The sequence below is a fragment of the Paraburkholderia saeva genome, from assembly GCF_907164555.1.
Lineage (GTDB): Bacteria > Pseudomonadota > Gammaproteobacteria > Burkholderiales > Burkholderiaceae > Paraburkholderia > Paraburkholderia saeva.
Map to the genome: position 1 here is coordinate 56,400 of NZ_CAJQZC010000012.1, position 57,258 is coordinate 113,657.

Here is a 57,258-nt window from a genome sequence, read left to right on the forward strand (position 1 = left end):
CGTCGCCTGGCCGCCCGCGTCGATCGACGGCAGCAGCGAGCTGCCAACCTGCGCGCGCAGCTGCTCGCGCGCGGCGGCAAGACTGCGGTCCGTGGCGGCGAGCGTCGGGCTGTTGCGCAGACCTTCGTCGACGAGCGCGTTCAGATCGTCCGACTGAAACTGCTTCCACCACTCGGGCACAGCCTTCGCGCCGACCACGAACTGCTGCGTGACGCCTTGCGCCGGCACCGTCTGCGTCGGCTGCGCTTCGGCGCCGTAATGCGCGGGCGAAGGCATTGCGGGCGGCTCGCCGTTCGGGCCAAACGAGCAGGCTGCGAGCGCGAACAGGGTGAGCGCGCCGGCCGTCGTCCGCGTGATACCGCGCGTGAAAATAACATGGGCCATGATCAGACTCCGGTTTGCGCCGGCGAGGGCGGTGTCGGCTCGTGCCGCTCCTTGCGCACCCTGAACCACATTGCATAAAGCGCCGGCAGATAGAACAGCGTGAGCACGGTGGCGCTCGTGATGCCGCCCATCAGCGCAGTAGCCATTGGCCCGAAGAAGTTCGAACGCAACAGCGGAATCAGCGCGAGCACGGCGGCTGCGGCGGTCAACGTGATCGGCCGGAAACGTCGGACGGTTGCGCCGACGATCGCGTCGAAGCGGTTTTGTCCGGTGGCGATATCCTGCTCGATCTGGTCGACGAGGATCACCGAGTTGCGCATGATGATGCCGAACATCGCGATCACGCCGAGCATCGCGACGAAGCCGAATGGCTTGCCGAACAGCAGCAGCGTTGCGACCACGCCAATCAGGCCGAGGGGTGCCGTCAGTACGACCATCAGCACGCGCGAGAGGCTTTGCAACTGGATCATCAGCAGCGTGAGCACGGCGATCACCATGATCGGCATCTGCGCATTGATTGACGTCTGGCCCTTGCCGCTTTCCTCAACTGAACCGCCGACCTCGATGCGATAACCCACCGGCAACGTCGCCCGGATCTGCGAGAGCGACTTGTCGACGCTATGGGTTACGTCGATGCCCTGCGCGCCGGGCGCGACATCGGATTGCACGGTGATCGTCGGTTGCCGGTCGCGTTCCCAGATCACGCCGTATTCGAGATCCGTGCGCAGATGCCCCAGCGTGCCGAGCGGTACAGCACCGTTCGGCGTCGGCATGGCGAGCGTCAGCAGGTTCGCCGGATCGACGCGTTCGCTTTTCGGTGCACGCAGGTCGACGCTGATCAGCTTGTCGCGCTCGCGGTACTGCGTGACGGTGTAGCCAGAGAGCGTCATCGCGAGGAAGCCCGAAATGTCCTCCGACGTGACGCCGAGTTCGCGCGCCTTCTTCTGGTCGACTTCGAAGCGCACCGAACGCTCGGCTGGTTCGTCCCAGTCGAACTGGACGTTACTCGTGCGACGATCGGCCCGCATCGTCGCGGCCACGCGCTCGGCGATCGAGCGCACGGTTGCGATGTCGTCGCCGCTCACGCGGAATTGCACCGGATAGCCGACGGGCGGACCGTTTTCAAGCCGCGACAGGCGCGTACGGATTGCGGGGAATTCGTTGCGCAGTTTCGGTTCCAGCCAGCGTGCGAGCTTCTCGCGGTCTTCCACCGATTTCGCCGTGATCACGAACTGTGCGAAATTCGGCTGCTGCAACTGCTGGTCGAGCGGCAGATAGAAACGCGGTGCGCCTGTACCGACGAAGTCGACCGTATGATCGATTTCCGGCCGTCCTTCCAGCGCTTTTTCGAGGCGTTGAGCCTGACGCAGCGTTGCCTCGAACGAAGCGCCCTCGGGCAGACGCACGTCGACAAGCAGTTCCGGCCGGTCCGAGCTCGGGAAGAACTGCTGCGGCACGAACATGAAGGCGGCGATCGAAACAATGAAGAGCGCCATCGTCACGAACAGCACCACGAAGCGTCGTTCGACACACCAGCCGATCCAGCCGCGCAGACGACGATAGAAACGCGTGTCGTAGATGTCGTGTTCGTGATCGTGCGCTTCGTGCGCCTGCCGTTTGCGTTCGGGTAACAGGTGATAGCCCAGCATCGGAATCAGTACGACAGCCGCGAGCCACGACGCAATCAGCGCGATTGCCGATACTTCGAAAATCGAGCGTGTGTATTCGCCGGTGCTCGATTTGGCGAGCGCGATCGGCAGAAAACCGGAGACGGTGACGAGCGTGCCCGTCAACATGGGAAACGCCGTGCTCGTATACGCGAAGGCAGCGGCCCGCGTGCGGCTCCATCCCTGTTCGAGTTTGACCGCCATCATCTCGACGGCGATGATCGCATCGTCGACGAGGAGGCCCAGTGCGAGCACGAGCGTGCCGAGCGATACCTTGTGCAGACCGATATCGAAGAGATACATGCAGAGCGCGGTGACGGCGAGCACGACCGGAATCGAGATCACGACCACCATGCCAGTACGCACGCCGAGTGAGATCAGGCTCACGACCAGCACGATCGCGATGGCCTCGGCGACGGCTTCGAGAAAATCGTCGACCGAGTGTTCGACCGCGTGCGGCATGCTCGACACTTCGACGAGCTTCAGTCCTGCCGGCAGATGCGCGCGCAGCACGGCGGCTTTTTCGTCGAGCGCCTTGCCGAGACGGATGACGTCGCCGCCTGGCTGCATCGTCACGCCGATACCCAGCACGGGCTTCTCGCCAAAACGCATTTGCGTCGCGACCGGGTCGTCGTAGCCACGTTTGATCGTGGCGATATCGCCGAGGCGGAACGAGCGGTTGTTGATTCGGATCAGCGTGTCGGCGAGTGCGTTCACGTCTTTGAACTGGCCGCTCGGACGCACGAAGATGCGATCGTCGGCAGTGGTCAGCGTGCCCGCCGGCGACACGGCGTTCTGCGAATTGATCGCCTGGGCGAGTTGCTGCGGCGAGACGCCGAGCCGCGTGAGTTGCGTGTTCGCGATCTCGATGTAGATGTGCTGGTCGGGGTCGCCAAAATAATCGACCTTGCCGACGCCTGGCACACGCAGCAGCACGGTGCGCAATTCGTCCGCGTAGTCGTGCAGTTGCGCGGCGGAAAAGCCGTCGCCTTCGAGCGTGTAGATGTTCGTGTAGACGTCGCCGAACTCGTCGTTGAAGTACGGCCCCTGAATGCCTTGCGGCAGCGTCGCGGCGATGTCGCCGACCTTCTTGCGCACCTGGTACCAGGTTTCCGGCACGTCTTTCACCGGCGCCGAATCTTTCATCGAGAAGAACATCAGCGATTCGCCCGGGCGCGAGTAGCTGCGCACGAAATCGATTGCCGGCGTTTCCTGCAGCTTGCGGCCGATGCGGTCAGTGACCTGCTCCTGCACCTGGCGCGCAGTCGCGCCGGGCCAGAACGTGCGGATCACCATCACGCGGAACGTGAACGGCGGATCTTCCGACTGCGCGAGCCGCGTGTACGCGAGAATGCCGAACGCGGTCGCCATCGCGATCAGGAACACGACGAGCGCCTGATGCCGCAATGCCCACGCGGACAGGTTGAAGCGTCCTTCCTCGTGACGATGGTCTTCCGGCTGCGGCGCGTCGTGCTGCGCTTCTTCGTGCGAATTCGGCGCGGTCATGACGCGAAGTCCTCTGGATGCAGCGGCGCGATCACGCGGACCTGCTCGCCGGCCGTCACGGTATGAACGCCTTGCAGCACGACGCGGTCGCCGTCGTTCAAACCCTGCGAAATCGCGACGGTGCGTTCGTTGTAGAGCGAGACCTGCACGCGGCGCAGTTCGAGCCTGTCATTGCCGGCGTGGACGATCCAGAGCGCGGGCGCATTGCCGTCGTGGAAGAGCGCGGTAGCGGGCACGACGAACGAACTCGCCGCACTCGCTGCCGCCACGGGCTGCGTGAGTGCGATGTCGGCAGTCATGCCGAGGCGCACGTCGGGACCTGGGTTTTCCAGCGTGAGCTTCGCGCGATACGTGCGGCTCTGCGCATCGGCGGCCGGCGACAGTTCGCGCACGCGCGCCGAAAACGTTCGGCCCGGGAGCGCGGACAACGTGACCTTCGCGGCCTGGCCGACTGCGAGCGAGGCGAGCGCGCCTTCCGGCACATCGCAGACGACGTCCACGTCGCCCGTCCAGGCGAGGTTATAGACGGCCTGACCCGCCGACACGTTCTGGCCCGTGTCGGCCTGTTCCGCCGTGATGACGCCCGCGTGATCGGCCGCAAGCGTCGCGTACTTCAGCTGGTCCTGCGCGAGCGCGGTCTGCTGCTCGGCCTGATCACGCTGCGCGATCGCCGAGGTGTACGCATCTTCGGTCTGTTCGAGCTGCGCCTGCGAGATGAGATTCTCGCGCGCCTGGGCGCGGTCGCGGTCGACCTGCTGTTTGGCGTAGACCGCACGCGACTTCGCGGCTTCGAGCTGCGCCTGCGCGCTGGCAGCATTTTTCTGCGCATCGGCCGGATCGAGGCGGGCGACAACCTCACCGCTCTTCACGGTATCGCCGAGCCGCACGCGCCGCTCGATGATCTTGCCTGCGATACGAAACGACAGCGGCGTGGCGTAACGCGCCTGAACTTCGCCAGGCAGCGAGGCGGAAACAGGATGACCGTCCGGATGAACCACCTGCGCGACCACGGGGCGCGGTGCGGGTGCGGCTGTTTCGTTGCGGTGACAGGCGGAGAGCGCCGCCGCGGCGCTCAATACGGAGACGAGGGCAGCTGCGCGCAACGGCGCGAAGCCTGCGCGCCGGTGGGACTGCCTGCGCGGCAAAGCCGGCGCGATATAACCAGGACGATTCACGATTACCCCAGGACTGACGTGGCGAACAGGGACGGCGAACAGCGTGCGACAGACGGCGGAGAGGACCGACGGGCGCGGATCTGCAAGGTGAGGCGGGACGCTTGCGTCCGATTACGAGATGGATTCTAATACATACCTGTATCTGAATGCAAAGATGAATCCATTCATTCTGAATGCTAGACTTCGCGGATGAAACGAAAACGCCTCACACGCGAGCAGAGCAAGGACCAGACGCGCGAGCGTCTGCTTGACGCTGCGCTCGCCATGTTCATGAAGAAGGGATTTGTCGCGACGAGCGTCGAAGACGTCGCCGAGGCGGCGGGGTACACGCGTGGCGCGTTCTATTCGAACTTTCGCAGCAAGCCCGAGGTGTTCCTTGAACTGCTGCGGCGCGATCACGAGTTGATGCAGGCGGATCTGCAGAGCATCTTCGAAGGGGAGTCGACGCGCGAGGGCATGGAAAAGCGGGTGCTGACGTTCTATCGCCGGCTGCCGTTCGACAACAAGTGCTTTCTGCTGTGGGTGGAAGCGAAGCTGCTGTCGGCGCGCGACGCGCGCTTTCGTACGAATTTCAACGAGTTCATGCGCGAAAAGCGCGAACAGATGGCGGCCTACATCCAGGAGTTTTCGGTGCGGGCCGGCACGCCGCTATCGTTGCCGCCCGAAACGCTGACGCTCGGTCTCTTCGGGCTTTGCGACGGCGTGCAGTCGTTTTACACGGCCGATCCGCAGCACGTCACCGAGAGTATGGTCGACACGGTGCTTTCGGAGTTTTTCTCGCGGGTCGTATTCGGCAGGAACGCGGACGAGGTAATCTGACTTTGCTGCCGCCGCCAGACGGCCGCTAACGGCTCAGGTCCCAAGCCCTGGTCCGTAGTTGCTGCCGATCAGTTTCGTCACCGCATTGATATCGGCGTAGTCCTGCTCGGGCAGGCCGTCGAGCATCGAAAGCACTTCGTTGCTCGCGCCCGCATCGCGCGCGGCGTCGACGAGCGCGTCCTTGTTCACGGGCCAGGAAATGGTCTGCAGGATGTCGGTAATCTGCATATCGATCGATTCGTCGGGAATAGGGGTGCCGGTCATGCGCGGAAATCCTTGTTATGGCTACATGCATCCGACGCGCGGGGCTGCGCATCAACCGTCACCCTGCAACGCGCGCATTGCGCGCGCCTGCAGGTGGGCACGCCCTCTCACACGCGCTCAGGTCTGAAGATGCTCGTTCTTCGCGACATAATCGCGATCGGGATGTTTCGACTTCGGCAGCGCGATGAACTCCCAGCGCTGGGTGGTGCTGTCTTTCGTCGCAGCCACATCCGGGGCGGCCGGTGCGACAGGCGCGGCTTCGGCCTGAAGCGTCGCCGTTGCGGGATCGTCCGGGCCAAGCGCGCCCGCGGTCGGTCCTTCGTATGCGGTATGGACCGGTGCGGCAAAACACGACGCCGACAGCGTCACCATGGTCAACAGCGTCGAGATTTTCATCGCCCGAGCTCCTTTGCTCTTGCAGCACGGAGGCTGCAGCAAGCGCTGTGCCATTGCGGCAACCCGCAGCCTGACACCCGCCTGGCGCGGACCGTGAAGACGGGGCGCCTTTCACCATCTTAGGACGCAATTCGTCCCCACGTCGCGGCAAAAACGACAAAAACGCCCAAAACCGAGGGTGAGTTTTGCAATCTTCGCAAACGCCCGAGGTTCAGTCACGAACGGGCGTGCGCAAAACGTGTTGCGGCGCGAAAATGTCGCGCCGCGGGTGTGGGTGATAGAGCAGTTGCGGCGCGGCGGCCGGCAATGCGCTAGCGCAGCACATCGAACTGCGTCCACGGCCAGGACGGCCGGTCACGCATATATCCGTTCAGCCAGTTCCATTGTGGATGGCGCTGCATGAACGCCTGCGCATCGAACGGCCGGCCGCACGGATGACCCCAGCGCGCCCAGAACGCCATGTCGCGCGCCATTTCGCTGTCGACGACCTTGCCGTCGTTCGCGCCCCACGGGTTGAACGGACCGTGATCCGAGCCGCCGAAGCGCTGGTCGTCGAGCTCCAGATGGCCGCATATGGTTCGCGAGCAGGGATTGTCGCTCCGGTCGAGATAGACGTCGTGGTGATCGGCGATCATGGCCTTGGCGACATCGATGTCGATCTTGCCGTGATGCTGTTCAGCCAGCTGCATGAAGCGCAGGCGACGCGCACCGTTCTTGCGCACGTCGGTGTAATCCTCGCCTTCGCCGACGCACTCCTGGTTGCGGATCTTCAGATCGGTCGCGGTGTTGTAGCCGCTGTAGAAGCCGTTCTTCGTGCTTTCGAAGCCGGAAAAGTGCAAGCCGAGTTCATAGCGCGCGATCTCGCCCGTCTTGACGTCGCCAAGCAGCCAGCTGTTCGCGTAGCCGCCGTTATTCGCGACGGCGAACATCTCGCACCATTCGCCGATGCTGTTCGCGTACTGCGTCGCGCGACGCGAGCGGTAGAACTCGGGCGCGCCAGCGGCGTTGTAGCCGGCGAAACTGGAGATCGTCGTTTCGGTCACCATCAGGCCTGCCGACGTGACCCAGAAGTCCGTCAGGCTCGAAATACAGCCCGGCAGGCCCTGCATCAGGATCCGGTGCCCGGCGTCGGGAACAATGTCGAACACGACGTTGAAGGCGTCGCCCGCAGCGTAGCGGTCCCACGAGTTGTGCGCCATCACGATGCGGCCGTCGCGCGTGGCGTTGCCGGTGGCGATGAACGCGCTGCAATGATGGCCGCGTCGCCCGCGCCAGGGCTTCAGGCCAAGGCGCGGCTGCTGCTGCGCCACGTGCGCCGGCCACCAGCTTTGCAGCAGGTCCATGTAGCCGTTCCACGCAAGGACGTCGGAGAACGGCAGCTTCGCGCCGTCGGCGATGCCCTGGATTTCGTCGGCGAATTCGGTGTCGAGGCGCGGCGCGAACTGCGCCACGGCGGCGTTGACGAACGTATCGAAGTCTTCGCCGGTGTCCCACTTCGCGAGGTAGCGGGCTGTGCTGATTGCATGGCGAATCTCGGCCGCGAGGAGCTGGCCGTGCTGCTCGCCGCGGTCGTACGGTTCGCCTTCGATATGCAGGAAAATCCAGCCGGCTTGATCGCGGCGGACAGCATCGCCTGACGGGTCGCTCATCTTCGCTCCGGGTCGAAAAGGCGCTCACGTTTAGCCGCGCGTGGTGCGCCCGATCGATCCAGGACGATCGAAAACCGGCGCGTCGCGCGGCACGTCTCCATACTTGAAATATGCCACGCTTTGCGCCCGGATGTGCGAGACGCCCGCGCGTTTTCTTCACAGGCAGGCGATGGGTAACGGACGATCCAGCAGGCGCGCCGCCAGCGCCGCGAAGCGGCGTGTCAGCGCGCGGGATTCATCCGGAAATACGCGTCGAGCAGCGACGTCTTGTACACGACCCCCGCGAGCGTCGGGCACGCGGCGCTTTCGACCACGGGCAACCGCTCGCCCTGAAATGCCATGAAATGCTGCAGCGCGACGCCAAGCGGCATGTCGGGCGTCAGCACGTCGAAATGTGGCTGCAGGTAGTGCGCGGCGGTGCGCGCCGAGGTGTCGTGTTTGTCGAGCAGGTCGGACGTAATGTCCTTCAGTGCGACGACGCCGAGGAAGCACTCCGCGTCGTCGGTCACGTACAGATATTTCACCGGATATTCAAGGAACACGCGCGTCATGTCCTGCACGGTCGCGGTGGGCTTCACGATGGTTTCGGCCGGTTTGATCAGCTCACGCATCTGCGTCGCGCGCAGTCGCATGCGCTCCTGTTCGTCGCGGTTGCGCACGAGCGTGATCTCGTACATCGACGTCTTGCCGATCGCTCGCGATACGAAGTACGCCACCACGCACGAGAGCATCAGCGGCAGCACGACCTGATAGGAGAGCGTCATCTCGAAGATCATCAGGATCGCCATCAGCGGCGCCTGTGTTGCGCCCGCGAGGAACGCGCCCATGCCCACCATCGCGTACGCGAACGGCGCCGACGTGCCGTGCGGCCACAGCGCATGCATCCCCTGGCCGAACAGCGAGCCGAGCACCGCGCCCACGAAAAGTGTCGGCGTGAACACGCCGCCGACCGCGCCCGAGCCGACCGTCGCCGCCGTCGCCACGAGCTTGAACACGAGCACGAAGACAAGCGCGGTCCAGGTCCACGGCGAATGCAGAACCGAGTTCACGACGCTGTAGCCGTTGCCCCATACTTCGGGCGACCACACGGACAGAATGCCGACCACCAGCCCGCCGAGCGCGAGCGTGACGGGCAACGGCAACGGCAGACGCCTGAACATCGTCTTCGATACGTCGAGGAGCCGAAGGAACTGCGGCGCGGCCGCGCCACACAGCAGACCGAGCGCAACGAAAAGCAGCACCTCGACGCCCGTCACCGGAGGGAACACCGGCATTTCGTACGGCGGCTTGTAGCCGGCGAATTCGCGCATCGTGATGTTCGCGACGACGGAGGCGACCACCACCGGCCCGAAGCTTTCCATCGCGATCGAGCCGAGCACGATCTCGGTCACAAAAAACGCGCCGGCGATCGGCGCGTTGTAGGCGGAGGTAATACCCGCCGCCGCTCCGCACGCGACCAGCAGGCGCAGACGCGGCGGATCGAAATGCACCCAGCGGCCGATCAGCGACGCGCAGAGCGCCGCGAGCTGCACCATCGGACCTTCGCGTCCGATTGACCCGCCGCTCGCGATGGTGAAGAGCGACGACACGCTGCGCCACAGGCTCAGGCGTACGGGCACGACACCGTCGCCGATCGCGACGGCTTCCATGTAGTCGGTATGAGCCTTCCTGTCGGCGCCGCGCCGCGCGACGAGCAGGAAGAAGCCGGCGATCAGGCCGCCGGCCGCGGGCAGCCAGATCCGTACGGTCCATGGCAGACGCTGCGCCATTTCGACGATGCCGCCATCATTGCCCGAAATCGCGCGTTGAAGCAGGGCGATGCCTTCACGAAAGGCGACCGTCGCAAACGCGCCGGCGACGCCGACGATCACCGACCACACCAGCATCGTGTGGGCGTCGGACAGGCGAAACAGTGTCTGTGCGCGTGTGCGCAGCTTCAGCAGAAATGAAAGCACAGAGGAAACGGGCAGAAGTCAGGGTTGGGAGGCGCGTGCCGGGAGGGCGTCGCGGGTTGTGTCGGCATGGCTGTGTTCACCGCACGGCCTTGTCGAGTTCGGGGTAGTGCCGGAAGATGCAGGCCTCGTTGTGCGCGATGCGCCGGTCCGACTCAAGATACGCGGCGAGCTTCGGCCGCGCGATGACTGCGTCGTGCAACGCCGCGAGACGCGGATAGTGCTCGCCGAAATGCTTCATCGCAAGCGGAAACGCGTAATAGAGGCCGTCGATCAACTGGAACATCGACAGATCGACATACGTCAACGCGGTGCCGACGAGATACGCATCGCCATCGGGATTCTGCTTCAGCACCCGCTCGAAATACTTCATGTACTTCGGAATGCGGTTGTCGATAAAGTCGTGCGCCCGCACTTTGGCCGCGTCTTTCTGGTCTTCATAGTAGAGGCCGCCTGCGAGCGGATGATGCGTGTCGTGCGCCTCGGTGACCATGTCGGCGATCGTGAGCTGAAGGCCGTTCACGACGTAGCGCAGCGCTTCGTCCTTCGGCGCGAGGCCCAGTTTCGGGCCGAGATACATCAGGATGTTGGCTGTCTGCGCGACAACGAGATCGCCATCTTTCAGGAAGGGCGGTGCAAACGGCGGATGCGGCTCGCTTCTGCTTTTCAGCACGTCCATCATCGCACCGGTGCCGAAGCCGTCCCTGTCCGGCGCGCGGGCCACTTCGATGTAGTCGGCGCCGGCTTCTTCGAGTGCGAGGCGCACGAATTCGCCGCGGCCTTGCAGGCCGTCCCAGTAAAAGAGTTCATAAGCCATCGATCGATCCTCGCCCGGGTTGAGAGTTCGACTGCGCGAGCACAAAGTATGCCGCGCCGGCCTGCCGCGTTGTGTGAACAGCGGACAAAATACTGTCAAAGCATACGTCAATGGCGTTGCGCGGCAGGGGGCGTCTGCACGCCCGCAGAAACGCAAAAAGCCCCGCACGAGGCGGGGCTACCGGTCTGGCCGGCGAGGCGGGGTGTATCAGCCGATAAAGCGTTCGACGGCCCATGTGATTCCCAGTCCGCCGCCAATCAGCCAGACGTACAGGATCAGTCCGGTTGCGAGGGCACGCGGGCCTGCCTGCTTGACCGCCGAGATACGGGTTTCGATGCCGAGGGCCGTCATGGCCATCGTCAACGCGAAGGTATCGAGCGTGTTCAGCGTATGCGTCGCGGCTTGCGGCAGCACGTTCAGCGAATTGATGACCACGAAGGCGAGGAATCCGACTGCAAACCACGGAATCGCAAGCTTGCGCGGTTTCGTGCCTTCGGCAGCGGCGCCACGCACCGACCGGTTGAGCCACATGCCAAGCAGGAGCAGAACCGGAACCAGCAGCATCACGCGGGTCATCTTGACGATCGTCGCAATATGGGTCGCTTCCGGGCTCACGTTGCTCGCCGCCCCGACCACCTGTGCAACTTCGTGAATCGTGCCGCCGAAGAAGAGGCCGACGCCCTGCGTATCGAGCGGCAGCCAGCCTGCGTGAAACAGGACCGGATAGAGGAACATCGAGAGCGTGCCGAACAGCACCACACTGCCGACGGCCATCGCGCTTTGATGCGGCTTCGACTGCAACGTGGATTCGAATGCAAGGACGGCGGCGGCACCGCAGATCGCGCTGCCGGCGGCGGTCAGCATGGCGGTGTCGCGGTCGAGCTTCATCAGCTTCATGCCGACCCACGTACCGATGGCGAGCGTGCTCACGACGATCAGCACCGATTCCACCAGACCCGGCAGGCCGACCTGGGCAATTTCCTGCAGACTCACGCGCAGACCGAAGAACGCCACCGCGATGCGCAACAGCTTGCGTGCCGAAAAGTTGATGCCTGCCGCCCAGCTTTCAGGCATGCCGTCACGCAGCGCGTTGCCGTAAATCGCGCCTGCGACGATGCCGATGATGAGCGGACTCATCCCGAGGCCGGCGATGAACGGCAGCGACGAAATGCTCGTGACTGCCGCAGCGAACAGCGCGACAAACAGGATGCCGTTGAGCTGGCCACGCGTGGAGGGCGCCTTGGGGGCTAGTGTTGAAGCGGAGACGGAGGCCGTTGTCATGATATTTGCCCTGAGAATCGGGTTCGATGCGATGACCCAATCCTAATTTAGATATATCGATATGAAAAATCGTCATTTGTGACGTAATATATCGACTAAATTGATATTTCATCGCCATGACCCCAGACCAACTGATAACGTTCGCTGTCGTCGCCGAACACCGGAACATCAGCCGGGCTGCGCTCGCGCTGCATCTTTCGCAGCCGGCGGTGTCCGGCCAGCTGCGGCTGTTGCAGGAGGAATTCGGCGAGGCGCTTTACCAGCGTGACGGGCGCGGCGTGCGCCTCACGCCCGCCGGAGAGCAACTGGCGAGCTATGCAGCCCGGCTGCGCGACACCTGGCAGCAGGCGCATGCCTATCGGGACGCATTGCGCGGCATGGAGCGCGGCACACTGCGCATCGGCGCCAGCACGACGCCGGCGAGCTATCTGCTGCCCTATCTGATCGCCGCGTTTCACCGGCGCTATCCGGAAGTCACGCTCCATACGGCCGACGGCAATACCTCGGACATCGTCGGCTCGCTCGCGTCGGTCGATATCGCCATGGTGGAAGGGCCGGTCGGCTCCGATCTGCCGCCCGATACGGCGGTCCATCCCTGGCGTGAAGACGAGATCGTCGCGATCATGCCGCGCACGCATCCGCTCGCGACAGCCCGTGACGGTCTCCCGCCATCCGGACAGCAGGTGACGCTCGCCGAGCTCGGCGAGCACGCGCTCGTACTGCGCGAAACGGGCTCGGGCGTGCGGCAGATGGTCGAGCGCGCGTTCGCACGCGCCGCGGTGCCGATGCGCGTCGCGCTGGAGATCGCGGGCGTGGAGGGCGTCAAGGAAGCCGTGCGGGCAGGCATGGGCGTCGGCTTCGTCTCCGCGATGTCGATGCGCCACGACAATAATGTGCTGCGGCTCTTTTCCCTCACGCCCGAGCCGCTCACGCGCCATTTCTCCATCCTGATCCCGCATGCGAGCGCGCCATCGCGGGTTGCGGAGCGTTTCCTGGCGCTGTGCCTGTCTTCAGTCGATTGACCCTTCGTGCACGCTTCGGAACCGGTTCCAGGGGATTTCCACTATGGCGTGAGGCAAACGCGAAGCGCAGTATTCTTCCAATGAAGCGCGCCTGCGCTTTTTTCAGATTCGGTTTTGGAACCGGTTCCATCCGTCAGGAACTGCGGAAAATAGAGGTCAATCGACATGCCCGACATCGTGATCGTAGCGAGTTCATTTGGCGCCGACGCCATCCGGCGTGACGGCCATCAGGCGTGGCTCAGTTCGGCTGCAACGGCCGGCGCGTCTGCCTTCGAAGTGCGGCGCGAACTGTTCGATTCCGACGAAGACACCGCGCCGGACATGCTCAACGATCTCGGCGAAGCGATCGGCGAACTCGGCATGTGGTCGGTGTATTCGACACCCGAGGCCCTGTACACCGCCGAAGGCACGCTCGACCTGGGTGCGCTGCGCCTCGCGCTCTCCGAAGGCGAGGCGCTCGGCGCGCGCTTCGTGAAGCTGCAACTCGGCGGGTTCGCGCATGAGGCGGGCGCCGCCGCGATCGCCTCATGTTTGCGCGACGCGAAAGCGCGTCTCGTCGTCGAAAACGGGCAGTTGAGGGAAGGCGGCCAGCTCGTGCAGTTTGTCCGCCTGTTCGAGGCGCTCGAGCGCGAAGGCTATCCGGACGTGCTCGGCATGACGTTCGATATCGGCAACTGGCAGTGGCCTGGCGAAGCGCCGCTCGAAGCTGCGCGGCAGCTCGCGTCGCACGTCGAATACATCCATTGCAAGGCAGTGACGGGCGAGGGCGCAAGGCGCTTCGCGGTCGCGCCCGCTGCTGACGATCCCGTCTGCGCAGCCGTTCTGCCGCTTTTGCCGCGCCACGTGCCGCGCGGTATCGAATTCCCGTTCGACACCGGCCGCCTCCAGGCCGACGCTTCGCGCTATGTCGCGTGGCTCGCGGCGGCGTAGCCGCATCGCGAAACACCGCCATTCACAAGGCCGTGCCGGCGCGTCCTCGCGCGCTTCGGCCAGAACATGCAGCACTGCAAGGATCATCCGATGAAAGCAGCCCTCGATGTGATTACCTACGGCGAAGCGATGGCGATGTTCGTCGCCGCCGAAACCGGCGCACTGTCCGACGTGTCCAGCTTCACGCGGCGAATCGCGGGCGCCGACCTGAACGTCGCGATCGGCCTGTCGCGCCTTGGCTTCAAGGTGGGCTGGATAAGCCGGGTCGGCGACGATTCGTTCGGCCAGTACGTCCGCGACACGCTGGCAAGGGAAGGCATCGACGCAGGCTGCGTCACGACCGACGCGCGCTACCCGACCGGTTTCCAGCTCAAGTCGAAAAACGACGACGGCAGCGATCCGACCGTCGAATATTTCCGCAAGGGTTCGGCGGCAAGCCATCTCTCGGTTGAGGATTACGTGGCGGATTACGTGCTTCAGGCACGCCACCTGCATCTCACGGGTGTCGCACCCGCGCTGTCGGCTTCGTCGTGCAAACTGGCCTTTCATCTCGCGACGGAAATGCGCACAGCCGGCAAGACGATTTCGTTCGATCCGAACCTGCGCCCGACGCTATGGCCCTCGCGCGAGACCATGATCACGACGCTGAACACGCTCGCCGCGCACGCCGACTGGGTACTGCCCGGCATCGGCGAAGGCGAGATCCTGACCGGCTATACGAAGCCCGAAGACATTGCGCGCTTCTATCTTGATCAGGGCGCGCGCGGCGTGATCATCAAGCTCGGCGCGAAAGGCGCGTACCTGCGCACCGCGGACGAGGCAGGCGTGATCGCGTCGCAGCCGGTGGCCAGGGTCGTCGACACCGTGGGCGCGGGCGATGGCTTTGCGGTCGGCGTGATCAGCGCGCTGCTGGAAGGCCGGACGATGCCGGAGGCCGTCGCGCGCGGCAACCGTATCGGCGGTCTCGCGATCCAGGTGCCCGGCGATTCGGAAGGATTGCCGACGCGCGTCGAACTCGACGCGCTCGAAAGCGGACGCATGCAGGCAGCTACAACGGAATCAGAACGCAGGGTGTCAAAGACGCTGCACTAACCGTGCATGAAAGCGCGACACGCCTATCCATTGCATCAGGAATCCAGGAGACATTCATGGCCACCTCATCGCTTGCGATCCGCCGCTGGTGGACGATCATGCCGATCGTCTTCATCACGTACAGCCTCGCGTACCTCGACCGTGCGAACTTCGGTTTCGCGTCCGCGGCCGGCATCAACCAGGATCTTGGCATCAGCAAGGGCCTGTCCTCGCTGATCGGCGCGCTCTTCTTTCTCGGCTACTTCTTCTTCCAGATTCCGGGTGCGATCTACGCCGAACGGCGCAGCGTCAAGAAACTCGTGTTCTGGAGCCTGATCCTGTGGGGCGGTTGCGCCGCGCTCACGGGCATGGTCAGCAACATCCCGACGCTGATGGTGATCCGTTTCGCGCTCGGTATCGTCGAAGCGGCCGTGATGCCTGCGATGCTCATCTTCATCAGCAACTGGTTCAGCAAGCGCGAACGCTCGCGCGCCAACACGTTCCTGATTCTCGGCAATCCGGTGACGGTGCTGTGGATGTCGGTCGTGTCGGGCTATCTCGTGCATTCGTTCGGCTGGCGTCACATGTTCATCGCCGAAGGCGTGCCCGCCATCGTCTGGGCGGTGATCTGGTGGTTCATCGTGCAGGACAGGCCGGCGCAGGTGTCGTGGCTGACGGCGCAGGAAAAGAAGGACCTCGACGACACGCTGCGCGCCGAGCAGGCCGCGATCAAACCGGTGCGCAACTACAGCGAGGCGTTTCGCACACCGGCTGTGATCAAGCTGTGCGCACAGTATTTCTGCTGGAGCATCGGCGTCTATGGTTTCGTGCTGTGGCTGCCGTCGATCCTGAAGAACGGCTCGACGCTCGGCATGGTCGAGACGGGCTGGTTGTCCGCGCTGCCGTATCTCGCCGCGACGATCGCGATGCTCGCGGCCTCGTGGGCTTCGGATAAACTCAATACCCGCAAGGTGTTCGTGTGGCCGTTCCTGCTGATCGGCGCGGTGGCGTTCGCGGCTTCCTATGCGCTCGGTTCGACGCACTTCTGGATGTCGTACGCGCTGCTCGTGATTGCGGGCGCTGCGATGTACGCGCCGTACGGCCCGTTCTTCGCGATCGTGCCGGAACTCCTGCCGAAGAACGTCGCGGGGGGTGCGATGGCGCTGATCAACAGCATGGGCGCGCTCGGTTCGTTCGTCGGCTCGTATGTGGTCGGCTATCTGAACGGCGCGACCGGAACGCCAGCGGCGTCGTATGCGTTCATGAGCGTGGCGCTCGTCGCCGCTGTGATCCTGACGCTTGCCGTCAAACCGCAACCCGCGCAACCCGCGCAACCCGCGCAACCCGCGCAACCCGCGCAACCCGCGCGCAAACTTGCTACACCCCTGCCAGGAAAATGAGTCGATGAAGAAAAAGATCGTCGCGTACAAGCCGGTGCCTGCCGATGTCATGGCGTATCTGCGTGAACACGCAGACGTGGTCGAAGCCGACGCCGCGCAGCACGACGCGTTCGTCGCCGCGCTGAAAGACGCCGATGGCGCGATCGGCGCGAGCGTGAAGATCACGCCTGCGATGCTCGAAGGCGCAACCCGCCTGAAAGCGCTGGCAACGATTTCGGTCGGCTTCGACAACTTCGACGTCGCGGATCTGACGCGCCGCGGCATCGTGCTCGCGAATACGCCTGACGTGCTGACCGAATCGACGGCCGATACGGTGTTCTCGCTGATTCTGGCAACGGCACGTCGCGTCGTTGAACTGGCCGGATACGTCAAGGCCGGCGAGTGGAAGCGCAGCATTGGCGCCGAACACTTCGGCGTCGATGTTCAGGGCAAGACACTCGGCATCGTCGGACTGGGCCGTATTGGCGGCGCCGTCGCGCGCCGCGCCGCGCTCGGCTTCAACATGCGCGTGCTGTACACGAACCGCAGCGCGAACGACCACGCGGAACGGGCGTATGGCGCGAAACGCGTCGAACTCGCCGAACTGCTGGCGCAGTCCGACTTCGTCTGCCTGCAGGTGCCGCTCACAAAGGAAACGCATCACCTGATCGGCGCGGCTGAACTCAAGGCGATGAAGAAGAGTGCGATTCTCATCAACGCGTCGCGCGGCCAGACTGTCGACGAAGCCGCGCTCATCGAAGCATTGAAGGGCGGCACGATTCATGGCGCCGGTCTCGACGTGTTCGAACAGGAGCCGGTCGCAGCGGATTCGCCGCTGCTGTCGATGAAGAACGTGGTTGCGCTCCCGCACATCGGGTCGGCCACGCACGAGACGCGTCATGCGATGGCGCGCTGCGCGGCAGAAAACCTCGTCGCGGCGCTTGACGGTACGTTGCGCACGAACATCGTCAACCGGGACGTGCTGGGCACATGAGCACGCCTGTTCGCACGGCGGCACCACGCCGCGCCACGATCAACGACGTCGCGCGCGAAGCCGGCACCGGCAAGACCAGCATTTCGCGCTACCTGAACGGCGAAATGAACGTGCTGTCGCCGGATTTGCGCGCGCGCATCGAAGCCGCAATCGTACGCCTCCACTATCAGCCGAACCAGATGGCGCGTGGCCTCAAGCGCGGGCGCAACCGGTTGATCGGCATGCTGGTCGCCGACCTGACGAATCCCTATACGGTCGAGGTCCTGCAGGGCGTCGAAGCCGCGTGCCATGCGCTCGGTTATATGCCGATGATCTGTCACGCGGCGAACGAAGTCGAAATGGAGCGCCGCTTCCTCGCACTGCTGACGACGTATCGCGTGGAAGGCGTGATCGTCAACGCGCTCGGCGTGGGAGAGGACATGCTGCGGCCGCTCGGGAACGGGGGCATTCCCGTCGTGCTGGTGGACCGGAGCGTCAGCGGCCTCGAAGCCGACATGGTCGGTCTCGACAACACGGCGGCCGCGCAGGTCGGCACACGCCATCTGCTCGAACGCGGTTTCGACGAAATCTGCTTCGTCGTGCAGCCGTTCGACAACGTCAGTTCGCGCCGTCAGCGCCAGGCGGCGTTCGGCGATGTGATGCGCGACGTGAGTGGCGCACACGGTCTGACGGTCGTGCTCGATCTCAACGATGAAGCGAGCGTCGGGCGCGCGCTCGCCGCGCTTGACCATACCGTCGATGCCGCTGCCGCGGCCGGACGGCGTATTGCGTGGTTCGCGGCGAACGCACCGGTGGCGCTGCGGGTCGCGCTGCACCTGAAGGCACGCTACGGTGCGCACTGGCAGGAGCGGGTCGCGCTGCTTTCCTTCGACGATCCGGACTGGGCCGAACTGGCCGGCATCTCGACGATCCGTCAGCCGACCTGTGACATCGGCTACCGCGCCGTCGAGTTCCTGAGCCAGCGTATCGATGGTGCTACCGAGGCCGCGCGCGACTGCCTGCTGGCGGGCGAACTGATCGTGCGCGCGTCAACCGGGCGCTGATCGGCGATCATCGATTCCCAGCGGTTGCGCGGCCGACGCCTGAGGCGCCCCCCGTGACAATCGCTACCTTGTCCTGCAAATCACGTGTGGAAACGCCCGCTGCCCGCGACGTTGAAAGCGGGCGGCGGGCTTTTCCGCGAACGCGCACGCCCTCCTCAAAATCGGTACAGCGAGTACCCGCGACGATGTCGTGCCGCGAATTCTGACCGCTGACACAAGGCCCGCTCGCTGCGCAGAAACTGCCGACACATTCTTCCGAAGATTCTCGAATCAGTTCCTTCTTCTTGCCGTTCACGCCCTGCCACATCGAGGTCGTGCCGATGCTTCTTTAGAAATCAGAATTTATTGGTTCGCCTTCTGTTTGCGCTCTTTCATAGTGTGTCCTGATGGCTATAGACGGTCGCCGGACGACTGGCCAGACACCTTCGCACTACAACAGTGCGGCTTTTTGGCAAGGAGATGACATGACGGTTGAACTCGAAGAACGGCCCACGCACGCGTTGCTCGAAGCGGCGCGATCGGCTGCGGCGGAGACGGGACTCAGTTACGCGGGCGGGATCGCGCCCCGCGACGCGTGGGCGCTGGTGTCGGCGGGCGAGGCGTTGCTGGTCGATGTGCGCACGGCGGAAGAGCGCAAATTTGTCGGATATGTACCGGACAGCCTGCATGTCGCCTGGGCGACGGGCACGAGCCTCACCCGCAATCCGCGTTTCGTTCGCGAACTGGAGGCGAAGACCGGCAAGGACGCAGTGGTGCTGCTGCTGTGCCGCAGCGGCAATCGTTCCGCACTCGCCGCCGAAGCTGCGGCAAAAGCGGGCTTCGGCCAGGTGTTCAACGTTCTCGAAGGTTTCGAAGGCGAACTGGACGCGGCGCAACGCCGTGGCGCCACCAATGGCTGGCGCTTCCACGGCCTGCCGTGGGTGCAGGACTGACGCATCTCCCTTTATCTGCGAACACTATCTGACCGGGGGCCGTTGTGGCTGTTTTCGATATCGACGACATCGTTCAGGCGCTGCAGACGGCTCGCCAGCAATGGCGTGAAGTGCAAAAACGCTCGCTCGAGCCGGGCGGCCGCGAGTTGCCGGCGCGCGAGGCGCTCTCGGACATTGTCAATACGCTGAAAGGCGTGCTGTTTCCCATGCGGCTCGGGCCACCCGACCTGCGGCAGGAAAGCGAGAACTTCTACGTCGGGCACGCGCTGGATTCCGCCTTGCATGGGCTACTGGCGCAGGCGCGGCTCGAACTGCACTACCGCGCGCGCCACGATCCGCCGTCTGAAAGCGACATCGAGGAAAAGGCGGGCATCGCGGTCAGGGCTTTCGCGGCGCAGCTGCCCAGAATTCGCGCATTGCTCGATAGCGACGTGCTTGCGGCGTTTCATGGCGATCCGGCGGCGGGGAGCGTCGACGAAGTGCTGCTGTGCTATCCAGGCGTGCTCGCGATGATCCATCACCGTTTCGCGCATGAACTCTACCGGCTTGGGTTGCCGCTGCTTGCGAGAATCGTCGCCGAACAGGCCCACGCCGAAACCGGCATCGATATCCATCCGGGTGCGCAGATTGGCGCGAGCTTCTTCATCGATCACGGCACGGGCGTGGTGATCGGCGAGACGTCGGTCATCGGCGAGCGGGTGCGTGTCTATCAGGCGGTGACGCTCGGCGCGAAGCGCTTTCCACGCGACGCTCAGGGTCATCTGGAGAAGGGGCTGGCGCGGCATCCGGTTGTCGAGGACGACGTCGTCATCTACGCGGGCGCGACCATTCTTGGGCGTGTAACGCTCGGCCGTGGCGCGGTGATCGGCGGAAACGTGTGGCTCACGCAGGATGTCGCGCCAGGTTCTCATGTAACGCAGGCCGTATCACGCAATGAAGCGACGCACAGTGGCCGGGCGATCAATATCCCGCATGCCGCCAGCTCCGCCGCGCCTGTTGAAGCGGTGCGCTCACCGGCTGAGGCAGGCGTCGCGCGATGACCATGATCGTACGGGATCTGGGCTTGTCGCTCAGGCGTCTGCGCGAAGCACGCGGCTGGTCGCAGGAACAGCTGGCCGGACACGCGGGTCTGAATCGCTCGTACGTCGGTGAGGTTGAGCGGGGTCGGGCGATTGCTTCGATCGTCACCGTCGAAAAGCTCGCCGCCGCGCTCGATGTCAGCGTCGCGGATTTACTGTGTCCCCTGTCCGCCAGGTCGCACACAACGGTTGCCTTTGCGGTGGCGCATTCATCCGGTGAGGGCGGCGCCTGACGAAGCCGCTCGCCGCAACCAGGAACGCGACCGTGGCACGAAGCGGTCTTCTGCGCGTATTCCCGCTACATGAACGCTACCGAAAATCGAAGTGGCGCACGCCACCTTTCATTCCGCTTCGCATCGAGATTTACCGTCTATAGCATGTTGAGTGCCCGCACCTGTGTCTCGATAATCGATTTTGCTCGAAAGCTTTCCAGCATTTCTTCTATAGACCTCCGGAGCTTCCAATGACAGCAACAGTGGGCGGCCTGACGGCGCTCGGCGATACCGCAGCACGGCAACTAGCCAATGCCACCAAAACCGTTCCGCAGCTCTCGACGATCACGCCGCGCTGGCTCACGCATCTGCTGCAGTGGCTGCCTGTCGAAGCAGGTATCTATCGTCTGAATCAGGTGAAGAATCCCGAGTCCGTCATCGCGGCGTGCACCGCGCGCGAAGACGAAAGCCAGTTGCCGCGTACGTTCGTGCCTTATGAAGAAGAGCCGCGCGAATACTTCCTGAATGCGGTCAGCACCGTACTCGACGTGCACACGCGCATTTCGGACCTGTACAGCAGCCCGCATGACCAGATCAAGGAGCAGCTGCGCCTGACGATCGAGACGATCAAGGAGTTGCAGGAAAGCCAGCTGATCAATAACCCGGATTACGGCCTGCTTGCCAATGTCGCTGAAGAGCAGCGCGTCTTTCCGCTGACCGGTGCGCCGACGCCGGACGATCTCGACGAACTGCTGACCAAAGTGTGGAAAGAGCCGGCGTTCTTCCTGACGCACCCGCTTGCGATCGCCGCATTTGGCCGCGAATGCACACGCCGCGGTGTGCCTCCGCCCACTACCAGCCTGTTCGGTTCGCAGTTCCTGACCTGGCGCGGCATTCCGCTGATTCCGTCAGACAAGGTGCCGGTCGCGGATGGCAAGACCAAGATCCTGTTGCTGCGTGTCGGTGACAAACGTCAGGGCGTGGTCGGTCTGTTCCAGCCGGGCGTCGCGGGCGAACAGGGCCCCGGTCTCTCTGTCCGTTTCATGGGGATCAACAATCATGCGATCGCTTCGTACCTGATCTCGCTGTACTGCTCGCTTGCGGTGCATTCGCCGGACGCACTGGCGGTCCTCGATGACGTGGAGATCGGCAAGTACCATGACTATCCAGATACCTACAAGTAATCCAATGGACACCGCACTGCCGCACGACGTGCCGTCGGGGACGCCGGCTGGACTGCCTGATCCGTCGACGCTGGCGCAGCTTGCCAATGCGTTTTTCAAGGCATTGCCAGGCGGTGAAGCGCCTTTGACAACGCCAGCCAGCGTGCCGGATGCGGGGGGCGTGCTTCCGTACGCGGCGCCCGTTTTGGCGGAAGCGGGCAATCCCGCACCGGCCGGTTCGCCGTTCGCGGGTCCGGGTGGTACCGGAACTGGCATTCCGGGCGCGGCATTGCCACAAGGTCACGTGCCCGGCGGTAATCTGCTGCCGGCGGCACCGACGCATGTGCTCTCGCTCGGCAACCGTGCGCCATCGCTCGTTCCGCACGCCGTTGCACCGAACGGCGTGCCTGACACCGTCACGACCGTCGCGCCCGCGCTCGATCCGCGTTTTGGCGGCGCGGCGCTCGGTGTGTCCGAAGGCCTCGGCGCGCAGCGTCCGCCGGCAGGCGGGGCGCCTTTGCCGACGTCGTCGCCGTATTATTTTCTCGGTGAATCGGGCCTGCCGGGCGCTGCCAGCGGCGGCGCTCCGGACATTGTCGTGCCGCACTGGAACGACGTGAGCGCGCAATCGTTCGGCTTGCCAGGCGTTGATCAACCGCTTTCCGCGCAGGCCTTTCCCTATGACGCGTCCGTCGGTGCCGTACCGGGTGCGGGTGCGCCGGGCCATACGGCTTCGCGGTATTTCGTCGACGACGCGGCCGCCGCTCACGCGGCGCCGGGGCGCGGTGATGCGGTGCCACGCGTGGGCGGTTCCGCCCATCCGCCATTCGACGTTCATGCGATTCGCCGCGACTTCCCGATCCTGCAGGAGCGCGTGAACGGCCGGCAACTGGTGTGGTTCGACAACGCTGCCACGACGCATAAGCCGCAGTCGGTGATTGATCGCCTTGCGTACTTTTATGCGCACGAGAACTCCAACATCCACCGGGCAGCGCACGCGCTTGCTGGACGCGCCACCGACGCGTACGAAGCCGCACGCAGCACAGTGCAGCGTTTCATCGGCGCGTCGTCGCCCGACGAAATCATCTTCGTGCGCGGCACCACCGAAGCCATCAACCTGATTGCGAAAACGTGGGGTGTGAAGCACGTGGGTGAGGGCGATGAAATCATCGTGTCGCACCTGGAACATCACGCGAACATCGTGCCGTGGCAACAGCTTGCCGCGCAAACCGGCGCGAAGCTGCGTGTGATTCCGGTCGACGACAGCGGTCAGGTGTTGCTCGACGAATACCGCCGCCTGCTGAACGACCGCACGAAGATCGTGTCGGTGACGCAGGTGTCGAATGCACTTGGCACGGTGGTGCCCGTCAGGGAAATCGTCGAGCTGGCGCATCGTGTGGGTGCAAAGGCGCTCGTGGACGGCGCACAGTCGGTGTCGCATATGCGCGTAGACGTGCAGGCTATCGATGCGGATTTTTTCGTGTTTTCCGGCCACAAGGTGTTCGGCCCGACCGGCATCGGCGTGGTGTACGGCAAGCGCGAAATTCTCGAAGACATGCCGCCGTGGCAGGGCGGCGGCAACATGATCTCCGATGTGACCTTCGAGCGCACCGTGTTCCAGCCACCACCGGGCCGCTTCGAGGCAGGCACGGGCAACATTGCCGACGCCGTGGGTCTCGGTGCCGCGCTCGACTATGTGACGCGGGTGGGCATTGAAAACATCGCGCGCTACGAGCACGACCTGCTTGCCTATGCGACAAGCGTGTTGCAGCCCGTACCCGGCGTGCGGCTGATCGGCACGGCGCGTGACAAGGCGAGCGTGCTGTCGTTCGTGTTGAAAGGCTACGAAACGGAAGAGGTGGGCAGTGCGCTGAACGAAGAAGGCATCGCCGTACGATCGGGCCATCATTGCGCACAGCCGATTTTGCGGCGCTTCGGCCTCGAGGCAACCGTGCGGCCGTCGCTCGCGTTCTACAACACGTGCGATGAAGTCGATGCACTGGTATCGGTCGTGCGCCGGCTTTCGGCGCGTCGTTAAGTCGTCAGGTCGTTGAACAAGACCCTTTCCGCGCAACATTCGCTACACGCTCAATATGGTGCCGCCGTGAGGCTCGGCAATCGATTCGCGCGCTGCACGAGTCGATTGCCGACCCTCGATTCGCGGGCGCGTGTTCTCGCGCCCGCACACCTGCTTTTATAGATATCAGAAAATCTTCGTTTGTCGTCTCTAACGGCTTGTTTAGACTCGTTTCGTCTTGTCATAACAAGTTGCGATGACCCACCCTCTTGCCACTGTATTGCCGTTGTCGGCGGCGCCGCTCTACGCCCGGGTGAAGGAGGCGCTGCGCGCACGCATCCTCGACGGAACCTACGCACCGCACGACCAGATGCCGTCGGAGCACGAGTTGTGCGCAATGTTCGAGGTCAGCCGGATTACGGTCAGGCAGGCGCTCGGCGACCTTCAGAAAGAAGGTTTGCTGTTCAGGATCCATGGCAAGGGGACGTTTGTTTCCAGACCCAAGGCGTTCCAGAACGTGACATCGCTGCAGGGCTTCGCAGAGGCGATGTCGTCCATGGGGTACGAAATCGTCAACCGGCTGCGGCGCTTTCGGGTCGTCAATGCGGATCGCCACGTGGCCAGCCGCCTGAACCTGCCGGAAGGCGCGAAGGTCGTGGAGATCCACCGGATACGGCTCCTGAACCGCGCGCCGGTCTCACTGGAGATCACCTACGTCCCCGAGGCGCTCGAAAAGCGCCTCGCGAACGCCGACCTCGTGACGCGCGACATCTTCCTGATCCTCGAAAACGACTGCGGACTTTCGCTCGGCCATGCGGATGTGTCGATCGACGCCATCCTTGCCGACGACGAAATCGGCGCCGCGCTGCAGGTCGAGGAGGGGAGCCCCGTACTGCGGATCGAACGCCTGACCCACAGCGCGGACGGCGCGCCCATCGACTATGAATATCTTTATTTTCGCGGCGATGCATTCCAGTACCGGCTGCGCATCGATCGTGAGAAGAAACGCAGGAATGCGAGGAAAGCGTGATGAACACACATGTTCTGGAATACGACGTCGTGGTGGTCGGCGGTGGAACGGCTGGGCCGATGGCGGCAGTCAAGGCAAAGGAGCGCGATCCCTCGCTTAAGGTGCTGCTGCTGGAGAAGGCCAACGTCAAGCGTAGCGGCGCGATATCGATGGGAATGGACGGGCTGAACAACGCGATCATTCCTGGCCACGCGACACCCGAGCAATACACGAGGGAGATCACCATTGCGAACGATGGCATTGTCGACCAGTCGGCGGTGTACGCGTACGCGCGACATAGCTTCAGGACAATCGAGGAACTGGATCGCTGGGGCGTGAAGTTCGAAAAGGACAGCACGGGTGATTACGCTGTCAGGAAGGTGCACCACATGGGCTCATATGTGCTGCCCATGCCTGAGGGCCACAGCATCAAGAAGGTGCTCTACCGGCAGCTCAAGCGCGCACGTGTCGCCATCACCAACAGGATCGTCGCGACGCGGCTCCTGACCGATGCGACCGGCCGCGTCTGCGGCGTACTCGGCTTCGACTGCCGCACCGCGGACTTTTACATTGTGCGCGCCAAGGCCGTGATATTGAGTTGCGGTGCCGCCGGCCGGCTGGGGCTTCCAGCCTCGGGCTATCTGATGGGCACGTATGAGAATCCGACCAATGCCGGCGACGGGTATGCGATGGCCTACCACGCCGGCGCGGCGCTCGCGAACCTCGAATGTTTCCAGATCAATCCGTTGATCAAGGACTACAACGGCCCGGCGTGCGCCTACGTGACGGGTCCGTTGGGCGGCTTCACGGCGAACGGCAAGGGCGAGCGCTTCATCGAATGCGATTACTGGAGCGGCCAGATGATGTGGGAGTTCTATCAGGAACTGCAAAGCGGAAACGGACCTGTGTTCCTGAAGCTCGATCACCTCGCCGAGGAAACGATCAAAACGATCGAGGACATCCTTCATACCAACGAGCGCCCGAGCCGCGGGCGCTTCCATGCCGGGCGCGGCACCGATTACCGGCAGCAGATGGTCGAGATGCACATTTCGGAGATCGGTTTTTGCAGCGGCCACAGCGCATCGGGCGTGTATGTCGACGAGCATGCTCAAACGACAGTACCGGGTCTGTACGCTGCGGGTGACATGGCGGCGGTGCCCCACAACTACATGCTCGGCGCTTTCACCTACGGCTGGTTCGCCGGATGGAACGCGGCCGAAGATGTTGCGGGGCGCGCGTTTTCGCCGCTCGATGACGAACAGATTGCCGCCGAGCGGCAGCGCATCTACGCACCGCTCGAGCGCGAAACCGGACTCGCGCCCGCCCAGGTCGAATACAAGTTGCGACGCATGGTGAATGACTATCTGCAGCCGCCCAAGGTCACTCGCAAAATGGAAATCGGGCTGCAGCGCTTCGAGGAAATCAGCGCCGATATTGGCGAGATCAAGGCGGACAACCCGCATGAGCTGATGCGCGCCGCGGAGGTGCGGGCCATCCGGGATTGCGCGGAAATGGCCGCGCGCGCATCGCTCTTCCGGACCGAAAGCCGCTGGGGGCTCTATCACCATCGGGTCGACTATCCGCTGCGCAACGACGACGAGTGGTTCTGCCACACGCATCTGTTCAAGGACGCGTCCGGCAGGATGAAGAGCGCGAAGCGCGCCGTCGAAGCTTATGTGGTGCCGCCCGGCGATGGCGAAAGTCAGGCTTACCAGAAACTGCGTATTGGCGGCCGGGCGCCTGAACCTGTGCTCGCGCCGGAATCTGTCTGAACGGAGCCATCATGTCCTATACGCCTCACGAGATTTTTCAGCGCAGCACGGCACCTGTCACCGTCGACGAGGACAAATGCATTGCCGACAAGGGCTGCACGGTGTGCGTCGACGTCTGTCCGCTGGACCTGCTGGCGATCGACCTGACCAAAGGCAAGGCCTACATGAAGTTCGACGAATGCTGGTACTGCATGCCGTGCGAACAGGACTGCCCGACCGGAGCGGTCAGAGTCGAGATTCCTTACCTGCTGCGCTAACGCGGCGTTCCACAGTCACTCATACAGGGTTGTGTGATGAAAACTCTCAAATGGATGCGAGCTTTCGCGGTTCCCGTTTTCCTTGTTGCATCGATGGGCGCCGCACGCGCAGAGACGGTCCGCGTCGCGATCGGCACGCAGGATACGACGATCAATTGCGCAACCGGCGGCCTGATGATCCGCGAATTGCATCTGCTCGACAAATACCTGCCGCATGACGGCAAGTACAAGGACGTCCAGTACGACATCCAGTGGAAGGACTTCACGTCGGGCGCCCCGCTCACCAACGAGATGGTGGCCGGCAGGCTCGATTTCGGGGCGATGGCCGATTTTCCCGGCACGCTCAACGCAGCGGCGTTCAAAAAGGCGGGCAAGAAGAGCGAGTTCATTACCGTACTCTCGGGTAGTACCGAAGGCAGCGGCAACGGCATTGTCGTGCCGGTCGGCTCGCCCGTTCACTCGCTCGCGGACCTCAAGGGCAAGACGATCTCGGTGCCGTTCGCATCGACCTCGCATGCCATGCTGCTGCGCGCGATCAAGGCGCAGGGTTGGGATCCGGAAACCGACGTCAACATCATCACGCAGGCGCCGGAAGTGGCCGGCAGCGCGCTCAAGGCGCACAAGATCGACGCGCATGCCGATTTCGTGCCGTTCGCCGATCTTTTCCCGTACCGGGGTTTCGCGCAAAAAATCTACGACGGTTCGCAAACGCATGCGCCGACGTTCCATGGTGCGCTCGTCAACGTCGACTACGCGAAGCAGTATCCGGAGATCGTGGTCGCGTATCTGCGGGCAACCATCGAGGCGAATCGCCTGATGGCGCAGGACCCTGAAAAATACAGCCTGCTGATCGAGAAGGTGACCGGCATCGAGGCGACCGTAGATTATCTGTACCACGGGCCCCTCGGCCTGCAGACGCGCGACCTGACCTGGAAGCCGGAATACCGTCAGGCCGTGGCGAGTGCGATCGATACGCTCAAGCTGCTGAAAAAGACCGATGTCGAACTCGACGCCAACTCGATCATCGACGACCACTTCATCCGCGAGGCGTTCAAGGAATCAGGCCTCGACTACGCCGCCGCGCTCGCCAGCTACGCGAAGCAGCCGCTCGTGGCCAACGACGCGCAGACGGGCAAGCCAATCACCCGCTTTTACGACGTCGCCCAGATATGGGTGGAAGGCGAGAGCAAAGTACGCAGCTACGCGCAGCCGCAGGAGGCATTCGGCGCGCTGGAAAGTCTGACGAAGCAGGGCAGGCAGGTGCGTGCGGTGTTCGCCCAGGACCACGGGACCGGGTTGAAGCTTCTTGCCGGTCAGGCATGGTATGTCCGCTCCGCGAACGGGCAGATCGCGGCTTTCCTGCTGCGGACGAGCGCGGACACCTACGCGAAGCAGGTCAGCGGAAACGTCGTCGATTACGCGTCTGCGCGCGCCGACGTGGCCCAGGCCCTGGCTGCGCGTTAAAGCGGTCCCGGCCCGGCATCGCAACCCTGCGAGGAATTCAGGCATGGCAACTTCTCTTGCACCTACCGAAAGCGGCAGCATGTCGTCGGCCTCCAGCCGGCCCTCGTCTGGCATCCCTGCCGGACGATGGATCTGGCGTTGTGTTTCGCTGCTGGCCTGTGTGGGCCTGTGGCAGATCGCGGCGCAGTACAAGGTGTCGCTCGGCTTCGTGACGATGGCGAACGTGCCCGCACCCACCGATGTCGCACCGGCGTTCTGGCATCTGCTGCATTCGCCGAAACTGCCGATGCATCTCTTCTCCAGCATCGTTCGCGTGCTGGCCGGATTCTGCGCGGCCGCGGCAGTGGGTATTGGCTTCGGCCTCGCGATCGGGCGCTACCGCGCGTTCGAGGACACGGTCCTGCCATCGCTTGAAGTGCTGCGCCCGATTCCGGCCGTCGCGTGGATTCCGCTGTCGATCCTGATGTTCCCGTCTTCCGAGATGAGCATGATGTTCATCACGTTCGTCGGCGCGCTGTTTCCGATCCTGCTGAACACGATTCATGGCGTCGAAGGCGTCGACCCGCGTCTCGTCGCGACGGCTCGCAGTCTTGGCACGCGTCGCATGTCGCTCTTCAGGGAGGTGATTCTGCCTGGCGCTGCGCCCGCCATTGTGACCGGCCTGTCGATCGGTATGGGCACCGCCTGGTTCTGCCTGATCACTGCCGAGATGATTGCAGGGCAGTACGGAATCGGCTACTTCACATGGGAGTCTTACACGTTGCAGAACTACGCGAATATCGTCGTCGGCATGCTGCTGATCGGTGCGCTCGGCATGGGTAGCAGCGTGCTCGTCAAGCGTCTGGGGCTGACGCTGATGCCGTGGTACCGGCTGGGCGAGGTTCGCCGATGAGCGCCGTGCCGATCCCCGACGCGGCCGCCGGGCGCGTCGATGTACGTGCCGTCAGCATCGACGTGGGGCCGCAGAACGAGCGCTTCACCGCGCTGGAACGCCTCGACTTCACCATCGAGCCGGGCGAGTTCGTCTGGGTGCTGGGTCCTTCCGGCTGTGGCAAGTCCACCTTGCTCGGAGCGATAGCGGGGCACGTGCCGCTCTCGCGCGGCGAGATCGCCGTCGACGGCGAACCGGTCGAGGGTCCCCACCGCAACCGCGGTCTCGTGTTCCAGCAACACACGCTGTTTCCGTGGAAGCGCGTGATCGACAACGTCGCGTTCGGACTCAAGATGAACGGGCTCGGCCTCGCTGTGCGGCATCGTGAGGCACGCGATCTGCTGGCGCTTGTCGGATTGCAGGGTTTCGAATCGCGCTATCCGGCGCAACTGTCGGGCGGGATGCAGCAGCGCGTCGAGATCGCGCGGGCGTTGATCAACCGGCCGCACGTTCTGCTGATGGACGAGCCGTTCGGCGCACTCGACGCACAGACCCGCCGGATGATGCAGAGCCTGCTCCTCGATGTATGGACGCGCATGCGTACCACGGTGCTCTTCGTGACGCACGATATCGACGAAGCGCTGTTTCTCGCGGATCGCATCCTTGTGCTGTCGCACCGACCTGCACGCATCGTCGCCGATATCACGGTGCCGCTCGCGCGGCCACGCGATGACGAAAGCACGGTCGCAGCGGAGTTCATCGACATCAAGCGCCGCTGTCTGGCGCTGCTGCGCGATACCGCCTGACCGGCAATTCACACTGTTTTTTGCTTCAATCCATAGCGACCCAATGACTGATTTTTCTCCGCTGACATTCGACCCCGATACGCTGGATCCCGAGGCTGCGGCCGTGTTGCCGCGCCTGTCCAGCGACGATCCTGTGGTGCGCCGCATTGCGCTCTTCGAACTCGCGGATCTCGAAGATGAAACCCTGCTGCCGCCGATCGTCGCCGCGTTGCGGCACGACGATTCGGCCGAGGTCCGTCGCGAGGCTGCACGCGTGCTTGCGGCATGGGAGCGCGAGGAGGTCGCCGAGGCGCTCTGTGGCGCGCTGCTCGATCTAGACGAAGCGGTGCGACTCGCCGCGGCCCAGAGTCTTTCGGAACTCAAGGACGCGACGTCCGGGCCGGTGCTATTGCGCTGGGTCGCGCACACAGAGCCGTTCGTGCAGACGGCGGTCCTGCGCGCGCTGCGCGCGCTGCGTCTCGCCGATGCCTTCGATCCAGCTCTGCGCGCACTCTCGCATCCGCTCGCGGCGGTGCGTCTCGAGGCGGTCGGCGTGCTGGGATGGCTCAAGGACCAGCGGGCGCTGACGCAACTCGCGGCGGTGGCTGCGGGCGATGTCGATCCCGACGTGCGCCGGTCAGCAATAGGCTCGCTGGGACTGTGCCCGGCGCCCACGACGACGATTGTCGATGCGCTGCTCAGTGCGTTGCGCGACGACGCCTGGCAAGTGCGTGAAGAAGCCGCCACGACGCTGGGCAAACTGCGCGCGCTTCAGTCCCGCGAGGCACTCGTCGCGTCGCTCGACGATCCTTACTGGCAGGTCCGGCTGAAGTCCGCGCGTGCGCTGGGCCGGTTGCGCGACCCGGCCTCGGGACCGGCGCTCGCTGTGCTGCTGTCACATGCCATCAGCAATCTGCGTAAGGAGGCGGCGCTCGCGCTCAGCGAACTTGGCGACCGTGACGTATTGCCCGCCCTTATGCGTGTGCGGGACGACGCCGACCCGGAAGTACGCAAGGCAGTCCGCATCGCGCTGCAACAGATTGGAGATCGCCCGGCATGAGGGTGCCCGTACGCGTCGAGCTTGATTCCCGAGCCCGTACCATGACGTTGTACTGGCCCGATGCGGTGACACAGTGCCTCAGTCACGTTGCCTTGCGCCGCGCCTGTCCATGTGCGGCCTGCCGGCGTGTGCGGATCGGCGGTAACAAGGTGAGCGCGCGCGAGGACGTTGCCATCGTGAACATCCGGTCGATGGCGTATGGCGTGCAGCTCGTTTTCAGCGACGGGCACGAGCAGGGTATTTTTCCCTGGCCATTTCTCGAAGCGCTGGATGTCGTTTCGCCATGAACGGTGCGCCGTGAAGGAGGACTGCCAGGGCCAGCCCCTCGAGTCATAGCGATCCGGGCGCTGTTTCAGCGCCCGGCGATTCGCGGCAATGCCCTTTCACGCTTTCCCGCGCCACGGCACGAGACGCCGTTCGAGCGCCCGCATGCAGAGATCGAAGGTCCATGCAATCAGGCCGATCAGCACGATTCCCATCACGACGACATCGGTGCGCAGAAAGCTGGACGCGTTGAGCACCATCTGACCGAGACCGGCCGTCGCCGCCACCATCTCGGCCGCAACCAGTGTGGTCCAGCCGAAGCCGACAGCGATCCGCAAACCTGTCAGAATTTCCGGCAGCGCCGCTGGCAGCACCACATGCCGGACAACCTGAGCAAAACTGGCGCCGAGCGAATACGCTGCGTTGACCTGCTCGGCCGTCGCGCTGCGGACGCCGGCGCGCGCGGCCATCGCAATGGGCGCGAAGCAGGCGAGGTAGATGACGATCAGTTTCGCGGTTTCGTCTATGCCGAACCAGATGACGACGAGCGGCAAATAGGCAAGCGGCGGTAACGGTCGATAGAACTCAAGTGGTGGATCGAGCAGTCCGCGTGCAATCCGGCTGACGCCCATCAGGATGCCGGCGGGGACCGCTGTCAGGCTCGCGAGTGCGAATGCGCCGAACACGCGGATGGCGCTCCACATCAGGTGCTCGGAGAGCGGCAGGCCGCCCTGGATGCGGCCGTTCCATGCATCGATAAAGGCGGACCACACGGCCTGTGGCGAAGGCAGAAACAGCGGCGGAACCCAGCGAAACCAGGTTGCTGCCCACCAGAGTGTCGCGATGACGACGACAGAAGCGACACTCAGCGCAACGGTCGGGCCTTCTCCCGGCAGTCCACGGCGAGGCCTCCGACGTCTGGCCGTATGCGCCGCAGCGGCGTGAGTGGACGGTAACGATTCGATCGAACTCATGATGCGATCGCCTCGCGCGCTGCATGCGGTTCGCCGTGCAGATGTCGCACGAGCCGCTCGCGCCACGCGATGAATTCGGGCGACGACTTCACCGCGCGCGCATCGCGCGAAGCGAGAAACTGGCGCGCGAACGGCAATTCGTGACTGTCGGCGATCCGCCCCGGACCGGGCGTCATCAGGACGAGTCGCGTCGCGAGAAACAATGCCTCTTCGACGCTATGCGTGATGAAGAAAATAGTCTTGCGGGTGCGGCCCCAGACATCGAGAACGAGCTCCTGCATCGTTTCGCGGGTGAGCGCATCCAGCGCGCCCATAGGCTCGTCCATCAGCAGGACCTGAGGGTCGCTGGCAAGCGCGCGGGCGATGCCGACGCGCTGCTGCATGCCGCCGGAAAGCGCGTACACGCGCGCATCGGCGTGTTTGTCGAGGCCGACGAGCGCCAGCATTTCGCGCGCTATTTCGCGCCGGCGAGTGCGTTCGACGCCCTGAAAACGCAGTCCGAGCGCGACGTTGTCGAGGACGTCGAGCCACGGCATCAGCGCGTATTTCTGGAAGACCACGCCACGTTCAGCGCCAGGCCCGGCGATCGGTTCGCCGTTCAGCCGCGCGACACCCGTCGTTGGATCGATGAAACCGGCGAGACAGTTCAGCAGCGTTGTCTTGCCGCATCCCGACGCGCCAAGCGCGACGACGAACTCGCCGCTCTCTATGTGCAGATCGACCCCTTCGAGCGCGGCCATCGACGCGCCCTCGTAGGTCACGCCGAGGCCGCGGATCTCCAGTGTGCTCATTTCGCCGCTTGCTGCACGAAGCGCGGATCGACACCCGCCGAGTAGTCAGGCAGCACGTTTTGAATCGTGCCCTGCGACTTGAGGAACGCGGCCGTCGCTGCCAGGGACTTCGCCGCGCCACTCTGCGCTCCACCGCCGAGCCAGGTGGGCGATGCCTGTTCCGCAAGCGTTGGGAACGCGTAGAGCGCGAGACTCGCGGGGACATCGGCGGCGTTCGCGCCCGATTCCTTTGCTACGCCTTCCACTTCTTTCGACCCTGCCACCCACGCGGATTTGTGATCGCGATATTGCGCATCCGTGTCCGCGAGCACCTTGACGAGACCGACGAGAAACGCGTCATTGTCTTTCGCGAACCTGCGACTTACCGCGAAACCATCGAAGGTTGCCTTGCCCGATTCTTTCGCCACCTCGCCTGACGTGATCAGCACCTTGCCGTTCTTCTTCACTTTCGCGAGGACCGGATCCCAGATGTAGGTCGCGTCGATGTCGCCGCGCTCCCACGCCGCGGCCACTTCGGGCGGTCGCAGGTTGAGCACCTTCACGGTCGACGGGTCGACGCCTGCATCCTGCAGTGCGACGAGCGCGTGGAAGTGCGACGTCGAAACAAACGGCAGGCCGATCTTTTTGCCCTTGAGGTCGGTGATCTTCGTGACGCCCGAGCCGTCGCGGGCAACCAGCGCTTCCGCGTCGTTGATGTTATCGAGCACCCAGAAGAGCGAGATGTCTACGCCTTGCGACAGCCCCGCCGCGATTGGGCTGGAGCCTGCTTCGCCGAGCTGGATCGAACCGGACGCCAGTGCGCGGACCACGTCGGCGCCGCTGCCAAGCTTGCGGTAGGTCACCTTGTAGCCCGTCGCTTTTTCGACTGCGCCGCTCACCTGCGCGTATCGCCAGGGTACGACCATGTCCTGATAGCCGATCACGACCTCGCGCGACTCAGCGTGCGCGACACCCGCCGCCATCGCGAAGAAGGCGATGCCCGCAGCCGTCACTCGCAGCGAAGAGAACAATGTTTTCATGGATGACCCCGGTCCTTTCGATATGGTTAAGCGACCGACTATAAGCAATCCATCAGCCCGATGGTTCGAACCATTCATGCATTGCAAATAACGCAGCGGCGACGTTGCTTTGCATGTGATATTGGAAGCGGGAGGGTCGCGTCTGGCGCGCCACTCGCCAGGCGTGCCATTGCGTGCGCATCGCCGACAGCGATTCTTCTTCTATCGATATGCGAAAAAATTGAAACGGCCGCGATGCGGACTTCGCCAGTTTCATCGTTCGTCACACGAAGGGCGCGGGCACGGGTTCTATCCGGGCAGGAGGAACAGCGCATCGATGGCGGGAGCGCCTTTATTCCAGTGCTCACTTAGTACCCGACAATTTCTTGGTTCGTTGAGGCACGGTCCGTTGCTACATTGGCGCTCGCCATGCACCGCTTGAGTGCCAGCGCTATCGAACCCTGGAAGACCATCCAATGAAAATCAAATATCTCGTGCCGGCAGCCATGGGGCTGCTGTTGATCGTGTCGGGCGCGGCCCACGCCGACCGGCTGGACGACATCAGGAAGGCCGGCGTATTACGCGTGGCGACCTTCGACAGCAATGCGCCGTTCGGCTTTGTCGATCCGAAGACCAACCAGATTGTCGGCCTCGACGTCGATTACGCGAAGGCTGTGGCCGACAGGCTTGGTGTCAAGCTCGAAATCCAGCCGACCAACCCGGCGAACCGCATCGCGTTCCTGACGTCGAAGAAAGTCGATCTCGTGTTTGCCAACTTCACGATCACGGACGAACGCAAGAAGGAAGTCGATTTCAGCACGCCTTACTTCGCCTCCGGTACGCAGTTCATTGCGAAAAAGGGCGTACTGAAGACGCCTGCGCAGTTGAACAGCTTGCGGATCGGCGCGGACAAGGGCACCACCAACGAGCAACAGGTGCGCGCGCAGTTCCCACAAGCCACGATCGTCGCGTATGACGATACGCCGTTCGCCTTTGCGGCCTTGCGCACGGGTAACGTGCAGGCCATCACGCAGGACGGCCCGAAGCTCGTGGCGCTGCTTGCCAACGTGCCCGATCGCGAAAAATACGAGATCCCTGCATTCACCATTTCTAACGACTATGAGGGCGTCGGCGTGCCTAAAGGCGAGCCGCGTTTGCTCAGTTTCGTCAACGACACGCTGAAAGGCCTCGAGACAGACGGCACGGCGGCAAACATCTACGACCAGTGGTTTGGCCCGAAGAGCCGTGCGCCGTTGCCAAGGCTGTTCAAGATTGGCGATCCGCAAAAGGGCTGAGCGTCCGGCCGCTCTTTCCCGCTTTGCATGCCGTCCGGCTGAGCCGCGTTACAGTGGCCAGCCGGACCTGTCTTTTTGCTCGACTGCTCCCTGAAACTGCATGGTTCCGATGAACGGATGGCTGGCGCCGAAATACCTGGGCTGGCTCTGGCAAGGTTTTGGCATGACGCTGGGGCTTTCAGTCCTGGTGATGATCTCGGCGACGGCTTGCGGCTTTGTGCTGGCGCTCGCCCGCAGCTCGCGCGCGGCGCCGCTTCGACAGGCCGCAGCCTTTTACGTGCTGGTGTTCCGCAATTCACCGCTGATCGTGCAGCTCCTGTTCTGGTATTTCGGCGTGGCGACGCTACTGCCCGAAACCGCGATGAACTGGTTGAATGCGCCGCATCGGGTGGACTTCGGCCTCGTGTCGGTCGGCTGGCCGTCGTTTGAGTTTGTCGCCGGGTGGTTCGGGCTGACCTGCTATACCACCGCCTTCATCGGGGAGGAATTTCGCGCGGGGCTCTCCGGGGTTCCCGCCGGACAACACCAGGCGGCGTCGGCGCTGGGTTTGACGCCATTGGGCGCGTTCGTTCATGTGATCCTGCCGCAGGCGGTACGCATCGCGACGCCTCCGCTCTTCGGACAGTACATGAACGTCGTGAAGAATTCGTCGTTGACGATGGCGATCGGGCTGGCCGAACTGTCGTATGTGTCGCGTCAGATCGACACCGAAACATTCAAGACCTTCCAGTCCTTCGGTGCCGCGACGGTCCTCTACATTCTCACGATCGCCGTGATCGAAACCGGACTCGTGCTGACTCGCCGCACCAGCGCCTCTACAGGAAGAAGATAGACGTGGACCTTTCGCCGCTGCTGTCGAACATGCCGTACCTGCTGGTCGGCACCTTCCCGCATGGGCCGCTGGGCGGTGTCGCATTGACGGCGGTGATGGCCGTCATTTCAGCATCGCTATCGGCGCTGCTGGGGCTCGCAGGCGGCGTTGCGCTTGCGCTCACGCGCAACGCTGTACACATCGTCCTGCTTGCGGTGATCGGTTTTTTCCGCGCGATTCCTGTCCTGATGCTCATCTTCTGGGCATTCTTTCTGCTGCCGGTCCTGCTGCACGTCGACGTACCTGGCCTTGCCACCGTGATCTGCGCACTGGCGCTGATCGGCGGAGCTTATCTGTCGCATTCGGTGCATGCGGGTATCGTGGCCGTGGGTGAAGGACAGTTGCAGGCCGCGCTGTCACTCGGACTTACGCGCACCCAGGCGCTGCGCCATGTGGTGTTGCCGCAAGCCGTCCGGATCATGGCGCCGTCATTCATCAACCAGTGGGTATCGCTCGTCAAGGATACGTCACTTGCCTATATCGTTGGTGTGCCGGAATTTGCATTCCTTGCCAATCAGGTGAACAGCCGTCTGATGGTGTATCCGGTGCAGATATTTCTGTTTGCCGGTTTCGTCTATCTGGTTCTTTGTACGTCGCTCGACGCGTTTGCAACCTGGCTGCTCACTGGACGTTCCCGTCGACACGCTAACCGGGCAACGACGTCGATGCACGAGGGGGACCGCGCCATCACGGTCAGTTCGACGGAACAATATGGGCTGCCGGTTCGCGGAGACAGGCCGACGTAAACATGCCGCGCACATGCCCATCGCTAAAGATCGGTTGCATGCCATGTGCGTCTGGAGGCAGGTCAGGAGCCCTGGCTTTTCGCGGCATGAGCGGCCCTCGGGTAAACAGTGCCCCGATGCAAGCGAGTTTTCAGCCGACTTCTGGCACGCCAATCAAGGCCGCAATTTCAGAATTTGATACCCGTGCTCGCAAAGAACCCGCACGTATTGATGCTCAAGGAGCGCGCGACTCCAGAATCTTGAGACCCCGCGGTGGGGCGGGGTCTGTGATGTCGTCTGGAAGCGCTTATCAGACGTTGACCGGGAGGTCTTTTCGCGTTGTCGCGGGCTCCGCGCCCGTCAAACTGGACGTGCTGGTAACCACGAGCTCCGTCACAGCTTCAGCAGTCGCTGCCGAGAGCGTCCACCCTAAATGCCCGTGACCGGTGTTGTAGAAAATGTTGCGTCGACGACCGGCGCCAACCTTGGGCAACATGCCCGGGAGCATGGGGCGCAGGCCCGCCCACGGAATGACGCGCGCCGTCGACATATCCGGGAAATGCTTACGCGTCCAGTTGACGAGGGGCTGGATTCGATCTGAGCGGATGTCGCGGTTCATACCGTTTAGCTCCGCCGTTCCCGCCACGCGGAAGCGATCAGCGCCAAGACGACTGGTGACAATCTTGGCGTTGTCGTCAAGCAGACTGACCCAGGGCGCGGCTTGCTGGCTTCCTGTATCGTCCAGACAGACCGTGATCGAATAACCTTTCACCGGATAGACGTTCACGTGGTCTCCCAGGTACGCGGCGAGAGCACGGCTTCCGACACCCGCACATATCACCAGCCGGTCGAAGTTATCCGTATCCGTATGACCTTCACGCATGAACGCAATTTCAAGTTCCCCATCCGCGGCCTCGGAGATGGACTGCACGGTCGTGTCGTAGCGGAATTCGACACCCAGACGCACACAGGCCTCCGCAAGACCGCGGGTGAACTTGTGAATGTCGCCGGTCGAATCCGACTCGGTGAAAAAGCCGCCGTGGAAGTGCCCCTGAAGCGCAGGCTCAAGGGCGTGGATTTCGTCAGGCGTCACAGGGCGCCGATCAAGGCCGCCTTCACGTAGCAATGCATTGACCTTCGTCGCCGTCTCGAACTCCTTACGGGTGGCATAAAAATGCAGAATGCCACGTCGCTCAAGGTCGAAATCGATCTGTTCCCGCTCAGCAATCGAGAACAGATGCTGGCGTGCAGCGATGGCGAGTCGCACTGTTTCGATCGTGTTGCTGCGGTAGTTCGGAATCTGGCGCAGGAACTCACCGATCCAGCTGTACTTGTGCCAATCCGGCCGCGGATTCATGAGGAGCGGGGCGTTGCGGCTAAACATCCAGCGCAGGCCTTTCAACACGGTGGCGCGGCTATTCCAGACCTCAGCGTTACTGGCGGAGAGTTGTCCGCCGTTGGCAAATGAAGTTTCCATTGCCGCATAGCGATGACGTTCGAGAACGGTGACGCGGTAACCGCGACGGGCGAGGGCGTAAGCAGTCGTGACGCCGGTAATGCCGGCGCCAATGATGGCGATGTGGGACATGACATGGTCCAGTGTTCGTTGAGCATTGCCGGCCGATGCTGGCCGGGACGAATGCCCCATCTGTCCATGTACCTGAGAGTTTCGCCAATACCGGTGACGGCAGTAGCTCCCCTTCGGTGGGCGCGCATGCGCCGCTCTCCAGATGTTCTCGCTGCACGGTCCTTTTGCCTGAGAGTTTCCGGGGCGGTTGCTCCGTCGGCGTCGTCGCGGATGGACGATCTCTCCCGTGCTTCGTTGTAGAACAGCGCAAGGCTACCCTTTCAAGGATACGACGGCAAGTATTTTCAAATTGAAGAAGTCAACGTCCCGCTCGCGTGCGTGACACGCACAATCACGCTCTGGTGACCTCCAGAAATCGCTTCGGACAATCCCGATATGTATATCGGACTATTAGCATTTTTCTGTCGAAACTGTTTGCCTAGACTCCCTCCAGATGCACCGCTGGCCCGTCAAAACGGACAACGGCACAGCAGAGAAGCGGGCGCCCTGTGCACCTCGCATATTTGAATCAGCAACAGGACGAAGGCAATCATGTCTGAAAACAGCTACGAAACTGGCCGGCTCAACTTGCCGTTTGTTGGAATCTGCACGTTCGCGAAGTCTCCGCTGTGTCTTGACTGGGACAAGCTCGACGCGGACGTCGCGGTAATGGGCGCGCCCTTCGACTGCGGTACGCAGTGGCGAGCGGGCGCACGGTTTGGTCCGCGTTCGATTCGGGATGCGTCGACGCTGTTCTCCTTCGGACACGGCGGTGCGTACGATTTCGAGGACGACGTCGTTTACCTGCCCAGCGACGAAGTGCGCATTGTCGATATCGGTGATGCGGACATGGTGCATACCAACACGGAGAAGAGTCACGCCAACATCGAATACGGCGTGCGCAAGATCCTGGCGGCAGGCGCGTTGCCGGTAGTGATGGGAGGCGATCACTCGATCAACATTCCGTGTATCAATGCGTTCGAAGGTCAGGAGCCGTTTCATATCGTCCATATCGACGCCCACCTCGATTTCGTCGACGAGCGCCATGGCGTGCGTCATGGCCACGGAAATCCGCTGCGGCGTGCAGCGGAAAAAAGCGTGGTATCGGGCATGACGCAAATCGGTATCCGCAACGTGTCGTCTACCGCGCGCGAAGGGTATGCACAGGCGCGTGAGATGGGCTCGGACATAATCTCGGTGCGCGACCTTCGGCGTCTCGGCATCCAGGGTGTACTCGACCGCATTCCGAAGGGGGTGCGCTATTACCTGACCATCGATATCGATGGCTTTGATCCGTCGATTGCGCCCGGCACGGGCACGCCCAGCCACGGCGGCCTGCTGTATTACGAAGGACTCGAACTGTTCGCTGGCCTTGCGGAACAGGGTGACGTGATCGGCATCGACCTCGTGGAAGTCGCACCCGACTATGACCATTCGGGTTCAACTTCGATCCTGGCTGCGCAATTGCTGCTGAACACGATTGGCCGCGTGATGCATCAACGCAAAGTCAAACGACACCTTTCCCGTTAATTGTCTGGCGCTTCGCGCGGCGCGGCTGACGTCCTGGCCCCCAGTCGCATCGGGTGGCAAAAGGCCTTCACGACCCGGGCCACTTCGGCACTGCGCCGCCGTGGGCCGCATTAAATGTGTCACCGTCAGAACCTCGAAACATCGGGCCGACGCGCCGTTGAACACCGGGTCAGGTGCGCCGGTCTTCTGGTCGACGGACCCGGCCGCGACCATGCTGCCCGGACCGCGTACTTCGGCGAGTTGCGGCAACCTTGCCTGAATGCTGGCAAGTCGCTCCTTCAGTTGCGTGCCAAGGTTGATCGCACGCGCCGGGAGATCTTCTTCCGCGATTACGTCGAGAACCGCGCATGCTGCGGCAATTGCGAGCGGGTTACCCGCATAGGTGCCGCCGAGACCGCCCGGTTGCGCAGCGTCCATCAGGTCGGCGCGCCCGACTACGCCTGACAGTGGCATGCCGCCCGCGAGACTCTTCGCGATCGTCATCAGGTCAGCTTCGACGTCGTAGTGCTGCATCGCGAACAGCTCGCCCGTACGCGCAAAGCCAGTCTGGATTTCGTCGGCAATCAGCAGGATGCCGTACTGGTCGCAAAGGGCACGCAGCCCGCGCACGAATTCCGTGGGTGCCATGTAGAACCCGCGCTCGCCTTGCACCGGCTCGAAGATGAAGGCGGCGACACGCAGCGGATCGATGTCGACTTTAAAGCGCTGGCGCAATACCGTCCAACGCATCTTCAACGCTGATGCCGTGCAATTCACACGGATATGGCGCGTGACAGGTCTCGCCCGGGAACGGCCCAAAGCCGATCTTGTACGGAGCGACCTTGCCGGTCAGCGCCATGCCCATCATTGTGCGGCCGTGGAATCCACTGTTGAAGGCGATAACACCCGAACGGCCGGTCGCTGCGCGGGCGCTCTTGATCGCGTTTTCAACGGCTTCGGCACCCGTCGTAAAGACCGCGGTTTTCTTCGGCCGCGAGCCGGGTGCGAAGCGATTGATCTTCTCTGCGAGTTCGACGTATGACGCATACGGGACGATCTGGTACGCGGAATGGATAAAGCCCTCGTCGAGCTGTTTGCGGATTGCCGCCACGATCTTCGGATGGCGGTGACCTGCATTGTTGACGGCGATCCCGCTTGCGAAGTCGATGAAGCGGCGCCCTTCGCATTGACAGATTGATATGCATCAACGCTCGCCATGTAGCGTTCGTGCTCGGCCCCGTGTCTGATTCGGATCAGCCGGCGCGGAGGCGCGGCGGCCTCGCTTCGCCTCAGTCAACTCGGACGGTCGCCGTGCCGACGCCGCCGACGCTCCGCGCTCGACGAGAAAATCGCGAAACAGCGCGGCAACCTGCGGAAGGCGCTTATCGGACGTATGCATCACATACCAGTCTTTTTCGACCGGATTGCCGGACAACGGAAGCAGTGCCAAAAGTCCTGCCTGGAACTCGAGCGCGCAAGCGTGCAATGACAGGAAGGCGATGCCTAGACCGGCTTCCACCATTTGCTTGATTGCTTCGTTGCTCGATAGCTCCGAGCCGATATGAAGCGTGCGGCCGTCATTCTTGAAGAGACTTTCGACGGTGGCGCGAGTGCCAGCGCCACGCTCCCGCACCAGTAGATTTGCCGACTCGAGGTCCTTAAGTGAAAGTCGCCTGTGCTGCATCAGCGGGTGCGACGGAGAAGCAACGAACGCCATCGGGTGCTTTGCGAAGGCCGTGGCAACTGTTCGTAACTCTCGCGGGGGACTTCCCATTACAGCCAGATCGATCTCGTGCGTCGCAAGCATCCGGATGATGTCATCCCGATTGCCGACCTTGAAGGTCACCTTCACGTGTGGTCGCTGCTCAGTGAATTGAACGAGCAGTGGCGGAATAAGGTATTCGGCGGTTGTGATTGCTCCGATCCGCAGGGTGCCCCCGAGCTCGCCCCGCAGCGCGGCGACTTCGTCTACTCCTTCATTCCACAGGTCGAGAATCTCCAACGCGTATCGCGCAAGAAGATCGCCCGCGGCGGTGAGCTGGACACCACGCCCGACCCGCTGCACGAGTGGTGCACCTGCGGCTTCTTCCAGCAATCGAATCTGAAGGGAAATCGCCGGCTGGGTGAGGTGCAGTTCCTCCGCCGCGCGAGAGATGCTGCCCAGCTTGGAGACCATGTCCAGCGCTTTCAGCTGACGAAACGTTGCAGTCTTTAACATTAGTGAAAGCTTATATATCAAGTAAAAACATTAAATTGTATCGTCCTTGTCGCGACTATATCGTTCGGCCATGACGTCGGCAACCAACTCGTCGCGACGCATTCTCACTGAGGTAAGAAGGTTATGACTATTGAAGCCATCGTAATGAGGCTGGACGCGGCCCTGGAGCGATTCGAAGCGGCTCCCGTTTCGAAGGAATCGGTGGACCAACGGAGCGCGATTGCGCGTTTGCTGCATTCTGCCGAGGTCGAGGGATACCGTCTGGGTCTTGTCACCGCCTTGCCTGCGGAGCGACTCCACGCGGTTCTCGAGGAACAGTTTGGAGCGGCGTGCCTGGACTATTTTTCTGCGGTGGTGTCTGGAGATCAGCCGTTTTCCAACGGGACGAGGCTGCACCCGTACGACGTGGCCCTCCGCACTCTCGGTGTTCCGTGTGAGTGTGCCGTTGCCTGCGCCAGTAGTGAACCTGAACGGAGCGAGGCAGAGCGCTTCGGCATACCGACCTGCGTCCATCTGGAGGATATGTCTTATACAGTCACCGCCAGCCGACCGACCCGCAGACTTGCCTGGTTCGCGCGAGATTCGAAGGCGGCTCTCGCAACAATGAACGCACGTTGTGGAGCGTAGTCGGCGAGACGCACCACCCGGCCACAGGAAACCCGATCATGAAAATTGACAACCACAACCGCCCGTCCAGCCAGGCAGCACCGCATCGCATTGTGATCGTCGGCGGCGGTGCAGGCGGTCTGGAACTTGCCACGCGGCTCGGAAACACCGTCGGTAGGGACGGGCTTGCCAGGATCATTCTGGTGGACCGCTCGCCAACCCATTTCTGGAAACCACTGCTGCATGAGGCCGCCTCCGGACAAATCGATCCGGCCAGTCATCAGATCGAATACGCAGCTCAGGCTAAGTGGAACAACTTCCATTTTGAGCAGGGTGAGTTGGAGCAAGTTGACCGGGCGCAACGCCTTGTCATGGTCGGGGCGACCGCCGACGTGGACGGGCACGAAGTGGTTCCTCGCCGTGTCCTGCATTTTGACCGTCTGGTGCTCTCGCTCGGAAGCGTGACCAACTTTTTCGGTGTTCCCGGAGCCGAACAGCACGCGTTGAGTCTGGAGAACGTCGTCCAGGCCGAACAGTTCAGGCGAAAGCTACTTGGCGCTTGTGTGCGGGCGAACCATGTACGCGTGTCTCGCGGGCGGCAAGGCGACGCGACCGTCAGCATCAACGTCATTGGCGCAGGTGCCACTGGGGTGGAGCTTGCAGCAGCGCTGCGCAGTACTGTACGGCTTTTGAGCGACTATCGGCTGCACGCGCTGGATCCTGTGCGAGACATCCGTATCCGGTTGATAGAAAGCGGCCCTCGTGTGCTTCCGGCTCTTTCTGAGCGGATGTCCGCGCGGGCACAGGAGCATCTTGCGCGATTGCAGGTTGATGTCCTTACGGGTACTCGCGTGGCCGAAGTTCAGGCGAACGCCATTGTGACGGGGGCGGGAGAGCAATTACCTGGCGACATTACGATTTGGGCCGCGGGCGTGGCTGGACCGCCTGTGCTCAAGGCGCTGGACGGACTGGCATTGAACGGACTGGGCCAGGTGATGGTGAGTGCCACGCTGCAGACGCAGACCGATCCCAATGTCTTCGCGATGGGCGATTGTGCTGCGTGCCCCGCGTCGTCAAACGGCGGATTTCTACCCCCGCGGGCGCAGGTTGCTCATCAACAGGCCGTGTTCCTGAGTAACGCCCTGATGCAGGACATCCGTGGTCGTCCGATTCCTGCGTTCACATACCGGGACTTGGGTACGCTACTGTCGTTTGGCCGGAATGGTGCAGTCGGCCATCTTGCCAGCGGTGTTATGTCTCGAACGGTCTTCGTCGAGGGCTGGGCCGCGAGCGTGATGTATAAGATGCTGTACCGGAAGCATCTACTGGTTCTCACCGGCTTTACCCGGATGGCGCTTGATACTGCGAGTCACTGGTTGCGAAGCCGTATCAGTCCCGCCATCAAGCTCCATTAGCTTGCGACGCTGAACAAAAGCAGATTGGTTCGCCCTGGACACCGACACACGCTGTCGCGCGCGTCGGTGTCGCTTTGCGGTCTACGTACTTGTTTGCCCGTGCGCCGCGTCAGTCAACGAACCACACACGTTCGCCTCGTCTACTCCGCCCGTGAGTATCCATTCGAATCTCCCGGCAGTTGCATGCCGTGTCGCTCGCCGCGATGGTCGACGGCTCCAGTGCTTCTGCGCACCCGGACGATGCGCCGAGGGTCGATCGATAGTGACGAGGGCCCAACGGCCTCGTGCGATTCGAACGGCAATCACGGTGACGCCTTTGTCGGGGCAAGCCGGTGAGAATTTTGCCTCCCATGAGTCAGGCTATTGAGGGGGACATGGATTTTCTGATAACCACTACGAGGACCCCGGACGTGACACTTTTACTTGCGAAGCGGTGATACTTCTATTTTGGTCTACAGTCGCGCGACAAGCTGAAAGTCCAGACGTCTCACGTAATGCCCGGGACCGGAAAAGTGGGGTACGTGAGGCATCTTGCCGTCGTCCCTGTCACGCTCACCGGGCGGTAGCGCTTCGCAATCTCACGCCGTGTGCGCCGTCTGCTGGGCCAGACGGTAGCTTTCCATCAAGTCCGTCATGAATACCTGGAGGATAGTGGGGGGCACCGTGGCGCGCTTCGTGATCGCGCAAAATGGCGACTGCGAGCCGAACTGTGCCGGGCATATCTGATGCATTTCGCCGCGCGCGAGCCATCGGGCAGCATAGTGAATTGGCAAAAACCCGATGTACGCGCCCGACAGAATGAGAATGGCCTGCGCTTCGATGTTGTCTACGGTCGCTGCTGCCTTGCTGACACTGAGCATTCGCAGGTCGTGCTGCTGAAGATAGCCGCGCGCGACAACCCGGCTCGAGGCAATCGCCTGTTCCAGCGCCGCGTCGTCGGGCGACATGCCTGCGAGCGCATGACTGCTCCCGCAATAAAGGCCGTCCGGTTCGCAATAGAGATCGGTGTAGGTGAGCCCGGGTACGTGTAGCGGAAAATGCCCGACTGCAATGTGCAGACGACCATCGAGCACACGTTCCTCCAGCTCGGCGGGCGTGCCGACGTAGACATCCAGATGCACGTCATGCCCCCTCGATACGAAAGCCTGCAGTGCCTGCGGCAGAGGTGACGCCGAGTCGGTCACGGTGTTGTCGATGATGCCGAGGTATAGCCTGCCTGAGACGTACTTTTTGAGTGCATCGGTATCCACACAGAAGTTCTCTACCGCCAGTTGCAGCCGCTGCGCCGCCTCGTAAGTCGCCACGCCGTGTTCGGTGAGACGGAACCCGCTGCGCCCGCGCTCGCAAAGCTTGAGCCCCAGGCGCGTTTCGAGCGTCGTCATCTGTTCGCTGATGGTCGACTGACTGACGTTCAGGGTCGCCTGGGCGGCGGAAAACCCCCCACACCGCACCACCGTCATGAAAACCCTTAGCAGCTTGAGGTCCACGTCCTGCAACTGGATCACCGTCGTCGCTCCCTTTGCGCCTTTTGCTTCGATATTTCCGATATGAACATCTGATCCACGTGATTTTTGCCCGTGGCCGTGTCGTCCATAGTCTCTCAAAACGCCGCGCCGCCACAAGCCGCGTTTATATCGATGGTCAGGTTCAGGCGCATCCATAAGCACGAAACCGGCCCAACAGAGGCCGCGTACCAGTTAATCCGTAACACAGGAGACAATGATGGATAAAGTTGTACAAAATTACCTGGAGAAGTTCGGCATCCGGGAAGAGACGCAACGCTTTCTGACCAGGCCGCAGAGGATGTTTATTGGGGGTACCTGGGTTCCGCAAGGCGACCGGGAGTCCCTCGCGGTGCTCGAACCGTCCACCGCGGGTGTCATCACGCACATTCCCCTCGGCACGACCGCCGATCTGGATCGCGCGGTCGAAGCGGCCCGCAGGCAGTTCGACGGTGGACCGTGGCGAAGGCTCAAACCCCTTGAGCGCGAACGGCTGCTCCATCGCCTTGCCGATCTGATCGAAGCGAACGCAACGGAGCTGGCCGAGATCGAATCGATCGACGTAGGCAAATCCGTTGCCAATGCGCGTGACGTCGACGTGCAAGGCACGATCGACACCTTTCGTTATTTTGCCGGTTGGGCGTCGAAGCTCCACGGCCGCACGGTCGAGCCCTCTCTGCCTGGCGATTACGTTGCCTACACCCGCAAAGAACCGATTGGCGTCGTCGGCGTGATCGTGCCGTGGAACTTCCCGCTGCAAACCATGGCGTGGAAGGTAGCGGCCGCGCTTGCCACCGGCTGCACGACCGTCATCAAGCCGGCTGAACTTACATCGCTGTCTACGCTGCGCTTCGCCGAGCTGGTGCATGAGGCCGGGATCCCCGACGGCGTCGTCAACGTCATCACGGGGCGAGGGCGCGAAATTGGCGCGGCGATGGCTGCCCACCCTGGTATCGACAAGATCACGTTCACGGGTTCCACCGAAGTGGGCCGCACTGTCGGGCATACGGCCGTAGACGGCATCAAACGCGTCACACTCGAACTGGGCGGCAAATCGCCGGTGCTGGTGCTGGAGGACGCCGACATCGAAGCGGCCGCGCAAGCCGTAGCGAATGGCATCTTTTTCAATTCCGGACAGGTGTGCGATGCGGGTGCGCGGGTCTACATCCAGCGCGGCATTCACGACAGGTTCATTGGCGCGCTGATCGAACATACGCGCACGATGAAGATCGCGCCCGGCCTCGATCGGGACTGCTTTATCAGTCCGCTCGTTTCCGCGCTCCAGAAGGATCGCGTCGAATCCTATATTGAAGCCGGACGGCGCGAAGGCGCGGAAGTCGTGCATGGCGGTCATGCGCTGGATCGGCAAGGCTACTTCGTCGAGCCGACCATCTTTGCGCATTGCCGCAGCGAAATGAAAATAGTCCGCGAAGAAATCTTCGGTCCGGTACTGGTGACCACACCCTTTGACGATTTAAACGATGCGTTGTCGCTGGCAAATGACTCGCCATATGGTCTCGCCGCTGCGATCTACTCCAACGACCTGAACCGTGTGCACAGGCTGATTCCACAACTGCGCGCCGGCACGGTCTACGTCAATGCGCACAGCACCATCGACCCGTCGATGCCATTTGGTGGATTCAAGGAATCCGGCTTCGGCAAAGACCTCGGCCCCGAACAACTCGATCATCTGATGGAGAGCAAAGCGGTCTGGATCACGCTGCACTGAGCCGTCAATCCGCCGGTGGCGCCCGAAACGAACGTGAGCCAGGGGCTACGTGACGGGCCGGTGCTGCAGCTGGCGCACATGACCGCTCTATCTTCATTCCATCAACCTCTCATTCCAGTCAGGGGTACATGATGCAAGTAGCAGACGAAACAGTAAAAGACACCGTAACCGGGGTTGAACACGGCGCCATTGAAGGCCATTCGATTGACTTTATTCCGGATAACGAACGAACAGACAGGTTGTCCAGGCAAGGACCCTTCTGGTTTCTGGGTAATTTCACTTTCTTTACCATGACCATTGGCTTTGTGGGTCCCAGCATTGGACTGAGCGCGCTGTGGACCACGATTGCCGGCACGCTGGGCATCATGTTCGGTACCCTGTTCATGGCCTTTCATGGATCGCAAGGTCCTCATCTGGGTTTGCCGCAGATGATTCAGTCGAGAGCGCAGTTCGGCTATCGCGGGGTCATCGTCGTTCTGCTGGCAACGCTATTCGTGTTTGCGGGATTCAACATCGTCAACCTCGTGCTGATGATGCAGGGCCTCAAAGCACTGTTCAACTGGGACCCCGTCAAGGTGGCGCTGGCGGTGACCTTGCCGGCTTCCATTCTGGCGATTCTCGGCCACGACTGGATGCACCGGAGTTTCAAATGGGCGCTGTATCTGTCGCTGCCTCTTTACGGACTCGTCACGGTGGCTGTGCTGATGCATTGGGTGCATGACGTGCCGCTTGCCGCGGTGGCCCCGGGCGCGACGCCGACGCCACCGTTGGGCTTCGGCTGGATAGCTTTCATTGCGCAATTCGCGGCCGCCGCCAGCTACAACATCGCCTACGCACCCTATGTATCCGACTACTCGCGTTACCTGCCGAAAAATACGCCAGCCGGCAAACTGATTGCGGCGGTGTTCCTCGGCGCATCGCTGTCAGGCGCGTGGATGATCGCGATTGGCGGCTGGCTCGCGGACCATCTGCATGCGACCGATGTACTGGTCGCGCTGAATCAGGTGGGCAGCGACCTCGCACCGGGGATGGGAAGCGTTGTGGTCGGCGTCACGATTCTGGCTTTTCTGCCGGTCATCGCGATGAACATCTATAGCGCAAAACTGACGACTATCACGGCAGTCGATTCGTTCCGCAAAGTCAAGACGACTCCCCGGACCCGCATTCTGGCGATTCTCTTTGTGGTGGTCCTTCAGCTCGGCGTGGCCCTCAGCATTTATACGTCGGGTAAGGGACTTTCCGTCCTGAACATTTACCTGGTGGTGATGCTGTATTTTCTGGTGCCCTGGACCGCGGTCAATCTGACGGACTACTTTTTCGTTCGCAAGGGTCGCTATGCCATTCCGCACTTCTTCCTGCCTGACAACAACCTCTACGGAAAGTGGGGCGCGCGCGGTCTGATTGCGTACGTGATCGGTTTCGTTTCGATGATTCCGTTCTTCTGCGTGCTCGACGGCACCAACGAGGTGTATATCGGGCCGCTTTCCCGTGCGATGGGCGGCGTCGATCTGGCGTGGCTGGTCGGTTTGTTCGTCTCGGGCCTGGCTTACTACGCATTGTCGCGCTCACTCGATCTGAAGCACGAAGCGTCCGTCATTGCTTCCATCGAGAAGACCTCACCGCAATACACCACCGGCGACAAAGGTCGCTACTGAACCACAGACGACCCCGTCAAGATCTACGAAGCAGGCAAATATCATGGCTACCGAGCAATTCGATTACATCATAGTGGGCGCTGGATCGGCCGGGTGTGTACTGGCCAACCGGCTTACCGAGGACCCGGCGGTCCGCGTTCTGGTGCTGGAATTCGGCGGCAGCGATCGCAGCGTCATCATTCAGATGCCGAGCGCGTTTTCAATGCCCATGAATACGTCGAAGTACAACTGGCGCTATCAGACGGCTCCCGAAGCGCATCTGAATGGCCGCCAGTTGCATTGCCCGCGCGGCAAGGTGCTGGGTGGATCGTCCTCGATCAACGGTCTTGTCTATATTCGCGGCCACGCGTGCGACTTCGATGAATGGGAGGAGCTGGGCGCTCGCGGCTGGGGCTATCGCAACTGCCTGCCGTATTTCCGGCGCGCGGAAAGTTACAAGTTTGGCGGCGATGCATATCGGGGCGCAGAAGGTCCGCTGAGCACCAACAACGGCAACAACATGGCAAATCCGCTGTACGGCGCCTGGATCGAGGCGGGGGCGGAGGCCGGATACATCAAGACGGAAGACTGCAACGGTCATATGCAGGAAGGCTTTGGCGCAATGCATATGACGGTCAAGGATGGCGTGCGCTGGTCCACCGCCAACGCCTACTTGCGCCCGGCGATGAAGCGGCCCAATCTGACTGTGGTGACGAATGCGATGACGCGCCGCGTGATTCTCGAAGGTAAGCGCGCCGTTGGAGTCGAGTACGATCAGGGCGGAAGCACGCACGTCGCGCGATGCCGCGCCGAAGTATTGATCGCCTCCGGCCCGATTGGTTCGCCTCATCTGCTGCAACGCTCCGGAATCGGGCCCGGCGAGGTACTCCGCAAGGCGGGGATCGAGGTCAGGCATCATTTACCCGGCGTGGGCGAGAACCTGCAGGATCATGCGGAAATCTATATTCAGTACGCCTGCAAGGAGCCCGTTACACTCAATGCGAAAATGGACCCGTTCAGCAAGTTCATGATCGGGCTGCGATGGCTGTTGTTCAAGGATGGTCTGGGGGCCAGCAACCATTTTGAGGCCGGTGGATTCATCCGCTCCGAAGCGGGGTTGCGCTGGCCTGACATTCAATTCCATTTCCTGCCCGCCGCCATGCGCTACGACGGCGACAAGCCGTTCAAGGGACACGGTTTCATGGTACTGACCGGACCGAACAAACCGAAGAGCCGCGGTTACGTGCGGTCGGTATCGGCCGATCCTTATACGCATCCGGAAATCCGCTTCAACTATCTGGACCGGGAAGAGGACCGCGAGGGCTTCCGACGCTGCGTGCGGTTGACGAGAGAAATCATCGGTCAGCCTGCAATGGACCGCTTTCGCGATGCCGAACTCGCTCCCGGGGCGCACGTGCAAACGGACGAGCAAATCGACGCATTTGTCCGGGCAAACCTGGAAAGCACCATGCATCCGTGTGGTTCGTGCCGCATGGGGGAAGATGACATGGCGGTGGTCGATTCCGCGTTGCGGGTGCGTGGCATGGAGGGTTTGCGAGTGATCGACTCGTCCGTATTCCCGACCGAACCCAATGGCAATCTGAACGCGCCGACGATCATGCTCGCAGAACGTGCGTCCGACCTGCTCCGCGCGGTTCCCATGCTGCCCGCGTCAGACGCGGATGTGGGTCTGGCCGAAGGGTGGGAGACGCGGCAACGTACGCATACGCCGAAGCGAAAGCTGTCTGTCGAGTAGATTGATTGTCGGCGCTGGGAGCGGAGGGGGCTTTCCCCGCGCCGGGTCGGGTAGATGCCAGCCCGTTGTGACCGACGCGCGTCAGGCGCTACGCGCCCGGCGCGCCGTCGCATGTAAGACGGACTTCGGTCATTCGTATTGCTTCGCGGAAACGACGGCCCCGGGTCGACACGGGACGCACGTGATCGCCGCAACCTGAGGTTGCAGTGATATCAGTTAAGATCACGCGGTCTGCGGCGCGTAGTGTGCGCGCCGGTTGCTGCAAGGAAGCTCATGGTCGTAGCACCGCTCACCCTCACGTGTCTTGCGCTCGCGACGCTCTTCGTCGCTGCTTTGCCCATCCTGCTGTATCGCCGTTACCGCACGCCGCTTGCGCTCGACCGCCGTGACGCGATCGCGGGCATCGCCGCATTCGCATTCTTCGCGATGGTGGTCGAGCGCGCGCTGAACGCATTCGTGCTGCAGCAGAACGAGGCCACGGCGACGCTGCTGGCGAACCCGGTGTCGTTCGTGATCTACGGCGCGTTCGCTGCCGGCATCTGCGAGGAAACCGGGCGCTTCATCGCGATGCGTCTCCTGCTCAAACGTGCGTTGAAGAACGGCTCGCCATCCGCCCGCACGAATGGCACCGCGCTCTCGTACGGGATCGGTCACGGCGGCGCTGAAGCGTGGCTCGTCGGCGTGCTGGTGCAGATTCAGTGGATCGTGTTCGCCATCTTCGAAAACCGCGGCGAACTCGCTCTGCATCTGTCGAACGTGCCGGCCGAATCGATGATGCGCATCCATCTGGTTCTCGCGGGCCTGTCGCCCGCGACGGCCGGCATTTTCGCGGTCGAACGCGTGGCGGCGCTCGTGTTCCAGATTGCGTTGTCGGTACTGATGTGGCGCGGCGTGCGGGCAGGGTGGAAGTGGATTCTGCCGCTCGCGATCGTCGCGCACGCGGCGGTCGATCTGCCGGCGGCGCTGTTCCAGGCGCGTCTGTTGCCGCTCGTTGCGGTCGATGGCATCTACGTGGTCGTGGCGCTCGGCGTGGCGGCCATGCTGGTCAAGCTGTTCCGTCGCCCGTCGCGCCCTGTTCAATCAACTGAAACCTCCAGCCAATAACGATGACGATGGAAGCGAGGCAATACGACTGCGCGAGCCCCGATTTCGAGCAACTGGCGCGTGTCATCAGCGACCTGTTCCCCGAGCAGACCCAGTTCGTCGAGCGTCCCGCCGACGACGGCACGCCGGTCCTGACTGTTCTCTGGGTCGCGATGCGCTTCGGTTCGACGGCGCGGCGCATCACAATGAGCGTCGTGATCACGCCGGCCGCACTCGCGCGCTTTCGGGCGACGCCGGCGCGCCTGCGCGACCGCAGCTTCGCGGTGTTGCGAGCGTATGTGGAAGCGACGCTCGGCTCGCTCGAGGAAATGTACGCGAACGGCGAGGCCGTGCCGCGTGAGGTCACCGTCGATCTCGGCGACGAGTTCGCGTAGTCCGGCTGCGTTGCCGGGCGCGAGCGTTGCCGCCAGGTTCAATCCGCCCGGCGGTACACCTTCGCGAAGCGGGCGGCCTGAACGACGCCGTAGTCGCCCGGCGCATATTGCATGATCCAGTCGCCAGCGGTGCCGTGCAGCACGTCGCCGCCCGCCGCCGAGCGTGCCATCGAGAACGGCGCATCCATCTGTTTCGCCAGCACGACGGCTGGCCGGTTCCGATACGGTCCGGCTTGGCCGTGCGCATGCGCCGCGTCGGCGGGCAGGTACTTCGCATCGAAGCGCTCCCGCGAGACCACCCAGCGGTCGCCCGTCGAACCGGTAATGAGCGCATCGCCCCGGGTGTAGCGGTTCGGGCCTTCGAGGCTCATCAACTCGCCGTCGCCCGGCGCAAATTCGACGCTGACGGTCTCGTCCTTGACGTAGCGTTGCGCAGCCGGATCGGTGCGCAGGTCGATATTCTTCAGTTCGATCATGAATTCGGGTGGTAGTGCGTGAGTTCAGGCAGGTCGGGACGCGCGGGTTGCGCGACATGCTCACGCGGCGCGCCAGGCGGGCTCCAGGGTCGCAAGGGTAGCGCGAAAACTGCCCGCGTGCACCCTGCGGCTTCGGGCATGCCGCGTTTATCGCACGCCAGAAACAACAACGCCCGCGATAAAACCGCGGGCGTTACTGATGCTTTCGAGGCCAGTCTGACGGCGAACCGCCAGACCCGGAACCTTACGGCTTGACGGTTTCGTCTGCCGGGGCGGCCTTCTTCTTGCCCTTGCCGCCGTGATGTCCCTCAGCGCGCGACGGATGACGGAACGTCGTGTCAGCCAGCTTCTTCTGGTCCGGCGAAAGGCTCGTGTAAAGCGGCTCGAACGCGTCGAGCAGCTTCTTCGTGCCGTCCGCGTGCGCGGTGGCGATTGCCGAATACTGCTTCATGTCGTCGAGTGCGGAGCGGTCCGGATTCGCCATGCGTTGCTCATAGAGGCCAGACATCGTTTCGCCGTTGGTACGCATGACGTCGGCGAATGTCTTCCACTGCGGTTCCTGCTGCGGCGTGATTTTCAGCTGCGTGTGCAGATACGTGATGCGCTGCTCCACACGCTGTTCATAACGCGCCGCGCCCGAGGCCGGCGCCGGCGCAGCGGCGGATGCCGGTGCCGCGGTTTGCGCAAATGCGCCGCTCATCGCCAGCGTGGAGGCGAGAATAACGAGAGTTTTTTTCATCGAGACTCCTGATGTCTGTTCGTGTCGGGCGGAAGCGCTGTGTGTCGAAGGGTTGACCTGCCGCCAGCTTCGCAGGTTCATGCGCGCTTCACCGTGGGCGCTATTAGTATCACGATATCCGTGACATCAGGCCGCTTTGCCACAACTCCTTACAACCGAAACGAACAGGAAATAGCAGGTGGACAAATTCGTCAGCATGGAGATCTTCGTGGCGGTCGTCGAGGCGGGGAGCCTGACGGCCGCGGCTGAGCGCTTCGACATTTCGTCGGCGATGGTCGGCAAGCACATCCGTGCGCTGGAAACGCGGCTCGCCACGCGGCTCCTCACGCGCACCACGCGCCGCCAGAGCCTGACCGAGATCGGCCGTCAATACTACGAACAGTGCCGGCGGATTCTCGCGGAAGTGCGGGCGGCGGAATCGCTCGCCGAGGCAATGGTGGCCACACCGCGCGGCGTGCTGAAGGTCACTGCGCCGCTGACCTACGGCGTCGAAGTGTTCTCGCCCGCGATGACCGACTATCTCGGCGCGTGGCCCGAAGTCAGTCTCGAACTCGATCTGTCGAACCGGATTGTCGATCTCGTCGACGAGGGTTTCGATGCGGCGATCCGCATCGGCGAACTGCCGGATTCGGGTTTTGTCGCGCGGCCGCTCAAGCCTTACCGGATGCGGGCGTGCGCTTCGCCGGACTATCTCGCACGCATGGGCACGCCGCGCACGCCGGCCGATCTCGAACGCCATGAATGCCTCGGTTTTCTGCACTGGGGGCGGGAAGGGCAATGGCGGCTCGACGGCGAAACCGCGTGCGCGAACTCACTGCGCGCAGGACGCTTTCGCGCGAACAACGGCCAGGCGCTGAAGGTCGCGGCGTTGCGCGGCTTTGGTCTCGTGATGCAACCCGAGGCGCTGCTCGCAAGAGAGATCGATAGCGGACAGCTCGTGCCGGTACTCGACGACTATCTGCCCGACGGCGCGCCCGTGCATCTGATTTACGCACGCGACCAGCGCGCCACGCCGAAGCTGACGACGTTCATCGACTTCGTCGTCGAGCGGTTCGGGGCGTGAGTTCGACGTGCGTCTGGCGTGAACACCGTGCATGACATTGCACGACGGCAGGCGATAATCCACGCATGGCGTCGTGCCTGCCGGCACCGACGCATTCCTTCAACGTGACCGCCCCCATCGATGAGACCACCGCGCCTCGACCAGCTCGACGACCTTGACCGAAACCTCGTCGCCCTTTTGCAGGAGAACGCCCGCGAAAGCGTGGCGAATCTCGCGCGCCAGCTCGGCGTCGCGCGTACGACCGTGATCGCGCGGATCGCGCGGCTCGAAAAAACGAACGTGATCGCAGGCTACAGCGTGAGACTCGGGCAGGACGTGCTCGATGCAAGCATCTACGCTTACGTCGGCATCATCATCGCGCCGAGGTACGGGCAGGACGTGCAGAAGCGGCTCGGACGCATGCCCGAAGTCCAGCTGCTGTGCGCGGTGAGCGGCGAATTCGATTACGTCGCGTGGCTGCGGGCCGATTCGCCCGACCGGCTCAACGATCTGCTTGACCAGATCGGCGGCCTCGAAGGCGTCGAGCGCACCACGACGTCGATCATCCTCGCGCGCAAGATCGATCGCGGCATGGGGGGCAGCTAACGCTGCGTGCCGGCCGTCTCCAGGTGGTTTTTACACCGTTTTAACGTGTTTTCGTCGAATCGAATTATTTTTTCGTCATTTAGACGAAACCGTCCGTCATAACGCAGCATTTTGCATCTGTTTTTCGTACTGGCCTCTCCATAAACTGTGTCGCAACGGTTCGGCGCATGGCGTGCTGCTTCAGTTGCAGCGCCCCTTTGCAGCCTTCGGCCGAAAGCGGAATTCACACACAGAACAAGGAGAAGCGCATGAAAGTTGCCATCGTTGGCGCAGGGCTTATCGGTCACACCATTGCTCACATGCTGCGTGAAACCGGCGACTACGAAGTCGTCGCGTTCGATCGCGAGCAGCAGGCGCTCGACAAGCTCGCCGAGCAGGGCATCCCGACCCGCCGCGTCGATTCCGGCGATGCCGCCGCACTGCGCGCCGCCGTGCAGGGCTTCGATGCGCTCGTCAACGCGCTGCCGTACTACCTCGCCGTGAACGTCGCGGCTGCGGCGAAGGGGGCGGGCGTCCATTATTTCGACCTGACCGAAGACGTGCGCGCCACGCACGCGATCCGCGCGATCGCCGACGACTCCGATCACGCGTTCATGCCGCAATGCGGCCTCGCGCCGGGCTTCATCGGCATCGCGGCGCACGAACTGGCCAACCGCTTCACGGAAATCCGCGACGTCAAGATGCGCGTCGGCGCGCTGCCCGAGTTCCCGACCAACGCGCTCAAGTACAACCTGACGTGGAGCGTCGACGGCCTGATCAACGAGTATTGCCAGCCGTGCGAGGCGATCCGCGACAGCCGCACGCAATGGGTCCAGCCGCTCGAAGGTCTCGAGCATTTCTCGCTCGACGGCACCGAATACGAAGCGTTCAACACATCGGGCGGCCTCGGCACGCTGTGCGAAACGCTGTCGGGCCGCGTCGAAACGCTCGACTACAAGTCGGTGCGTTATCCGGGCCACCGCGACCTGATGCAGTTCCTGCTCGAAGATCTGCGCCTCGCAACCGACCGCGACACGCTCAAGACGATCATGCGCCGTTCGGTGCCGGCAACGGCGCAGGACGTCGTGCTGATCTTCATCACCGTAACGGGCACGCGCGACGGCCAGCTGGTGCAGGAGGTCTTCACGCGCAAGATCTTCGCGAAGACCGTATGCGGCGTGCCGATGAGCGCGATCGAGATCACGACTGCGGGTGCGATGTGCGCGGTGCTCGATCTGTTCCGCGAGCAGAAGCTGCCGCAAAAGGGCTTTATCCGCCAGGAGCAGGTGTCGCTGCGCGACTTTCTCGGCAACCGGTTCGGGCAACTCTACGAAGGTCAGGCGCTGCACGAATCGACGGCGACCGTGTAGGCGGTTCAGGCGGTTCACGCCATGCCGCGTGCCGGCCGCTGACGCAGTTCAGACCGGCACGGGCGGCAGGATCACATCCGGCTCGCCAGCCGAAGGCGCGCCGACGATGCGCGCGAGCAGCGCGTCGTAATCGGCGCGCTGCGGCGCCGTGTTGTCGAACATCAGCAGTTCTTTCGACAGGTCCGCATTCGGGACGAAACGGCGTTGCCGGTATTCGTCCCAGTGCGCGAGCTTGTACGCGTCGTTCGGGTTGTTGCGCGCGAGGATGCGCTGGTGCGCCGTCTCTTCCGATGTATAGACCCATACGACGCGAATCTGGACATTGTTCGTCACACCCAGCCACGCACGGTCGAACAGACGCCGGTCGCGAATTTCGCGCGTCAGCGGCCCGATCACGAGCGCGCTGATTCCCTGTTCCAGATTTTCACAAGCGGTATCGATGAGCCCCCGGTACTCGGGGTCGCGCAGATGCTGCAGAAAGAGCGGACTGTCGCGGTCGTTCGGATCGCCGGTCAGCGCGCCGATCGCGGCTGCGCTATAGCCACCGTAAAGCGTGTCCTTGTCGAGCAGGCAGAAGGCGACGCCTGTGGCCTGCGCCAGCGGCCGGATCAGGCGTTTCGCGAGCGTCGTCTTGCCGGTGCCCGCGTGGCCGCAGAAAAAAACCAGATGCGTCACAGGCGCGGATCCAGGCCGGTCGCGTCCTTGCTGCCGCCACTGCTGCTGTCGCTGTCACGCGCGAACGTG

53 protein-coding genes, 1 pseudogene and 1 riboswitch (2 of these 55 running past the window's edge) are annotated in these 57,258 nt (G+C 62.9%); of the genes and pseudogenes, 33 read left to right on the forward strand and 21 right to left on the reverse strand.

The features are described from left to right. The 3 genes in view from LPA36_RS25290 to LPA36_RS25300 are tightly spaced (at most 2 nt apart) and all read right to left on the reverse strand, a layout consistent with a single transcriptional unit that may run on beyond the window. On the reverse strand, positions 1-384 hold the beginning of the coding sequence (locus tag LPA36_RS25290; protein ID WP_228882805.1) for an efflux transporter outer membrane subunit. Its footprint begins 1,104 nt before the window's first position; the window shows 384 of its 1,488 coding nt (coding positions 1-384); its start codon is at positions 382-384; its stop codon lies beyond the left edge, outside the window. A gap of 2 nt (positions 385-386) precedes the next feature. Next, entirely contained in the window at positions 387-3,557 is a 3,171-nt protein-coding gene (locus tag LPA36_RS25295; RefSeq protein ID WP_228882806.1) for an efflux RND transporter permease subunit, read from the reverse strand. Beyond that, positions 3,554-4,732, reverse strand: a complete 1,179-nt coding sequence (locus tag LPA36_RS25300; RefSeq protein ID WP_407674332.1) for an efflux RND transporter periplasmic adaptor subunit — start codon at positions 4,730-4,732, stop codon at positions 3,554-3,556. The genes LPA36_RS25295 and LPA36_RS25300 overlap by 4 nt, the downstream gene beginning before the upstream one ends. Before the next feature lie 189 nt (positions 4,733-4,921). Here LPA36_RS25300 and LPA36_RS25305 point away from each other — a divergent pair, with 189 nt between their 5' ends. After that, positions 4,922-5,551: a TetR/AcrR family transcriptional regulator gene (locus LPA36_RS25305; protein WP_228882807.1), complete on the forward strand. Its 630-nt coding sequence runs from the start codon at positions 4,922-4,924 to the stop codon at positions 5,549-5,551. A gap of 33 nt (positions 5,552-5,584) precedes the next feature. Here LPA36_RS25305 and LPA36_RS25310 read toward each other — a convergent pair whose 3' ends face one another. The 6 genes from LPA36_RS25310 to LPA36_RS25335 form a co-directional block, all read right to left on the reverse strand. Then, on the reverse strand, positions 5,585-5,815 hold the full coding sequence (locus LPA36_RS25310; RefSeq protein WP_228882808.1) for a DUF2795 domain-containing protein: 231 nt from the start codon (positions 5,813-5,815) through the stop codon (positions 5,585-5,587). A gap of 117 nt (positions 5,816-5,932) precedes the next feature. Beyond that, positions 5,933-6,211 carry a hypothetical protein gene (locus LPA36_RS25315; protein ID WP_228882810.1) on the reverse strand — a complete coding sequence of 93 codons (279 nt, stop codon included), beginning with the start codon at positions 6,209-6,211 and terminating at the stop codon, positions 5,933-5,935. 311 nt (positions 6,212-6,522) lie between these two features. Further along, entirely contained in the window at positions 6,523-7,860 is a 1,338-nt protein-coding gene (locus LPA36_RS25320) for a C45 family autoproteolytic acyltransferase/hydolase (protein WP_228882812.1), read from the reverse strand. A gap of 221 nt (positions 7,861-8,081) precedes the next feature. Next, a complete protein-coding gene (locus tag LPA36_RS25325; RefSeq protein WP_228882815.1) occupies positions 8,082-9,815 on the reverse strand; it encodes a ClcB-like voltage-gated chloride channel protein in 1,734 nt (577 codons plus the stop codon). A gap of 76 nt (positions 9,816-9,891) precedes the next feature. Beyond that, positions 9,892-10,629 (reverse strand): glutathione S-transferase, encoded by a 738-nt coding sequence (locus tag LPA36_RS25330; protein WP_228882817.1) that lies wholly within the window; start codon positions 10,627-10,629, stop codon positions 9,892-9,894. Between the two features lie 207 nt (positions 10,630-10,836). Continuing rightward, entirely contained in the window at positions 10,837-11,910 is a 1,074-nt protein-coding gene (locus LPA36_RS25335) for a YeiH family protein (protein WP_228882819.1), read from the reverse strand. A gap of 116 nt (positions 11,911-12,026) precedes the next feature. On the opposite strand from LPA36_RS25335, the gene LPA36_RS25340 reads away from it, so the two are divergent. From LPA36_RS25340 to LPA36_RS25430, 19 genes are all read left to right on the forward strand, one after another. Further along, a complete protein-coding gene (locus LPA36_RS25340; RefSeq protein WP_228882820.1) occupies positions 12,027-12,932 on the forward strand; it encodes a LysR family transcriptional regulator in 906 nt (301 codons plus the stop codon). 165 nt (positions 12,933-13,097) lie between these two features. Next, positions 13,098-13,862 (forward strand): sugar phosphate isomerase/epimerase, encoded by a 765-nt coding sequence (locus LPA36_RS25345; RefSeq protein WP_228882822.1) that lies wholly within the window; start codon positions 13,098-13,100, stop codon positions 13,860-13,862. A 90-nt stretch (positions 13,863-13,952) separates the two neighbouring features. Next, complete coding sequence (locus LPA36_RS25350) at positions 13,953-14,954, forward strand: sugar kinase (RefSeq protein WP_228882824.1); 1,002 nt, start codon at positions 13,953-13,955, stop codon at positions 14,952-14,954. A gap of 56 nt (positions 14,955-15,010) precedes the next feature. Then, entirely contained in the window at positions 15,011-16,333 is a 1,323-nt protein-coding gene (locus LPA36_RS25355; protein ID WP_228882826.1) for an MFS transporter, read from the forward strand. 4 nt (positions 16,334-16,337) lie between these two features. Further along, positions 16,338-17,306 (forward strand): 2-hydroxyacid dehydrogenase, encoded by a 969-nt coding sequence (locus LPA36_RS25360; protein WP_228882827.1) that lies wholly within the window; start codon positions 16,338-16,340, stop codon positions 17,304-17,306. Beyond that, the gene (locus LPA36_RS25365) at positions 17,303-18,349 is read left to right on the forward strand and encodes a LacI family DNA-binding transcriptional regulator (RefSeq protein WP_228882828.1); all 1,047 of its coding nucleotides are present in this window, start codon (positions 17,303-17,305) and stop codon (positions 18,347-18,349) included. The genes LPA36_RS25360 and LPA36_RS25365 overlap by 4 nt, the downstream gene beginning before the upstream one ends. Positions 18,350-18,813: 464 nt before the next feature. Beyond that, positions 18,814-19,281 (forward strand): rhodanese-like domain-containing protein, encoded by a 468-nt coding sequence (locus LPA36_RS25370; RefSeq protein ID WP_228882830.1) that lies wholly within the window; start codon positions 18,814-18,816, stop codon positions 19,279-19,281. Positions 19,282-19,325: 44 nt separating this feature from the next. Then, positions 19,326-20,321 carry a serine O-acetyltransferase EpsC gene (epsC, locus tag LPA36_RS25375; RefSeq protein ID WP_228882832.1) on the forward strand — a complete coding sequence of 332 codons (996 nt, stop codon included), beginning with the start codon at positions 19,326-19,328 and terminating at the stop codon, positions 20,319-20,321. Further along, positions 20,318-20,593: a helix-turn-helix domain-containing protein gene (locus LPA36_RS25380; protein ID WP_228882834.1), complete on the forward strand. Its 276-nt coding sequence runs from the start codon at positions 20,318-20,320 to the stop codon at positions 20,591-20,593. The genes epsC and LPA36_RS25380 overlap by 4 nt, the downstream gene beginning before the upstream one ends. 230 nt (positions 20,594-20,823) lie before the next feature. Beyond that, positions 20,824-21,756: a family 2A encapsulin nanocompartment shell protein gene (locus LPA36_RS25385; RefSeq protein ID WP_228882836.1), complete on the forward strand. Its 933-nt coding sequence runs from the start codon at positions 20,824-20,826 to the stop codon at positions 21,754-21,756. After that, a complete protein-coding gene (locus tag LPA36_RS25390) occupies positions 21,731-23,773 on the forward strand; it encodes a family 2A encapsulin nanocompartment cargo protein cysteine desulfurase (RefSeq protein ID WP_407674333.1) in 2,043 nt (680 codons plus the stop codon). The genes LPA36_RS25385 and LPA36_RS25390 overlap by 26 nt, the downstream gene beginning before the upstream one ends. A gap of 235 nt (positions 23,774-24,008) precedes the next feature. Then, positions 24,009-24,782 (forward strand): GntR family transcriptional regulator, encoded by a 774-nt coding sequence (locus LPA36_RS25395; RefSeq protein ID WP_228882841.1) that lies wholly within the window; start codon positions 24,009-24,011, stop codon positions 24,780-24,782. Beyond that, positions 24,782-26,533 carry a fumarate reductase/succinate dehydrogenase flavoprotein subunit gene (locus LPA36_RS25400; protein WP_228882843.1) on the forward strand — a complete coding sequence of 584 codons (1,752 nt, stop codon included), beginning with the start codon at positions 24,782-24,784 and terminating at the stop codon, positions 26,531-26,533. Before LPA36_RS25395 ends, LPA36_RS25400 begins: the two co-directional genes overlap by 1 nt. A gap of 11 nt (positions 26,534-26,544) precedes the next feature. Further along, complete coding sequence (locus LPA36_RS25405) at positions 26,545-26,790, forward strand: 4Fe-4S dicluster domain-containing protein (RefSeq protein ID WP_228882844.1); 246 nt, start codon at positions 26,545-26,547, stop codon at positions 26,788-26,790. 36 nt (positions 26,791-26,826) lie between these two features. Continuing rightward, positions 26,827-28,254 carry an ABC transporter substrate-binding protein gene (locus LPA36_RS25410; RefSeq protein ID WP_228882845.1) on the forward strand — a complete coding sequence of 476 codons (1,428 nt, stop codon included), beginning with the start codon at positions 26,827-26,829 and terminating at the stop codon, positions 28,252-28,254. A 79-nt stretch (positions 28,255-28,333) separates the two neighbouring features. Then, positions 28,334-29,146 (forward strand): ABC transporter permease, encoded by an 813-nt coding sequence (locus LPA36_RS25415; protein ID WP_228882960.1) that lies wholly within the window; start codon positions 28,334-28,336, stop codon positions 29,144-29,146. Then, positions 29,143-29,931 carry an ABC transporter ATP-binding protein gene (locus LPA36_RS25420; protein ID WP_228882846.1) on the forward strand — a complete coding sequence of 263 codons (789 nt, stop codon included), beginning with the start codon at positions 29,143-29,145 and terminating at the stop codon, positions 29,929-29,931. Before LPA36_RS25415 ends, LPA36_RS25420 begins: the two co-directional genes overlap by 4 nt. Positions 29,932-29,974: 43 nt before the next feature. After that, complete coding sequence (locus LPA36_RS25425) at positions 29,975-30,970, forward strand: HEAT repeat domain-containing protein (RefSeq protein ID WP_228882847.1); 996 nt, start codon at positions 29,975-29,977, stop codon at positions 30,968-30,970. Then, positions 30,967-31,257 (forward strand): DUF971 domain-containing protein, encoded by a 291-nt coding sequence (locus LPA36_RS25430; RefSeq protein ID WP_267478910.1) that lies wholly within the window; start codon positions 30,967-30,969, stop codon positions 31,255-31,257. The genes LPA36_RS25425 and LPA36_RS25430 overlap by 4 nt, the downstream gene beginning before the upstream one ends. Positions 31,258-31,353: 96 nt before the next feature. Here LPA36_RS25430 and LPA36_RS25435 read toward each other — a convergent pair whose 3' ends face one another. The 4 genes from LPA36_RS25435 to LPA36_RS25450 are packed head-to-tail and all read right to left on the reverse strand — an operon-like array spanning position 31,354 to position 34,274. Beyond that, positions 31,354-32,208 carry an ABC transporter permease subunit gene (locus LPA36_RS25435; protein ID WP_228882849.1) on the reverse strand — a complete coding sequence of 285 codons (855 nt, stop codon included), beginning with the start codon at positions 32,206-32,208 and terminating at the stop codon, positions 31,354-31,356. After that, the gene (locus LPA36_RS25440; RefSeq protein WP_228882850.1) at positions 32,205-32,999 is read right to left on the reverse strand and encodes a taurine ABC transporter ATP-binding protein; all 795 of its coding nucleotides are present in this window, start codon (positions 32,997-32,999) and stop codon (positions 32,205-32,207) included. Before LPA36_RS25440 ends, LPA36_RS25435 begins: the two co-directional genes overlap by 4 nt. Beyond that, on the reverse strand, positions 32,996-34,018 hold the full coding sequence (gene tauA, locus LPA36_RS25445) for a taurine ABC transporter substrate-binding protein (protein ID WP_407674334.1): 1,023 nt from the start codon (positions 34,016-34,018) through the stop codon (positions 32,996-32,998). The genes LPA36_RS25440 and tauA overlap by 4 nt, the downstream gene beginning before the upstream one ends. A gap of 52 nt (positions 34,019-34,070) precedes the next feature. Further along, positions 34,071-34,274 (reverse strand): hypothetical protein, encoded by a 204-nt coding sequence (locus LPA36_RS25450; protein WP_228882851.1) that lies wholly within the window; start codon positions 34,272-34,274, stop codon positions 34,071-34,073. Between the two features lie 199 nt (positions 34,275-34,473). Between LPA36_RS25450 and LPA36_RS25455 the strand changes: the two genes are divergently transcribed. The 3 genes from LPA36_RS25455 to LPA36_RS25465 all read left to right on the forward strand — a co-directional run bounded on the left by LPA36_RS25455 (position 34,474) and on the right by LPA36_RS25465 (position 36,909). Beyond that, entirely contained in the window at positions 34,474-35,292 is an 819-nt protein-coding gene (locus LPA36_RS25455) for an ABC transporter substrate-binding protein (protein ID WP_228882852.1), read from the forward strand. A 109-nt stretch (positions 35,293-35,401) separates the two neighbouring features. Continuing rightward, positions 35,402-36,124 (forward strand): amino acid ABC transporter permease, encoded by a 723-nt coding sequence (locus tag LPA36_RS25460; protein WP_228882963.1) that lies wholly within the window; start codon positions 35,402-35,404, stop codon positions 36,122-36,124. 2 nt (positions 36,125-36,126) lie between these two features. After that, complete coding sequence (locus LPA36_RS25465; protein ID WP_228882853.1) at positions 36,127-36,909, forward strand: amino acid ABC transporter permease; 783 nt, start codon at positions 36,127-36,129, stop codon at positions 36,907-36,909. Positions 36,910-37,198: 289 nt separating this feature from the next. Here LPA36_RS25465 and LPA36_RS25470 read toward each other — a convergent pair whose 3' ends face one another. After that, complete coding sequence (locus LPA36_RS25470) at positions 37,199-38,476, reverse strand: D-amino acid dehydrogenase (RefSeq protein WP_228882856.1); 1,278 nt, start codon at positions 38,474-38,476, stop codon at positions 37,199-37,201. A gap of 146 nt (positions 38,477-38,622) precedes the next feature. Then, positions 38,623-38,713, reverse strand: a riboswitch (glycine riboswitch). A gap of 294 nt (positions 38,714-39,007) precedes the next feature. Here LPA36_RS25470 and speB point away from each other — a divergent pair. Next, positions 39,008-39,985, forward strand: coding sequence for an agmatinase (gene speB / locus LPA36_RS25475; protein ID WP_228882858.1), 978 nt, complete (start codon positions 39,008-39,010; stop codon positions 39,983-39,985). Between the two features lie 159 nt (positions 39,986-40,144). Here speB and LPA36_RS25480 read toward each other — a convergent pair. Beyond that, a pseudogene (locus tag LPA36_RS25480) lies at positions 40,145-41,147 on the reverse strand (aminotransferase class III-fold pyridoxal phosphate-dependent enzyme); the annotation flags it as partial. Positions 41,148-41,168: 21 nt separating this feature from the next. Next, entirely contained in the window at positions 41,169-42,182 is a 1,014-nt protein-coding gene (locus LPA36_RS25485) for a LysR family transcriptional regulator (protein WP_228882861.1), read from the reverse strand. Positions 42,183-42,847: 665 nt separating this feature from the next. Here LPA36_RS25485 and LPA36_RS25490 point away from each other — a divergent pair. Beyond that, a complete protein-coding gene (locus LPA36_RS25490) occupies positions 42,848-44,203 on the forward strand; it encodes an NAD(P)/FAD-dependent oxidoreductase (protein WP_228882868.1) in 1,356 nt (451 codons plus the stop codon). Positions 44,204-44,781: 578 nt separating this feature from the next. On the opposite strand, the gene LPA36_RS25495 is transcribed toward LPA36_RS25490, so the two are convergent. Then, the gene (locus LPA36_RS25495; RefSeq protein ID WP_228882870.1) at positions 44,782-45,708 is read right to left on the reverse strand and encodes a LysR family transcriptional regulator; all 927 of its coding nucleotides are present in this window, start codon (positions 45,706-45,708) and stop codon (positions 44,782-44,784) included. Positions 45,709-45,925: 217 nt separating this feature from the next. Between LPA36_RS25495 and LPA36_RS25500 the strand changes: the two genes are divergently transcribed. The 5 genes from LPA36_RS25500 (at position 45,926) to LPA36_RS25520 (ending at position 52,302) form a co-directional block, all read left to right on the forward strand. Continuing rightward, entirely contained in the window at positions 45,926-47,434 is a 1,509-nt protein-coding gene (locus tag LPA36_RS25500; RefSeq protein ID WP_228882966.1) for an aldehyde dehydrogenase family protein, read from the forward strand. A gap of 131 nt (positions 47,435-47,565) precedes the next feature. Then, a complete protein-coding gene (locus LPA36_RS25505; protein ID WP_407674335.1) occupies positions 47,566-49,089 on the forward strand; it encodes a purine-cytosine permease family protein in 1,524 nt (507 codons plus the stop codon). Between the two features lie 43 nt (positions 49,090-49,132). Continuing rightward, positions 49,133-50,824 carry a choline dehydrogenase gene (betA, locus tag LPA36_RS25510; protein WP_228882874.1) on the forward strand — a complete coding sequence of 564 codons (1,692 nt, stop codon included), beginning with the start codon at positions 49,133-49,135 and terminating at the stop codon, positions 50,822-50,824. Positions 50,825-51,097: 273 nt separating this feature from the next. Next, positions 51,098-51,928: a YhfC family intramembrane metalloprotease gene (locus tag LPA36_RS25515; protein ID WP_228882876.1), complete on the forward strand. Its 831-nt coding sequence runs from the start codon at positions 51,098-51,100 to the stop codon at positions 51,926-51,928. Between the two features lie 8 nt (positions 51,929-51,936). After that, positions 51,937-52,302 (forward strand): DUF3022 domain-containing protein, encoded by a 366-nt coding sequence (locus LPA36_RS25520; RefSeq protein WP_228882973.1) that lies wholly within the window; start codon positions 51,937-51,939, stop codon positions 52,300-52,302. Positions 52,303-52,340: 38 nt separating this feature from the next. Here LPA36_RS25520 and LPA36_RS25525 read toward each other — a convergent pair whose 3' ends face one another. Together LPA36_RS25525 and LPA36_RS25530 are read right to left on the reverse strand one after the other, a co-directional pair. Next, positions 52,341-52,778: a PGDYG domain-containing protein gene (locus tag LPA36_RS25525; RefSeq protein WP_228882878.1), complete on the reverse strand. Its 438-nt coding sequence runs from the start codon at positions 52,776-52,778 to the stop codon at positions 52,341-52,343. 244 nt (positions 52,779-53,022) lie between these two features. Continuing rightward, the gene (locus LPA36_RS25530) at positions 53,023-53,517 is read right to left on the reverse strand and encodes a Spy/CpxP family protein refolding chaperone (RefSeq protein ID WP_228882879.1); all 495 of its coding nucleotides are present in this window, start codon (positions 53,515-53,517) and stop codon (positions 53,023-53,025) included. A gap of 178 nt (positions 53,518-53,695) precedes the next feature. On the opposite strand from LPA36_RS25530, the gene LPA36_RS25535 reads away from it, so the two are divergent. From LPA36_RS25535 to LPA36_RS25545, 3 genes are all read left to right on the forward strand, one after another. Next, positions 53,696-54,580 carry a LysR substrate-binding domain-containing protein gene (locus tag LPA36_RS25535; protein ID WP_228882881.1) on the forward strand — a complete coding sequence of 295 codons (885 nt, stop codon included), beginning with the start codon at positions 53,696-53,698 and terminating at the stop codon, positions 54,578-54,580. A 120-nt stretch (positions 54,581-54,700) separates the two neighbouring features. Next, on the forward strand, positions 54,701-55,165 hold the full coding sequence (locus LPA36_RS25540; protein WP_228882883.1) for an Lrp/AsnC family transcriptional regulator: 465 nt from the start codon (positions 54,701-54,703) through the stop codon (positions 55,163-55,165). Positions 55,166-55,413: 248 nt separating this feature from the next. Continuing rightward, positions 55,414-56,514, forward strand: a complete 1,101-nt coding sequence (locus LPA36_RS25545; protein WP_228882885.1) for a saccharopine dehydrogenase family protein — start codon at positions 55,414-55,416, stop codon at positions 56,512-56,514. Positions 56,515-56,562: 48 nt separating this feature from the next. Here the strand turns inward: LPA36_RS25545 and LPA36_RS25550 are convergent, their stop codons facing one another. Together LPA36_RS25550 and cydX are read right to left on the reverse strand one after the other, a co-directional pair. Beyond that, on the reverse strand, positions 56,563-57,189 hold the full coding sequence (locus LPA36_RS25550; protein ID WP_228882887.1) for an AAA family ATPase: 627 nt from the start codon (positions 57,187-57,189) through the stop codon (positions 56,563-56,565). Then, positions 57,186-57,258, reverse strand: the final stretch of a protein-coding gene (cydX, locus tag LPA36_RS25555) for a cytochrome bd-I oxidase subunit CydX (RefSeq protein WP_228882888.1). The gene runs 83 nt beyond the window's last position; 73 of the gene's 156 nt are visible here — the last part of the coding sequence; the start codon falls outside the window, past its right edge; the stop codon is at positions 57,186-57,188. The genes LPA36_RS25550 and cydX overlap by 4 nt, the downstream gene beginning before the upstream one ends.

Bases quoted from the DNA above. Each gene is read 5' to 3' on its own strand.
- LPA36_RS25295 (WP_228882806.1), bottom strand. From the start codon at position 3,557: ATGACCGCGCCGAATTCGCACGAAGAAGCGCAGCACGACGCGCCGCAG.
- LPA36_RS25305 (WP_228882807.1), top strand. From the start codon at position 4,922: ATGAAACGAAAACGCCTCACACGCGAGCAGAGCAAGGACCAGACGCGC.
- LPA36_RS25310 (WP_228882808.1), bottom strand. From the start codon at position 5,815: ATGACCGGCACCCCTATTCCCGACGAATCGATCGATATGCAGATTACC.
- LPA36_RS25315 (WP_228882810.1), bottom strand. From the start codon at position 6,211: ATGAAAATCTCGACGCTGTTGACCATGGTGACGCTGTCGGCGTCGTGT.
- LPA36_RS25320 (WP_228882812.1), bottom strand. From the start codon at position 7,860: ATGAGCGACCCGTCAGGCGATGCTGTCCGCCGCGATCAAGCCGGCTGG.
- LPA36_RS25330 (WP_228882817.1), bottom strand. From the start codon at position 10,629: ATGGCTTATGAACTCTTTTACTGGGACGGCCTGCAAGGCCGCGGCGAA.
- LPA36_RS25335 (WP_228882819.1), bottom strand. From the start codon at position 11,910: ATGACAACGGCCTCCGTCTCCGCTTCAACACTAGCCCCCAAGGCGCCC.
- LPA36_RS25340 (WP_228882820.1), top strand. From the start codon at position 12,027: ATGACCCCAGACCAACTGATAACGTTCGCTGTCGTCGCCGAACACCGG.
- LPA36_RS25345 (WP_228882822.1), top strand. From the start codon at position 13,098: ATGCCCGACATCGTGATCGTAGCGAGTTCATTTGGCGCCGACGCCATC.
- LPA36_RS25350 (WP_228882824.1), top strand. From the start codon at position 13,953: ATGAAAGCAGCCCTCGATGTGATTACCTACGGCGAAGCGATGGCGATG.
- LPA36_RS25355 (WP_228882826.1), top strand. From the start codon at position 15,011: ATGGCCACCTCATCGCTTGCGATCCGCCGCTGGTGGACGATCATGCCG.
- LPA36_RS25360 (WP_228882827.1), top strand. From the start codon at position 16,338: ATGAAGAAAAAGATCGTCGCGTACAAGCCGGTGCCTGCCGATGTCATG.
- LPA36_RS25365 (WP_228882828.1), top strand. From the start codon at position 17,303: ATGAGCACGCCTGTTCGCACGGCGGCACCACGCCGCGCCACGATCAAC.
- LPA36_RS25370 (WP_228882830.1), top strand. From the start codon at position 18,814: ATGACGGTTGAACTCGAAGAACGGCCCACGCACGCGTTGCTCGAAGCG.
- LPA36_RS25380 (WP_228882834.1), top strand. From the start codon at position 20,318: ATGACCATGATCGTACGGGATCTGGGCTTGTCGCTCAGGCGTCTGCGC.
- LPA36_RS25385 (WP_228882836.1), top strand. From the start codon at position 20,824: ATGACAGCAACAGTGGGCGGCCTGACGGCGCTCGGCGATACCGCAGCA.
- LPA36_RS25390 (WP_407674333.1), top strand. From the start codon at position 21,731: ATGACTATCCAGATACCTACAAGTAATCCAATGGACACCGCACTGCCG.
- LPA36_RS25395 (WP_228882841.1), top strand. From the start codon at position 24,009: ATGACCCACCCTCTTGCCACTGTATTGCCGTTGTCGGCGGCGCCGCTC.
- LPA36_RS25400 (WP_228882843.1), top strand. From the start codon at position 24,782: ATGAACACACATGTTCTGGAATACGACGTCGTGGTGGTCGGCGGTGGA.
- LPA36_RS25405 (WP_228882844.1), top strand. From the start codon at position 26,545: ATGTCCTATACGCCTCACGAGATTTTTCAGCGCAGCACGGCACCTGTC.
- LPA36_RS25410 (WP_228882845.1), top strand. From the start codon at position 26,827: ATGAAAACTCTCAAATGGATGCGAGCTTTCGCGGTTCCCGTTTTCCTT.
- LPA36_RS25415 (WP_228882960.1), top strand. From the start codon at position 28,334: ATGTCGTCGGCCTCCAGCCGGCCCTCGTCTGGCATCCCTGCCGGACGA.
- LPA36_RS25420 (WP_228882846.1), top strand. From the start codon at position 29,143: ATGAGCGCCGTGCCGATCCCCGACGCGGCCGCCGGGCGCGTCGATGTA.
- LPA36_RS25425 (WP_228882847.1), top strand. From the start codon at position 29,975: ATGACTGATTTTTCTCCGCTGACATTCGACCCCGATACGCTGGATCCC.
- LPA36_RS25430 (WP_267478910.1), top strand. From the start codon at position 30,967: ATGAGGGTGCCCGTACGCGTCGAGCTTGATTCCCGAGCCCGTACCATG.
- LPA36_RS25435 (WP_228882849.1), bottom strand. From the start codon at position 32,208: ATGAGTTCGATCGAATCGTTACCGTCCACTCACGCCGCTGCGGCGCAT.
- LPA36_RS25440 (WP_228882850.1), bottom strand. From the start codon at position 32,999: ATGAGCACACTGGAGATCCGCGGCCTCGGCGTGACCTACGAGGGCGCG.
- tauA (WP_407674334.1), bottom strand. From the start codon at position 34,018: ATGAAAACATTGTTCTCTTCGCTGCGAGTGACGGCTGCGGGCATCGCC.
- LPA36_RS25450 (WP_228882851.1), bottom strand. From the start codon at position 34,274: ATGAAACTGGCGAAGTCCGCATCGCGGCCGTTTCAATTTTTTCGCATA.
- LPA36_RS25455 (WP_228882852.1), top strand. From the start codon at position 34,474: ATGAAAATCAAATATCTCGTGCCGGCAGCCATGGGGCTGCTGTTGATC.
- LPA36_RS25460 (WP_228882963.1), top strand. From the start codon at position 35,402: ATGAACGGATGGCTGGCGCCGAAATACCTGGGCTGGCTCTGGCAAGGT.
- LPA36_RS25470 (WP_228882856.1), bottom strand. From the start codon at position 38,476: ATGTCCCACATCGCCATCATTGGCGCCGGCATTACCGGCGTCACGACT.
- speB (WP_228882858.1), top strand. From the start codon at position 39,008: ATGTCTGAAAACAGCTACGAAACTGGCCGGCTCAACTTGCCGTTTGTT.
- LPA36_RS25485 (WP_228882861.1), bottom strand. From the start codon at position 42,182: ATGTTAAAGACTGCAACGTTTCGTCAGCTGAAAGCGCTGGACATGGTC.
- LPA36_RS25490 (WP_228882868.1), top strand. From the start codon at position 42,848: ATGAAAATTGACAACCACAACCGCCCGTCCAGCCAGGCAGCACCGCAT.
- LPA36_RS25500 (WP_228882966.1), top strand. From the start codon at position 45,926: ATGGATAAAGTTGTACAAAATTACCTGGAGAAGTTCGGCATCCGGGAA.
- LPA36_RS25505 (WP_407674335.1), top strand. From the start codon at position 47,566: ATGCAAGTAGCAGACGAAACAGTAAAAGACACCGTAACCGGGGTTGAA.
- betA (WP_228882874.1), top strand. From the start codon at position 49,133: ATGGCTACCGAGCAATTCGATTACATCATAGTGGGCGCTGGATCGGCC.
- LPA36_RS25515 (WP_228882876.1), top strand. From the start codon at position 51,098: ATGGTCGTAGCACCGCTCACCCTCACGTGTCTTGCGCTCGCGACGCTC.
- LPA36_RS25520 (WP_228882973.1), top strand. From the start codon at position 51,937: ATGGAAGCGAGGCAATACGACTGCGCGAGCCCCGATTTCGAGCAACTG.
- LPA36_RS25525 (WP_228882878.1), bottom strand. From the start codon at position 52,778: ATGATCGAACTGAAGAATATCGACCTGCGCACCGATCCGGCTGCGCAA.
- LPA36_RS25530 (WP_228882879.1), bottom strand. From the start codon at position 53,517: ATGAAAAAAACTCTCGTTATTCTCGCCTCCACGCTGGCGATGAGCGGC.
- LPA36_RS25540 (WP_228882883.1), top strand. From the start codon at position 54,701: ATGAGACCACCGCGCCTCGACCAGCTCGACGACCTTGACCGAAACCTC.
- LPA36_RS25545 (WP_228882885.1), top strand. From the start codon at position 55,414: ATGAAAGTTGCCATCGTTGGCGCAGGGCTTATCGGTCACACCATTGCT.